Source organism: Vibrio zhanjiangensis, assembly GCF_030161235.1.
Classification (GTDB): Bacteria; Pseudomonadota; Gammaproteobacteria; order Enterobacterales; family Vibrionaceae; genus Vibrio; species Vibrio zhanjiangensis.
The window spans coordinates 1-57,671 of the sequence record NZ_BSPW01000029.1; the positions used below are offsets into that span (position 1 = coordinate 1).

The following is a 57,671-nucleotide window of genomic DNA, read 5'->3' on the forward strand; positions in this document are numbered from 1 at the left end:
AGTTAACGTAATGACAAAGTCGCTTGGTAATTAAGGTACGACAGAATCGCTTGGTGATCACACTATTGTTCAGATTTTCTGAACCTATGTTCAATCAAATTAAATCTATTTGTTTACCAAACTCCGTTAGACTTTATCGCCATTTATGAGACATTGTTTTTCTATGACCACATTAAAAAACCAACTTGTATTCTGGCTTGCGTTGGTTGCATGCCTGACTCCCTACGTGAGTTCACCAACCGCACTTGTGATCGGCTTTTTGATTGCAACACTTGGTTTAGTGCCGCATCAGTTTAATCTTGCCAAAGTGACTAAGAAGTTATTGGCTTACTCGATCGTCGGCTTGGGCTTTGGTATCCATTTTAAAGACGCCTTAACCGTCACCTCCAATGGAATAGGCTTAATTATCGCTACCATAGTGGGCACTTTGATTATCGGCTGGTGGGTTGCAAAAGCTTTTGGGCTTGACAAAAAAACCAGCTATTTAATTTGCTCTGGCACGGCAATTTGCGGAGGTAGTGCTATCGCAGCTGTCGCTCCCGCAATAAAGGCCAATGACGAACAAATCGGCCTATCTTTAGCCACCGTATTTGTACTCAATTCATTAGCTTTATTCATTTTTCCTGTTATTGGACACAGCCTTGAGCTGAGTCAGAATACCTTTGGTACATGGGCAGCGATCGCTATTCACGATACATCCTCTGTGGTCGGTGCAGCATCGGCGTATGGCGAGGAAGCCTTAACCACAGCCACCACGCTCAAACTCGCTCGGGCATTATGGATTATCCCAGTCGCGTTTTTTAGCGCGTTTCTATTTCGCAGCGACTCGAAGAAAATCACTATTCCTTACTTCATCCTATTTTACTGTTTAGCGATTGCCATTAGTGACCTATTACCTCAGTTTGAGGTTGTGTATCTTTCTTTATTTGACTTAGCCAAACGTACTTTGGTCGTTTGCCTGTTTTTAATTGGCTGTGGTATTTCAATGGAAAAACTTAAATCAGCAGGTCCTAAACCTCTCATCTTTGGCGTCACATTATGGATAGGTATCTCATGTAGCTCTCTTGCTTGGCTTATGCTGACTTAGTGTTCAAACACTTGTTCTTCATTTGGCTGATTGCGTCTCTTTGCTTTTGCAAGCAAGAGTAGAGAGACCAATATGAGAAACGCCGATAGCTCAGCTAATGCTTTTACAATCCCTTCACTTTGAGTTGCCACAATAATTTGCAGTAGGGTGACGAGTACTATGATGGTTTTCACTGTCATCTCTATATATCCATATTTACGCGACATAGAGATCATTATGAATTAGAGTTATAAGGTTCGAAAAGACACTTTTGGACTATGAAAGATCCATTTCAACTAAGTTTTACTTTGAAAACATCTGCTAACCACCGATCATCTGTGACTTGAGCGTTATAAGGGAGCAGCTGATGATCGATGCTGCCGAACCCAATGATTTACCGCGGAGCGAGAGACTTTTATCGCCTGACGAGACAGATGCTCTGGCATCTCATAATAGGCGATAGGCCACTTAAATTTAACCAGTTCCCCGCTTAAACTCTTCTCTATTTCTTCGATATCTAGGCTAAAGCCACTTTTAATTACAGCGACAGGTCTATGGCCAAACTCTTTGTCTTCAACAGGCACAACAATGGCCTGAATGATGTTTGGCACTTGATGTAACACAGCTTCAATCTCCTCACAGTGAATATTTTCACCGCCGGATATAAATAAGTTATCCACTCGGCCTATGATGTGTAATTCCCCATTTTTCCACAGGCCCAAATCCTTAGTATCAAACCAAGAATGTTGCTTTAATGGCACTATCTGACCTTGCTCATAGTAGCCAAGCGCCAGTGTTTCCCCTGAGATATGGATGCGTTTATCTTTGAGCATCAGATTGCGTTTGGCTAGCACTTGGCCAACACCTTCACTGCCATCGACCTTTTTCGCCGTTACGGTTGAAGCCGCCTCAGTCATTCCGTAACCTACCCAAGTTTCAATACCTCTCTTTGATGCTTGTTGACTCAGCGAAAGTGGAATATGACTTCCCCCAAGCAACACATGGGAAAGATCTTGCAATACCTTGCTGTCCAAGACTCTTTGAAGCTGAGTAGCAACAAAGGACGCATGGGTAACACCAATAAGGTCATCTTGCCAATCCCCGTTAGCCAGCTTTAGGGCGGCACCTGTCAACAACCAACGATAAATAATGGCCAGCCCAGAAACATGATAAATTGGTAGACTGAGTAACCAAGTATCACGCTGCGTAAATGGTAACGTCTCAAGTAACCCAGACGCTGATGCAAGGTGCTGGCGCGAAGTATGAACAACGGCTTTAGGCCTACCTGTCGAACCTGACGTAAATATTATCGATGCGGGCTTATCTTGATGATAGGCCGCGGTAAAGCCTCGCTCAGACCGTAAATCCAAATCAATATTAGCATACAGACTTAGCGGCCAATTTAGCTGTATGCAACCAATGTTTGCTTGCGCTTTCTCTGGGTAGAGGGTTGCTAACTTGGCCTCTAAATCGACTTGAGTTTGCGGCATAATGAGAGCACAAATAGCACCGAGCTCCATGCAAGCTAAATAGGCTAAGACATTATCTACGCTATTTTGCCCCACGCAAGCCAGCACCTCACCCGCCTTTATACCCTGCGAAGATAAGCCAGCAGCCATGCAATCAACATCATCGGCGAGTTCAACCCATGTGTAGTTTTTTTCTAGAGACTTTAACGCCAAACAAGAGGGCCGTTGCTGCGCCCACTTTTTGAGTGGAGACAAACTGCTCACTGAAGCTGCCACACAAGTTGATGATCGGTTAAGTGAGAGACAGGAAGCTCACAACTGGGCCAATTTCGCTCTAATTGCTCCGCAAACAGCCCGACGGTATCCAATCCTGGAACTTCGTCGGGAAGTTGCCAAAGGGATAATCGAGCGAGCTGAGTTAACCCGATTGTCGACTCTAAACTTGAACTGATAATAGGCTTGATGCCCAATGCTTTTGCGCGTTCTATCAGCGCGATACACGTTTCAATGGACCCAATTAATGTTGGCTTGATGATAATGGCTTTTGCGCCATTCATGTCCTCAAGCTGAAAGTCCTGTTTACGAACGGCCTCTTGCAGCGTTTCATCCCAAGCAATTGCAATCCCCGTTTTAATGGCAAACGAGAAGCTCTCTCCTGGCGTTACACACGGCTCTTCAACAAAGGCAATTCGTTGACGAAGCGAAGGGGCAACTTTATTGGCAAACTGCTCTGCTTTCTCCGCTGTCCAAGCACGATTAGCATCCAATCGCAAAATCAGATCTGGAATCGATTCAAGTAGCATACTGACTATCAAACCATCGCGAATAGGCTCATATATCCCCACTTTTACTTTGGCGACTTTGCGACCCTCCATAGAACTTAACCTAACCAAAAGCGCATCGGGGTCGCCCGAGCAAAGAGGCGCAGCATGATCACACCCAGCGTCAGGTAAAATATGATCCAATTCGAATTGAGCCATCGATAAGCCAAAAGCAACTGAGGGATAAAGAGATGAATAATCAAATGACTTTCCTTTGTACCAAAGAGTCAATTGATTGATTAACTGCGGATATACCTCATCAATGGTTTCGTGGCTAAAACCCGGTAGTGGAGCAACTTCCCCCATACCTATTTGTCCATCACACTCCAAAACAAGCACAAAGCCTTCTCTTTCCGTGAGTCGATGGTCTCTCAGTACCACCCCACTATCCATTGGCAACTGATAGCGATAAAGTTTGGCTGTTCTCATACACCCATATCCCTTGTATTTATTTTTGTACTCGTTAGCGTTTGCTCATTCATGGTCCAACCAAAGACATCGGGAACTGCCTATATCCGATACACATTTATGATATTAAGGATTACGCGGAAACTGGTCAAAGTCAGGTCGACGCTTTTCATTAAATGCGTTGCGTCCTTCTTGCCCTTCTTCTGTCATATAGAACATCATTGTTGCGTTACCTGCCAATTCTTGCAGCCCAGCTTGGCCATCACAGTCCGCATTCAACGCCGCTTTCAAGCAACGAAGTGCCATAGGACTGTGTTGTAGGGTCTCCCTGCACCAACGAACGGTTTCTCTTTCCAACTCATCCAATGGCACAACAGTATTAACAAGGCCCATATTGAGCGCTTCTTCTGCATTATAAAAGCGGCATAAAAACCAAATTTCACGGGCTTTTTTCTGACCCACAATTCGAGCCATGTACGCGGCCCCCCATCCACCATCAAATGAGCCTACTTTAGGGCCTGTCTGACCAAATTGTGCATTGTCGGCAGCTATCGTCAAATCACACATCATGTGCAATACGTGTCCTCCACCGACCGCCCACCCAGCCACTGACGCTATGATTGGTTTAGGGCAAGTCCGAATCTGGCGTTGAAAGTCCAAAACGTTCAAATGATGAGTGCCTGAGTCATCTTTATAACCCCCATAATCACCACGTATTTTCTGATCGCCTCCAGAGCAAAATGCCTTTTCGCCCAGTCCAGTGAGAATAACCACACCGACTCTCTCATCGTAACGAGCATCAGCCAGAGCTTTGATCATTTCATTCACGGTTTGAGGACGGAAAGCATTATGTACCTGAGGCCGCGCAATCGTAATTTTGGCAATACCATCTTCGGATTTGTGGTACTGGATATCTTCAAATTCCTCACCACAATCATTCCAATGCACTGGGGCATATAACTCTTGTTCTGAAAGACCGACTGTTTTTGACATCATGATTCCTGTTAGTTAATTAGCGTCTAACCATAGAGCACTAACATTAGATTTAACAATATTAGTAAAGGCCTGCGGATCATCAATATGAGCATTGTGACCAGCCTGATGGATGAAGCTGTAAGGCAAACCGCTATATTCATTTAGCTGTTTGAATTTATTATCTTTCTCACCACATATGCAGTGGATGGGGATGTTTGAGTTTTTGAGTAAATCCAATAAATAATCTTGCTTTGCGAGCGTTGTTGCCATCAATGTAGACGCAACGGATGTGCCCACATTTTTTAAACGTTTATTGATCAGTGCATTGCGCTGCATTTGACTCAGTGATTGGAAAACGGGCTGCTGATACCAATCATCCAGTACAGTCTCTAAGGCTTCGTTGGTAAAACGCGCCGCCCAAGCGTAATCCTGACTAAAACGCTGCCGTTTTTGCTCATCACTTTTTAGACCAAAATGACCAGATTCACAGATTAATAGCTTGATATTAAAAGCATTAAAATGATTTCTTGCCAACCCATTCATGAATATCCGGGCCCCCAATGAGTACCCCAATAAAACAATAGGCGCTTGACTGGGAATGTGATGACGCAATACATGAGAAATTTGATCGCAACACATTTTGAAATCATCACAATGCAGGTGTTGACTTAAGCCGTGTCCCGGCAAATCAATACAGAGTAATGGGTAGTCAGTAAGAAGCTCTGTACAGCCAGACCAGTCCTCACTGCTTCCCAATAGACCATGTAAACACACAATCACAGGGAGTTTAGAGGTATTCATTTTGTGATAGAAATAACTAGCAAGCATCAATATGTCGTACCACGTCATGTAACTGGGATGAGGCCTGATCTGAAGGCGTTATCAACTCTAGTACCAGCGCCCCTTGACCCGATCTAAGATGCTGAGTCACTGCAAAATTATATTCGGCCAATGTTGTCGGTTTTTGGTAGCTAAGACCAAATTGGCGAGCCGCACATTCAAACTGATACCCATGTGGCATTTGATAAAGTTGACGTTTATGTGCTTTATCAATTGGAAGCAAATCAAAAATTGCTCCGCCATCATTGTTGATAATGACAATAACAATCGGTGCTTTTACCTGCGTTAACAAAGCCAAAGAGTTAAGATCATATAAAGCTGACGTGTCGCCAATAAAAAGGATGCTCGGCTTATTGTTCGAGCGCACAATGCCAGCGGATGTCGCGATTAATCCATCAATACCAGACGCACCCCTGTTACTATAAACGGATGTGTTTGGCAGCACACCAAACATATCAACTAAGCGAACAAATAAGCTATTGCCCAATATTATCTGTATGTCAGGTGGCAGATTTTCTAATGTCGTTGCCAGACCTATTTCCGTTACACTTTCATTCTCTATCGCGTAACTCTGCGCAAGCATACGTACTTTTTTGCTATATATTTCCAGCTCTTTTGCCCAGATATCCACTGGCTGACCATGCTGACAATTGGATAAATAAACATCAACCCATGGGCAGATCTCTGATACGTGGTGAACTTGCATTAAATGATTGGGATTATTGCGCTCAGATTGGGGCGATATATAGTGATATTGCGCCCTGCGTTCTTCAACCTGTTGCTTGATCCAGAGTGTTAGCCGTTTTGAAACAAAGCGAGATCCAAACTGAACAATGACTTCTGTCTGACTAAGGATCGTTCTCGCCACAGCGTTCTGTAACCAAATATCATAATGTGCCAATGCACTAGATGTACCGGATTGAGGATCGCATAAACATGGCCAGCCCATGATTTCAGCAAGCTTCTTTGCGGATTTTGCCTCTGCAATACCCACATCACCGATTAATACCACGCCTCGACGGGGAAACAACGAGGGATCTTGGTCAATAAACATTGAGCTGACTATAGATTTGCGACTGTATGCTTGCTCTGAGCACCACCACGCATCAACCTTATCCAGATACGACTGATAAACACTTTTTTCAGCGGGTTCATACAAAGGCTCGGGAAACGGACAGTTTATATGAACGACTCCCCCTTCCAGGTTTTGCCTATGCATTGCGTGATCGATAGACGTCAGAAGCCAACTGAGTGGCACTGAACTCGAGGGAGTTGGAAGAGCTATGTGTTCTCTAACATGAGCCGAAAATACATTGGTTTGAACAATCGCTTGATTTGCACCACAACTAATGAGTTCCACAGGTCTATCCGCCGTTATCACAACCAATTTCTCACCTGTAATATTGGCCTCAACAATCGCTGGCAAGAGATTAGCTACCGCAGTTCCGGATGTGACGATAATGGCAACGGGTTTGTCACTTACCTTAGACAAACCATGAGCCAAAAATGCTAAGCCACGCTCATCAAAGTGAGTATGCAATGTCAATTTTGGATTATCACAGGCTTCTATCGCGAGAGGCGTTGACCTAGAACCTGGCGCAATGCATACCTGTTCAACGCCAAGCCGAGCGAGTTCTTCAAGTAACACTTGGCTCCAGATTCGATTGAGCGCCGCTTGATTGTTACTCTTCATCTAGGACGCAACCTCCAACTCAGCCGAGGTATCAAGTAAAGACAGTAAGGTTGACATCTTTTTATCAAGCTCGTCCCACTCATTGCTCGCAACCGATCCAGCAACAATGCCTGCCCCAGAAAATAGTTCGATTCCATTTTTTTTCACTACAGCACTTCGAATCGTGACACAAAACTCTGCATGCCGATGTCCAATGAAACCCAATGCACCAGCATACCATCCTCGTTTAAACGATTCATGTCGCTGAATAAATGCCATTGACTCTTTACGCGGTAGACCGGCAACTGCGGCAGTCGGTTTCAATGCATGCAATATATCAACAGCACTGGTATCGTGTTTGAGATACGCGCTGACATTACGTTTTAGATGCTGAACTTTTCTCAGCTTGAGTAAATGGGGCTCCTTATCTAACTCAATGTGAACTGTATAGGGAGTAAGACGCTCAACAATATCATCAACAACAAGACTATTCTCATTGATGTTTTTGCCGTCCAAACAGAGCCAGTTTGCTAGCGCCATATCCTTGCTGGAGCTCTCGCCCCGACCAACCGTTCCAGCTAATGCCTCTGTACAAAGATGACGCTCATTTTTTACGTACAAGCGTTCAGGACTGGAACCAATAAAACTGCATGAATCGTCCATAGCAAACAAAAAGTGAAAGCTATTGCCATTAGCCACACAACTTGACTTAAGTAATTGAGCTGCGGTAACACTGCCAGTAAATTGAAGAACCGTTTTTCGTGCTAGAACGACTTTTTTAAAATCGTGCCGATCGATTCCACTGAGTACGTTATTCACCAATTGGGACCACTCAGCTTTATCTGGATAGTGGTTGAGACCTGTTATACGTGAAGAAAGTGACTGAATGGGAACCGCGTCTACGATAAGTGCTTGCAATCGATTGATAATATCTTGTCTATTTTGATTCAAGTTAACAGCAACAGACCAATTTTGTCCCTCTCGGATTAGCTCTATAAGCGGCAGAATAAAAAAGTGAGGCTGTAAGGCTATACATTCAGCGTCAAAAGGGCTTCCTCCCCATACGCGTTGTTCCTTATCTAGGGAATCAATATCAATCGAATCAGAAAAGGTGCTTATTTGGCCTAATGCCACAACTTCTTCATTGGCATTGCGAGATTGCCAGTAAAATTTGGGAAACAGCGACTGGGCGTCCATCCAGTCTAGACAGCCAGCGACAGGGGTAGTTTGAAAATGATAAACCAGCCGCTTTTGGTCGTATCTTGCTGTTTTTACACGCTGAATCAGGTGTGTTATTGCTTGATGAAACAAAGACAAACCCACCTCGTTACACCTCAAAAATATAATTCATTTTACCTCGTCGATTTATACATTACCCTTACCTAGATCAATGTTGTAGCCCACGATATACCAAATCCTTTAAATAAAGCCTTACCTCACAAAACCCCCATCAAGCTAGTTTTTTATTCTAAAAAATTCGTTTTTGGTGTAGTTTAATAAAGAAATCAAAACAGTTTTAGGTTGTATATAATGCAAAATATCGAGATGTCTTCAAAACTCGATAATGTCTGCTATGACATTAGGGGTCCTATACTCAAACATGCTAAGCGCATGGAGGAAGAGGGGCATAAAATACTTAAGCTCAATATCGGAAACCCAGCGCCCTTTGGGTTTGATGCCCCTGATGAAATTTTGGTTGATGTTATTCGCAATTTGCCAACATCACAGGGATATTGTGATTCGAAAGGGATCTACTCGGCACGCAAAGCCGTGGTGCAATACTATCAGCGCAAGGGAATTCGCTCTCTAGACGTCGAAGATGTCTATATTGGTAATGGCGTCTCTGAACTGATAGTCATGGCAATGCAAGCTTTATTGAATAATGGCGATGAAATGTTGGTGCCGTCACCTGATTACCCACTTTGGACTGCATCTGTCGCGCTTTCCGGTGGTAACGCTGTCCATTATCGATGCGACGAGCAGTCAGATTGGTACCCAGATTTGGAGGATATCCGTCAAAAAATCACCCCAAAAACACGTGGTATCGTACTGATTAATCCAAATAACCCGACCGGCGCTGTCTATAGCCGTGACTTTTTATTGGAAGTCATAGAAATTGCGCGCCAACACAAACTGATCATCTTTGCAGATGAAATATACGACAAAGTTCTTTACGACGGTGCCACCCATACCTCAGTAGCAACTCTAACGGATGACTTGCTGGTTGTCACATTCAATGGATTGTCCAAAGCCTACCGAGTCTGTGGTTTTCGAAGTGGATGGATGTTTATTACCGGTCCCAAGCATCTTGCTCAAGGCTACATCAACGGACTGGATATGCTCGCCTCTATGCGATTATGTGCAAATGTTCCAATGCAGCATGCAATACAAACCGCACTTGGTGGCTATCAAAGTATCAATGAATTGATTCTTCCTGGAGGACGATTGCTAGAACAACGCGACCGTGCCTTTGAGCTCATCAATCAAATTCCGGGCGTATCATGTGTCAAGCCCAAAGGTGCAATGTATCTCTTTCCCAAGATTGATACCAAGATGTATAACATCAAAGATGACCAAAAAATGGTGCTCGATTTCCTTATCCAAGAAAAAGTCTTATTGGTACAAGGGTCTGGTTTCAACTGGCCTGAGCCTGATCACTTTCGCATAGTGACTTTGCCTCATGTCGACGATCTGGAAATAGCGATAGGACGCTTTGAACGCTTCTTATCAGGCTATAGCCAGTAGTTTTAGACCTGAAAATACGCGAAGAAAAGAGTACTGGAACAGTACTCTTCAAACAGCATATCAATAAACTGGCCTACATTTATATTGTAGAAACATTCATTAGGGGATAGTTGTGGAACAAAGTACTTTTATGGCATGGGTCACCCGCATGCCCTTAATTAAACGCTGGGCCTTGATGCATTGTTTCCAAGAAGAAAATGTGTCCGAACACTCTCACCAAGTTTCTGTGATTGCCCATCTTCTCACTGTAATCAAAAACAAGCGTTACAATGGCCAACTCAATCCTGAAAAAGCCGCTGTCGTTGCCATTTACCACGAAATTTCTGAAACAAAATTGCAGGATATCAACTCAAAGACCAAATATCACAGCCCTGAATTTACTGCTGCGTTTAAGAAACTGGAAGATATTGCTGAACAAGAATGTTTAGAAACATTACCTATCGATTTACGTGATGAGTTTTCAAACTTATTGGTACAAAAAAATGTCGATGCTGACTATAAAGCCATCGTTAAAGCCGCCGATATTCTAGCGGCGTACATTAAGACCCTAAATGAGCTTAGGTTTAACAATAATGAGTTTTTGCATGTTAAAGAAGGTCTCGAGCCACGTATTCAACAGCTGATCTTAACCATGCCTGAGGTCAAAGACTTTATGGAGATATTTTGTGACAGCTGCACAACCACATTCGATAAAATCTCCGGATAGCGATACGAGGTGAATACCGTTATAGACCTTTTGTATCGAAGCTAAAACCCAACAATATGAACCTCTCAATTTCATGGGAATAATCGCTTTTTGCCAGCCCAGACTGAAATTTGAGTTTAACGTTTTTCGAGATATTTTTAACCATACCGAGATGATGGGAATGGTACTGCTTCTCAGTGAGTGATTTGGAAAGTGCTGCCGCCGCTGTGGGAAGCTGATCTGATATCGCGCTAAAATCGTTCTGCGCTTCACTTTCGCCATAGGTATAATACAAAGTTAAGCTTTTTTCTGGCCTCACTGCGACCATTGCTCTTAACCTGTACCCATCAAAAACCGTGTACTGCTCTTCTACGTAGTCTACCTGTGAGTATTTAAACGAAAATATAACAGGCCTTATTGGAATGGTCACCACCGCATCATAGTAGTATGACTTTTTATCTTCGAGGACTACGGTGTTAGGAAGCCCAACTAGATTATTTTGAATACCCGTGAGGGATTGACCAGACAAATCAACTCTGGTTTCTGCAAACGCAAATTTTGTCGTGAAATAGTCCCACTTGCTTCGTACTTCCAAGCCATAGGGTATCACCATATTCAATAAATTTGTGCCAAATTCATTGTTGTCCGTTCTTCCGGAAACAAAGCGGACATGATGTTTATCCCAATCGTGGCGCCACTGAAAACCCTCATATGACGTGACATCTAAAGGATTCACCTCTCTCGGCAAAGACAACCACGGATAACTCATTGCGTTGTAGACATTTTCGTTGAAAATATGTAGCCGACCTAGCGCAAACCAGCCAAACGAATCCGTTTGCTTGGCTACATAAAGCTCTGAAACACCAATTTCATTTTCATACAGACGTGATAACATACTGGTATGAAAGTAAACGTCTTTCCACGACTCATCTAAGGTAAATTTTACGTACGAGTCCCCAATATCTTCGCCTTTTATATAAGTCTCATCCACAGGCGCAAAAAATAAATTTCCGCTGAATGTCGCTTCTAGAGCATAAATCGTCTGACCATATAACACACACAAAATTAGCAAACATATTCTTAACATAGATACCCTAAGAGTTATCTCATTTAGAAAACTGGCTGATAGCTTGAGATAAGCTAGAAGACAAATCCGCTAATTCGACAGACAGGTCACCGACTTTACCTACCGTATCTAACGTTGTCCCTATCGCACCTCGAGAATTCACCGTATTGGATTTCACTTTTTCAGTTGCTCGTGTTTGCTCTTCGGTCGCGGACTTAATTGATGCGCTCTGAGCTTGAATATCTTTCACCTGCTGAGAAATTAGCTGGAGAGATTCGCCTGCTTTAGAAACCATCTCCGCATTCGATAGTGCTCTATCTTTAGACGTTTCGAGTACACTATTGGCACTTTGCACTGATTCGATCAAATTGCTTAATAGCGAATTGATTTGCTCGGTTGACTTCACAGTTCGTGAGGCCAGTTCCCGCACTTCTTCGGCAACAACTGCAAACCCTCGCCCTTGTTCACCTGCCCGAGCTGCCTCGATAGCCGCATTCAATGCGAGTAAGTTGGTTTGGTCAGCAATATCATTGATAACACTTAAAATACTGGTCACGTTCTCAGTGTCTGCAGCCAAGTTCTGGATAACAGAGAAGGTGTTTTGTAAATCTTCTTGCAATTGCTCCGACTGAGTAACAGAGCGATTCATCTTTTCTTCACAAGAACTAAGCTCTTGCTCCGCTTCAACAATAAGATCCGACGTTTCGGTTGTGGAAGCAGCAACGTGCTCAACACTTAGTGCCAAAGCTGACATTTCCTCTACCAGTTCAGTCGAGAGATTATTCAAATCTTCCATGGCTTGGCTGGAACTTGACGTGCTCACTTTAAGCTTGTCCGAAATATTGAGCATTGGGTTACACACCGCAACTACGGCTGCGACCGACTTTTCAAGATTGGCAATAAAAGCATTGAAGTTACGGGCTAACTGACCGGTTTCGTCATTGCTTTTAGGCTGCAATCGATAAGTTAGATCACCTCGACCTTGGCTCAACTTAGCCAGATTTTCCGAGATGTTTAAAATAGAAAATGACACATTTCTTGCAATCAACTGCGCGATAATAATCACAAGCAGGACCGAGATTGAAGATATGGCTAATATGATTTTTAATTGGTTCTCAAGCGCTTCATTACTTTCTATCGCAAGCTGGTTAAGTTTGCTTCGCTCTTGCTCAACGGCCACATTAATCGCAGCAACCAGTTTTTCATAAATTGCGCTTTTCTGGTTTGCTGCCTGAGTAAGTGCTTCAAACCCCCCTTCAAAGTCGCCGCCAAGCATCGCTTGGGACACCAAACCTGACAAACGGACGTATTCTGCAAACTCATCAAGCATTTGTTGATCAACCGTGTCAGAGTTAGAGAATAATAGCGTCAGCTTTTGTAACAAAGCATCCGCACTTACTCGAGCATCTTTCAAAATAGCTTCATCGCCAAAGGTAACACTTTGTGTGAAAAGATCTTCAACGCCTTTAATCGCAAAACTTGAAAGCTCAGCAGCAATGGTATTGGAAAATTGCTGGCCAGTAAGTTTGTCAAGAAAGACTGTGTTAGATGAAATCGAACTAATGTTAAGAAATCCGATGGACAGGAAAGCGCACAGCGCAATGGCAGTAATCGAATGAATTTTCATTCGTATCGAAAGATACATTGACTTCATAGTGACTCCAAACACCAACTGAGAGACTTAACGGAGACGTCAGCTAAGCCTCTCGATATTGAAAATACACCAACAACTTCGACGTTAGTTATCTACTTAAAACTCACCAATAACTTTGACGCTATCCGTCACACTGCCTTTATCGATGTAGCCAATCAAGTCGGGATTATTTGAAATTAGCTGGATAACCTCACTGTCGCTATCGACTTCTTTAGGAGGCGTACCCTTTCCCGTAAAGATAAGCTTAGACCAATATGCTTTATATTGTGAGCTCGATTTACCAACAACATTTTGATTGAACTCACCAGCGATGGCACTGGATGATGAATGCGCGATTGGAATAACTGGTTTACCGTCAGGTAACTTCTTGTCCAGATTCAAGTAAATACGCGAGATTTGCTCTTTGTCTAACGTTGCAGTGCTTGATTTGTTAACAATCACGGCAACTGCTGACAACGCTTGGGCCGAAAAAAGCAACGACACTATTAAAGTAAGTACTGTTTTCATGTGACCCCCTTAAAATATTATGCTGACGCCAGTTCTAAAAAACTGAGTATCTTGATCGATGTAGTCATCATCGGTAAAGCCATACTCAAACTTCAGCGCTGCATTTGGGTGGAAATCATAACGAAGCCCCACAATATGGGTTTTATCGTCACTTGTAACCGCATCAGCCACACTTTTCGCTGTTGCGTATCTAGGATCACTGGTCGTTAACAGCTTCTCTATACCGTTGGTCTTATCAGAGCTAGAAAAGGAGTAGTGAAGCGTGAAATCACTGTATCGGTAGCCGACAGTCGCAAGGAAACGATCATCTTCTGACACAGCAATAATATCTTTATCAAACCTTAACTCCGCATACTCAACTCCAAGATAGTAGCTTCCGGGGTCATAGTAAGCCGCAACGCCCGCGATATATCCAGGCATATCCTTGACCACAAATGCACCGTCAAGACCAGCAAGAGCGTTTTGAACAGTTTCTAAAGTGTCGCTGGTTAGTGAGATTTCAAATACTGAGTAAATAAACTTAGTTTTAAAATCACCATAGCCCAAATCAAAAACGGTGATGGCATCGTAATTGCCTGCCAAATCTCCCGCAGTTAACGTTAGCTCTCTGGTACCCATGCCAGCATACGCAGCATAGTCAAAAGAGCCGATACTATCTGCATAATAAAAGGCTATACCATCATAGGAAGTGACGTTACTGGCGTACATCTCGATTGGTGGTGTAATCCAGCTGTAAGCATAACTGACATCGAGATACTCAGAGTAGTAGTAAAATGGCGCTCTAAGACGACCAAACTTCACGTCAAATTTGTCATTAAATTCATATTTGACAAAAGCCCATTCAAATTCTGGGTCAAAGTTGTTGATGCCTCGTCCCACAATCTGGACTGTTGCACTCAGGCCATCCGAAAGGTCTGAGGAGCCCTGCAAACCAAGCAACGACATGCGGTCTACTCTAAGCTGGTCAGTGACTTTATCGTATGACGTACCACCATCAAATGTTTTACCGCCAGCTATGGTTGCGTACCCTCTCCAGTCAATCTCTGCGTTAACGGAAACTGGGCAAAGAATGCACACACTGCTTAGCGCTAAGGTTAATTTATTCATTTTTCCTAGCTTTCTCATTTTTCCATCCTTTGTTTTATCGATATGTGAAATAACTTAATGATTAACATTGAGTAAACACATCAATCATTTCCAACATAGTAGAGAAAAACGCCATGTGCTAATTTAAATGCTTAAATTTATTACTGATGTTTTCGACATTTTGCCTTTAGGCACTCGGACAAGTTGCCCTCTTTCATTTGCAAGACTTGGCTTCAACGTGTTGTGCTGACTTTTCTGTGAATAAATCGGTGATATCTACTATCATTTCTAGAGTAAGCAGTAAGTTAGGCTAATGGGCGTAAACTATGTGGAAACAACTTCTTTGTTTGTTGGTCGTTATTTATCCAGCAACAGTAATGACCAAAACAAATGAATTGATGACAATAGCGATGGGCGAAGTTTACAAAGATCGAGAAAGAGCCATAGAACATGGCATCGATCTAGAAGGCGATCTCAGGGCAATATACTCAAATGCGGGAATTGATAGCCAGTTCATTTTTTTGCCTCCCGAGAGAGCCATACGGTCGGTAATTGATGGGGAATATGATGCGCTCGATATGCGACTTGCAACCCTCAAAACTGAAGACCAACTCCTTAGGGTTAACGTCCCTTTGGCAAGCATTAATTATTATTTCTATGCCTCTAATGGAAAATTTTATAACCGTTTAGAGGATTTAAAAGACGAAATTGTTGTGGCTTTCCATGGCAGTCGACACACAAACAAGATAAAGCATTATAAGCGTATATATTTTGTCCATGATTTAGAGCAAGCCGCTCTAATGCTCACCAAAAATCGAGCAACCGTCTGGTTTTCATCAGAACCTAAGTATCGGGAGGCAAAAAAACGCTTCCCTCAGATCAAGATTGCTAGCCCAATTATTTATCAAAGTAGCTTGTATCACTATATTCACTTTTCAAAAGCTCATTTGTTCGACAAGATTGAAGCCTCTGCAAAGGCTTATGTTAATGATAAAAAAAAGAAAGACTTATGATAGTGGCGTCTAGTTTGTTTCTTATTACTGCATAGCTCTACCATGAAAGAATTAGGGTAGCGGCTTCTAAATCGGACAGAGTAAGAAATTCCATGATCCGTTCTATAGTTAGTAGGAAAGTATCAAAAGCGAGGTTGTTATGACTCATTGGCTGAAATTTATTCTTTTGCTGGTTTCCATCAGTCCATTATCAGCACTTGCAGAAGAAGAGCCTATCAAAGTAGCAATAGGCAATATTTACAAAGATCAAGATCAGACTGCGAAATATGGTATACAAGTAGAGGATGACCTGCAAGCTATCTACTCCGGAGCCGGTCTCAAAGCAGAATTTACCTATCTCCCCAATGAAAGGGCAATTCAATCTGTTATTAGTGGTCAATACGACGCGCTTGATATGAGAGTGGAGACGCTTGAAAAAGAGAAGCAACTTTTAAAAATCGATGTGCCTTTGGTTAGCTTTGATATATACCTCTACTCCATCGATGGTGCGCGATACAACAGCCTAGATGACTTGAAAGATCAAACTGTCGTTTCGTTTCACGGCACTCGATATACAAAATTATTGAAACATTACAAACACCTCTACCTAGTCCACAATGCCAAACAAGCGGCATTGATGCTAACTCAGGGAAGAGTCTCTGTTTGGCTTGCTCCAGAGGTGTCTTATCTGTTTTTAAAACAGCAATTTCCAGATATAAAAGTGGCGAGCCCAAGGATCGCAAGAGGTGAACTATACCATTACCTTCATGTTTCGAAAGCACATTTGCTTGATAAGCTTGAATCCTCAGCAAAAAATTATATACAGTCCAAACAGACACAAAATCAGTGAAGTACGCTAATACTGAGTCAAAAGACATCGCCCCAGAGCCTTGTTTTTGACTCACTCAATTTCATTGTTTTCAGTCCATTATTCAATCCATGCAGCCTTATTTGGGACGGTTTTTATTTGGCATTTTGCAAGCCCTCTATTTGCTGTCTATGTTTATTGGTAATGCGTTCCTACGGGTATTTGGTCGCAGCTTACTCAATGTTCATGTCGTTTCATTAACTTCTGGTATCCAATGAGAGCCCGTCAGAAGATAGCCTTTGAAACACAATCTTGTTCTGGCACTTTTCCAAGGGGGTAATATGGATTCCGTCGATCCGCTCTTGCTAGGATTTCTTCCCAAAGATGTACGAAATATGTTTTTCCCTTATGCCAGTGTTCAACTGGGTTCACTATTAATCAACCTAATCTTAGGGTTTGGCCTTGCCTCTCTTATTGGTTATCACTTTAGGCGCTATGCATCTGCGTTTTGTAATCGACAAGATTTTTCTCGCCTCTTCCCCTTACTGATGTTGACCGTCATCCTTATCATCACGGTCGTGAAAGCCTCTTTAGCTCTCGCCCTTGGTCTTGTCGGTGCACTTTCTATAGTACGATTTAGAACACCAATTAAAGAACCCGAAGAGTTAGTTTATCTTTTTTTGAATATCGGAGTAGCCGTCGCTTTAGGTGCAGGCCAAACACTGGCTGCTGTCATCGCATGTATCATCACTTTATTTCTCGTCACAATTGCCAAACGTCATCAGTCTAAAATGTCGGAGGAGCAAGGCCTATTCCTATCACTTCAATACAATGCAGATCAGGCACAAAATGTTCCAATAACACAGCTGAAAGAGCTGCTGTCAAGTAAGGGAAACGGGCTAGACCTCAGAAGATTTGATAGCCAAGAAAATATGTTCAGTGCCACTTTTTTCATTACGGCCTATCAATCTCAGCACCTTGATGACATGCTTTCTCAACTCAGACAGCAATTTCCAGGTATACAGGTTTCGATGCTTGAGCAGCATAATATCTCTGGAGTCTAGCAATGAAACTGACACATGAGCGAACCTCCTTAAAAGCAAAAGAATGGTTTGCCATAGCGATAGGGTTGTTATTGGTATGCGCACTGATCATTCCGTCCTTAGATAGTATTAAAGTTTTCTTGTTACAACGCGGATATACCGCTTTATCACAAGACCCTAAAGAAAAATTGGTCCAGTTCGTTACAGATATGACTAAGGCTCCCATCAATCTTGTCACGGCTAACCACCACCTTCCTACAGTGCGTGTCGACATTACTTACCCAAACTGGTCACTGTTAGTAAAGGATAGAGAAACCGCGTTTGATCAAGGGTTTATTCCTAGTAAACGTTCAGAAGTCAAAGCTAGAATTTATTCAGATAATAAAGTTCTCGATGCGAAAGTTCGTCTCCAAGGTGACCTACTCGACCATGTCAATGGCGTAAACCGTTGGTCTCTCAAGTTTACTATTGCCAATAAGCAAGCGCTTTTTTCTTCTCGCCGTTTTGCTTTAATTAGCCCACATGTACGCATTAGTCACGGACCAATACTTTTTGCTGAAACGATGAAGTTCGCTGGCTTTGATATTATTTCGCCGCGTTATACTCCCGTAAATGTTATCGTCAATGGCGAGGAGTGGGGAGTTATGTTTCATGAGCAAGGCTTTGGTCAGGACCTCCTTGCGATAAACAAACGCACCGAAGGGCTGATTGTTCGACTCGATTTAGAAGAGCAAAAGGAGACCCAAGGTAAAATACATCGAATATTTAAGCCAAGAGTATTGCAGCGCAATACCATTCTTAATAATCAAGCACTCAACTTTCAGCGCCAAATTGCTCTATCTCTGATTGGTGATTTTATCAATGGCAAACTCAGTGCAGACCAAGTGTTTGATAGTAAACGATTGGGACAATACTTAGCCGTCATCGATACTTGGGGAGCATGGCACGCTCTAGCTTGGAACAATTGGCGCTGGTATTACAATCCTCACACTGCAAAACTTGAACCGATACAAAGTGATGTGAACGTTTCACCTGCTAAGCATTCTCTAGTGATGAAATCTCCCAGCCAATTTTTCTTGCTCAGCAAGCAAATGCTGGCGGATAAAGAAGTCAGAAAACACTACCATGATGCGCTGACAAAACTCGACGCTTCAATGGCTAGTGATAGCCTCCAACAATATCTGCAACAAGTACAAACTCCCATTTTAAAGGCCCTTCATAGTGGTTTACCTCTTACCACACCATTTAACCCCGATAACTTGCAAGCTCAAATGCGTTGTCTAAAGTCAGATTATCAGGATAAGTCATGCAGTAACATTGACAACGTTAGAGCAGAACTACACCAGCAAATGGACTCTATGGAGTCGCTACCGTTATGGGATTTAGAGAGCCACTATGTAAGCAACCCCAACAATCAGCTCATTATTAACAATCCTGAAAACCAGCCACTTCGTATTCTCGGCTTGACCGGATGGACAGACTTCAATGAGCGCTCAAGCCTTGAGGAAGCTAACTATTCGTTCCCGTTGGAAATCGCGTCAGGAGAGCACTTTGTCGTTGAACTGCCAGCGCATATAAAAACCGTTCAACTGCGTGCATCGACCTTGGGCCAGTCCATGGGCAATTATCAATTTAGACGTAACATTGACCCAATGAGCTTTCTACCAAGGCCCTCACAAAATGACAACATCGCCCATTACGCCTTTATTAAAAAAGAGCAAAACGCTTGGCGAATTCCAGCAGGAAATTGGGTGATTAATGACTACTTGGTAACACCTGAAAACTGGACTTTATACCTAGAGAAAGGCGTCAACATTCAGTTTGGTAAAGATGCTGGTATCATGGTGTTCGGACAACTAGAGGTTGAAGGTACCCAAGATAAACCTGTCAAATTATCGCGGCGAGGTCAAATTCCTAATTGGTCTGGCCTTAGCCTGTTTAACACCAATTCTGAAACACGCTCAACAATTCGAAATTTACACATATCTTATGCTGGCAGGCCTGACTTAGGATTATGGCAACCTAGAGGCGCAACTTACCTTGTTGGAGGACAATTGTCCATCGACGGTTTGTTTATCAGTGACAATGTATCGGAAGACGCGCTCAATATAGTCAACAGTAATGTAGACATTGCCCATCTATCCATTAAAGAAGCATTATCTGACGCATTTGACTGTGATTATTGTACAGGCAAACTTTATGACAGTGAGTTTGCCAACATAGGTAAACGTTCGGGAGGAGATGGGCTCGATGTCAGTGGCTCTGATTTGGACGTAACCAGTATTCACTTCTCTGATATTCGGGATAAAGCCGTTTCTGTCGGTGAGGAAAGCCAAATGCGACTAAAAGACATCAAATTCGATAGAGTAAACTTCGGTCTTGTCGCTAAAGATGCATCAGCAGTCGAGGCTGAGTCAATCACCGCTAAAGAAGTGAATCATTACGCACTAATGACTTACACCAAAAAGCCTTTATTTGGTTCCGCAACTCTCAAAGCCTCCGAGTTTCATTGCTCTGGATGTGAGACAAAGATTGTCTCTGAGATGGGCAGTGACCTGCATGTCAATGGCGTTGCCATAACAAGCCAAGCACTTGATGTTGGCAAACTCTATAACACTGTCATGAAGTCGGATAAGCCTTTATGAGCAGACGATTTGAAATCAAAGTACCTATCCCTCTCAATCGCCTACAAATGGTTGAGAATTGGCTTATGCTTCATCCACAACAGTTCAAGACACATCACCCAGACAGGTATGTCAACAGCTTGTACTTGGATAGCCCTGACTTCAGGCGCTTTGAAGAAAACTTGAGCGGTATTAGTCAAAGAAGAAAAACACGAATTCGCTGGTATGGCGATCTAGCTAACCCAAAAGAGAGCATGCTGGAGTTTAAATATCGTCGTGGTGGCAAAGGTTCCAAATGTGTTTACCCTTTAGATGTTGATTGGTCTCAGCACAGCTCTTGGCAAAACTTGTTAGATAGTTGTCGTCGACAACTGCCTTTAGATGCTCAAGTATGCTGGGAATGTGAAAACATTCCAGTATTGATTTCACGCTATCGGCGGCGATACCTAATCTCAACCTGCGGCAATATTCGCGCAACGTTCGATGATGAGATGCAGTGTTATGACCAAAGATATTCCAATAAAATGAACATCCAGAAAGGGAGATCTCTAGGTGACTATGTCTTGCTGGAGATAAAAACCAACGCCGAGCACGAAAGTGCCCTGTCTCAATTGATAGCAACTTGCCCATTACGCCCATCTCGACACTCAAAATATGTCAATGGTATTCGGCAAATCATATGGTACTAGATTAAATTTTGTTATTCACAGGTTGATCTTTGTAGTTTCTCAGATTTTTGTGTACGTTATGATTAAAACGCTTGAGAAGATATCTATGACATTTAAAATCAGCAGTTTATGGCATGAACGCCATGATGACGAACATAAAATCCGCCGAGATGATCACCGTACACCTTATCAACGCGATCGAGCTAGAATACTTCACTCGGCAGCGTTTAGACGTTTGCAATCCAAAACACAAGTACATGGTAACAGCTTTGATGATTTTCATCGCACACGGCTTACTCACTCATTAGAAGCGGCTCAACTTGGTACTGGTATTGTCGCCCAAATCAAGAAAAAACAGCCCAAATTTCGCGATCTTTTACCAAGCGACAGCTTAATTGACTCACTTTGCCTTGCTCATGATATCGGCCATCCTCCCTATGGTCATGGTGGTGAGATCGCTTTGAACTATATGATGAGAGGTCATGGCGGGTTTGAAGGTAATGCCCAGACCTTTCGTATCGTAACCAAGCTAGAACCCTACACTGAACACTTTGGGATGAATTTAACTCGCCGAACATTGCTGGGCTTACTCAAGTATCCGGCTTTACTTAGCGATACTTGTTCAAACTACACCCCAGAGAGTGTTTTACATCAAAGGCAGCTGAAAGCCAAACATTGGACCCCGGCAAAGGGGCTATATGACTGTGATCAAGCGCTATTTGAATGGGTATTGGACCCGTTAAATAAATCAGACAAACAGCTTTTGATGCAAACATTCAGTGATCCAACCAAGAAACAACAGCACAAACATACCCGATTTAAATCGGTTGACTGCTCGATCATGGAACTTGCGGATGATATTGCCTATGGCGTGCATGATTTAGAAGATGCGATCGTCCTTGGGAAAGTGACGCAACATCAGTGGGTAGAAGGCGCTCAAACTGCCCTCTCTAAATGTGGTGAACCTTGGTTTGAACAACATATTGAGTCCATTACCAATATGTTGTTCTCAGGCACTCATTATCAAAGAAAAGATGTTATTGGAGGTATGGTTAATGCGCTATTGACCAGTATTTCAATTCAGCAAGTCGACGAATCTTTTACCAGTGATTTATTGGCCTTTAACGCTTACCTAAAGCCAGAAATGGCTGAAGCTTTACAAATACTTAAGTGCTTTGTCAGCGACTATGTTATTCAAGTTCCACAAGTGCAAGTCGCAGAATATAAGGGACAGCAAATTATCATGGATATTTTTGAAGCGCTTAGTGCCGATCCTGAAAGACTGCTTCCAATCACAGTTCGCCATGAGTGGCAAAAATCACAATGCATTAATCACAGCTACCGAGTTATAAGCGACTACATTTCGTCGATGACCGATGGCCATGCTCAAAGGCTCCACCAGCAGCTATTTTCATCCTATTGAGCGGCTGAAAAATTCATCCAATATACAGCGCATATGGTATTTTTCATTGTCACTAGTAAAGCTCGCTTCGATGGCATTTTTTGTAAACTGGACGAGCTCTTTCTCTGTCAAGCTGTGACTTTGTGCAACCGCAAGAAAATTGTCAGTCATATAGCCACCAAAATAGGCAGGGTCGTCCGAGTTAAGCGTGACACAAAGATTTTGTCTAAGTAAATCAACCACATTGTGCGACTCCATTTTATCAAACACTTTCAATTTAACATTGGATAATGGGCACACAGTTAAAGGCATCCGAGATTGAGCCAGTAACTCAACTAGGTGGCTATCATCAGAGCAGCGAACACCGTGATCAATACGTGACACTTGAAGTAACTCAATACTATTGTATATGTTATCTACTGGGCCTTCTTCTCCTGCATGAGCCACAGTTAAAAAGCCCTCCTCCCTTGCTTTGGCAAACACTTGGACAAATTTTTCTGGCGGATGACCAACTTCAGAAGAATCAAGACCCACAGCCGCGATCTTATCTTTATGTGCCATCGCCTGCTCTAAAGTTAGAAAGGCACTCTTTTGATCCAAATGACGCAAAAAACACATAATAATACGACTGCTAATCCCTATTTTTTCTTTTCCGTCTTCAAGGGCACGAGAGATACCATTAATCACGGTATCAAAGGATATGCCCCGCTCAGTGTGAGTCTGCGGGTCGAAAAAAATCTCAGTATGAACAACATTATCTTGCTGGCAGCGACACAAATATGCCCACGTCAAGTCATAAAAATCCTGTTCATGAACGAGTACATTTGCACCTTGATAATAGATATCCAAAAATGATTGAAGATCGGTAAATTGGTAAGCCGCTTTCACCTCTTGAGGCGTGTTAAAGGAAAGAGGAATTTGATTACGTTTGGCCAATTGAAACATCATTTCAGGTTCTAGAGAACCTTCAATATGCATGTGTAACTCCACCTTAGGCAGCTGACGAATAAATGCTCTTTGGTCCATGCGTTATCTCCTTTTTACTGTAGCGCCGCTCTGTCCTAAAACGTAACACCTAACCCTTTACACTTAGATTGTAAGCACCACAGCTGGCAATTAGGCAAATGGATTCGGCAAATGATCGTTATCTATTGGGGTAGTCCGTACTAAACCAACTCAAAGGACGCTGATATTGCCATATGAACTATTAATAAACTTAGCAGAATATGCATCGATATTTATATAGATAAGATCATTGCCTTGTAAATCTATAAGATGTAAGACTGGAGAAAGTGACGGGCTCTGGAAGAACGTCATAAGTGATAGCTTACGATTTAAAAGGCAAAAACTGCAGTGCAAGCAAAATTTATAATCCTAACAGCTATGAGTAATTTTTTTCAAATGTACCCGGTGGCATATTTTTAATTTGAAAATCAATCATATGATTAAAGGTATCGAGTAGCGATGAGAAATTACGTTCCGGTTCAAGGAGCGACAACACGTGATAACCAGCTTCTACTGTAGATAGACTATTATCGCTGGGAGCTTTGCGGATTCGATAATTGCCCTTAAGATTTTTAGGTAAGTGGACTATTGGCAAGCTTTTTAAATTTTTTGATAGCTTCCAGATTTTATACGCCTTTTTCCAAGTACCATCAAGAAGAAGAATACGTACTTTTTTTTGATTATGAAGAGTCTCTTTAACCAGAGTCAAACTGAAAGATTCATCGCTAGGATACAAAATAAAGTGCCGATATGCATCGTCAGAAAGTAGATGATTAAGTTTCTCATGTTGAGTAAAGTCTTCACCTTGAAACAAATAACACCCTGTCAGTGATAACTGCAGAATTTTTGCCGTCCCCATAGGCTTCTTCGCTTCGGTGGGATGTTGTAGAATGATCAGTTCCACATTGGACGATAGGCTTCGTATCCATTGACAGATACAAGCTTTGGTTGATTTACCACATTTAAAACAATACCGAGACATAAAGTGCGTTTATTTCTTCTACTGGTTATGATTAGCTTAATTTGCTTGAGCGTGCAACTTGAGCCATTAGCGAGCCTAGCCTATTGGCAGCACCAGCTCATAGAGCAGGGACAATGGTGGCGGATCCTAACAGGAAATTTTACCCACACCAACTGGATTCATTTTGTCATGAACATTGTAGGACTTTGGATCATCACTTATTTGTTCAAGCCGAGCCCGAATTCACTTCTGTTCGTGCTATTGCTTGTCAGCTTATCTGTTGGCTTACTTAATTTAACCACTACCATGGGCAGCTATGTTGGCTTATCAGGAGCGCTGCACGGTATATTTGCTTACTATGCTCTTAGTGAGGCTCTATGTGGTAGAAAAAGTAGCTGGTTATTAGTTGTTGGGGTAGTGGTGAAAACAGGCTGGGAAATGACCATGGGGGCATCTCAATCCACAAGTGAGTTAATTAATGCAGCTGTAGCGGTGGAGTCACACTTTTTTGGCGTACTCACAGGTTTAATTTTGGCTCTTATTGCCAATAAAGCTCAATTACTTACAAGATTCAAATAGCGTCAATGATAATTTCTATTGATGTTGTGTTACAAAGGACTCACAATAGCGCCCTTTTGCAGCCGATAATGGTTGCCTGAGCAATGAGCTCAACGTATATAGAGAAATATTATGGGTTTTACCTCTTTAGGCCTTTCTGCTCCAATCCTTAAAGCCATAAGTGATCAAGGTTATGACAAACCATCACCAATTCAAGAGCAAGCAATCCCTGCTGTGTTAGCGGGTAAAGATGTTATGGCAGCTGCGCAGACTGGTACTGGCAAAACCGCAGGCTTTACCCTACCGATTCTTGAACTTCTCGACAATGGTTCAAGAGTTAAGCCCAATCATGTGAGAGCACTGGTATTGACACCGACACGTGAACTGGCCGCTCAAGTACAAGAAAACATATTCAAGTACAGCCGTTACCAGTGCCTGACCTCTCACGTGGTGTTTGGTGGCGTCAAAATCAACCCGCAAATGATGAAGCTGCGCAAAGGCACTGACATTCTTGTCGCAACCCCAGGCCGTCTACTCGATTTATATCAGCAAAATGCCATTCAGTTTTCACAGCTGGAAGTACTCGTATTAGACGAAGCTGACCGCATGCTAGATATGGGATTTATTCGTGATATTCGCAAGATACTGGCATTGCTACCACAAAAACGTCAAAACCTTCTTTTCTCTGCAACCTTTTCTGATGACATTCGCACGCTTGCCAAAGGGCTGGTCAACAATCCAGTAGAAATTTCTGTTACACCGGCAAACTCGACGGCCACAACAATTGAACAGTCTATTTATCCAACAGACAAACGCAAAAAGGCGCCAATGTTGTGTAAATTAATCCAAGAAGGCGACTGGAAACAAGTCTTGGTTTTCTGTCGAACAAAACATGGCGCCAACCGCTTATCTTATTACCTCAATAGCCAAGGTATTACTGCAGCCCCTATTCATGGTAATAAAAGTCAAAACGCTCGCACCAAAGCATTAGCAGAGTTTAAATCTGGTGACGTGCGCGTATTAGTCGCAACCGATATCGCTGCACGCGGTATTGATATCCCCCAGCTACCCCAAGTCGTTAACTTCGAACTGCCTCATGTTGCCGAAGATTACGTACACAGAATTGGCCGTACGGGACGTGCCGGAGAAGTTGGGAAAGCTATTTCCCTAGTAGAAGCAGAAGAAGTCAGTGAATTATTTGCTATAGAAAGACTTATTCAACAAGTATTGCCTCGTTACGAACTAGAAGGCTTTAAACCTGTTAATGAACTTCCTCAATCTAAGTTGGATACTCGACCAATCAAACCTAAAAAACCTAAAAAACCTAAAAAACCTAAAATCGATCATATTGATGGTCAGCGTTCTGGTAATAATGCTCGTGGTCACAAACCTGCTGGAAAAAATAAGCGTCATTTTGCTCGTAACACACCACAATGCCGAAACAGCAAAGGTAGTGCAAATGGCTAATAGCTGCTCTCCTTGTTCAAACTAGGTATACAGTAAAACCCTTGAGAATATACCGAGGGTTTTATACTTTATGTTAGAAACATCGTATTAATGCTTTGATTCAGAAAATCTTTATTTAATTAAACCTAATTGGCAACTTCATGCAAATTCTAATGAAGATTTTCCATGAATTGGTACGAAAAACTATGATGATAGCTGAGGATGTTTTAAAAACTCCAAAAACCCATAAGCAAAACAAATCGATAAAACCAATGAATTCACCATAAAAATAACGCCCTATATTATACAACTCGTTATGATGGTAAACATTTAAATCACCAATGATATTCTAGTTCTAGCAAGCCATAATTAACTCAAATCTCTTCATTAAAGTTAACTTCCAAATACTTTTACAACCTAGAAGTTCACCAAATGAGGTAATGAAAAGTTATTACCTATATTTCATAAATAGTCTCGTGAATATTTTACGGCCAATAAACATACTGAGCATAACGTGTAAGTGCTATATGGTAGACTTAAAATGCAACCTAGTTTTCAAACTCAAAAAACAGCTGGCGCTGATAATATTCACAGTACCGATAAATCAAGCAGCAGCAACTCTCTAGATGTATCTTCTGTAAGGTCGGTTTCTGAAAAAGACATTCATAACTTAATTGAAAAGATTATCTCTTTGAACTTGAGCTCCTCTATAGACAGGAATAATGTAGAAAAGCTGACACTCAATCTTGATAGCTACCTTAACGAGCAAGACAAAAGTCAGCGACAGGTTGCATCTGAACCCTCAAAAGAAGCTAAAAGCTCGCCACCAACAGCTCCGCCGCCGCCAAGTAAATCAGATAATACTAACGTGGCCATCCAAGGTAGAGAGGCTCTACTCGCTGAAATAAGAGAAAAAGGGGCTACTGGCTTACGAAAAACAAACCTGACTGATAATACAGTGAAAGGGACACCGCCTCCTCCTCCTCCACCGCTACCAGCCAAATCAGCTAATACTAACGTGGCCACTCAGGGTAGAGAGGCCCTATTTGCTGAAATAAGAGAAAAAGGGGCTACTGGTTTAAGAAAAACAAACCTAACTGATAATACAGTGAAAGGGACACCGCCTCCTCCTCCACCGCTACCAGCCAAATCAGCTAATACTAACGTGGCCACTCAGGGTAGAGAGGCCCTATTTGCTGAAATAAGAGAAAAAGGGGCCACGGGTTTAAGAAAAACAAGTACGCAACCAGTTCAACGCTCGAACAGTAATGAAGACTCTAACATCAATAATCATAACCCTCTTATTGACGGCATGTCAGAAAAAGGAAAACAGTTGCTGTTTGAAAACCCAGACCAAATTCTAGACCAAGCCGATCAATTACCAGAGGCTGATAAAAAAGCCATTGCCGCATTTACGAGTAAGATGATTGTTCATGCCGCTAAACCCGATATTCTAGGTGAACTGAAAAAGCAGATAGGTCATCTACCAGCCAATGAAGTTACTGAAAAGCACATTAGTGATATGCCAAAATATTGCCAAGACTATTTCTCAGTGATAAGGCCTTATACCCATGATATCTATACTTCTGCTCCCTTTGGCAATGCCCTATGCAGGAAGGCTGAGAAGGAAAACTACCAAAAAATCAATGCTGGTAGTGAAATGAGTCACTTGAAAGGCAAAACACCACAGGGAGCTCAAAAAGGCCAGCAGCAAACTCAATGGCAAAATGTAGCAGAAGTGCTAGAAAAGCTTCAGATAAATAAGCGCCTAGAAGCAACATCATGGCATGAAAAAAGTGGAACAGTCGTTAGGACACCAAAAGAAAGCAGCTCTGTATTTGCTGAAGCTCAAGAAAAGGCATCTAAGAGCTTAGATAATGAAACACGTTCTGAATTGCTTAAAAATAACTATAAAAATCAAGTGACAGCGGCACTTAAAGAGGACCCAATATTCACTGGCTTATTCGCAAAAATAGACAAAGATGCAGCACAGAAACTTGAATCAGAATTTCGTGGGAGCATTGATAACCCTGACACGTTAGAAAAAAGCATTGGTGATTTTGTACTGAACAAGTTACAAACACAATGTAAAACGTTCACTTATGTAGGCCTAACTGCTGAAAATGAGTCACTTCGACAAAAAAATGAGTCACTTCAGCAAAGAATTGAGCGTCTAGAAGCACAACTTTCGGCTAAGCGCTAATTAGTATTAGTGTAGCAAGTTAGTTAATTAGTAAGCCCTCAACTAATGAGGGCTTTTTTAGTAGCGATTAGACATTACACTACCGGACGTTGGCCTCGATCGATAAGCTTTAGCAAAACATTATCGGCGGCTTCTCCCGCCAAACCCGCTAGCTTCGATGTAAGCTTTTTCTTCTCAACATAGCGAATGGACAATACCGTCTTATCTTTACAAGCCGCGACGACCAAATCATCAGAGGTGCAAACTTCGTCGACAAGACCCAATTGGTGTGCTCGAATACCGAACCAGTGCTCACCTGTTGCCACTTTCTCCAGTTCTAGAGATGGTCGACGTTCACGGATAAAGTCTTTAAACAAATCATGAGTGTCTTCTAGCTCTTGCTTAAATTTATCACGAGCTTTGTCTGTATTTTCACCAAACATGGTTAACGTGCGCTTATACTCTCCAGCGGTCAGTTGCTCATACTCAATATCATGCTTTTTCAATAGCTTATTGAAGTTTGGTAGTTGCGCTATCACTCCAATTGAACCCACTATGGCAAAGGGAGCTGAAACCAACTTGTCTGCTATACAAGCCATCATATAACCACCACTGGCGGCAACTTTATCAACCGCAATGGTCAACGGTAGTTTAGCAGCCTTAATACGGTCCAATTGAGAAGAGGCTAATCCATAACCATGTACCATACCGCCACCAGATTCTAAGCGCAGTAAGACTTCATCACCTTCTTTTGCAACAGAGAGAATGGCGGTGACTTCTTCGCGCAATGAGGAAACTTCTTTGGCATCAATGCTTCCTTTAAAATCAAGAACAAACAAATGAGGTTCCCTCTTACCTTCAAGATCCCCCTCTTTTGAAGCTTGCTTCACTTCCTTTTCTCTTGTTTTGAGCTTTTCCTTCTCTTGTTTCTTTTCCGCTTTATCACGTGCTTTAAGAAAGGCCGAATCATGTAAGTGATGTTCAAGCTGCTCAACCGTCTCTTTATGCTGTTCAGTCAAGTTCGTGATCTCTAATTCACCTTTGGCTGCACCACTTTTTCCACCAACGGCTTTAGCAACCACTAAAAGAGCAACTACCGCGACTACTACGGTCACAATCTTGGCCAAAAACAGCCCATAGTCCAACAAAAATTCCAATGTGATATCCCCTAATATGCGAATTAGTGTATTGTAACCACCATCTTACGTATTCATAAAGCAGAACGTAACAATTAAGGATATATGACGTGAATTATTCTGTTCCCTCTGATGCTTTAAAAGACAAAGTCATACTCGTCACAGGTGCCGGTGACGGTATCGGAAAACAAGCTGCACTGTCCTATGCTCAACATGGTGCCACTGTTATATTACTGGGTCGTACAGTGAAAAAGCTTGAGCAAACCTACGATGAAATTGAAGCTCAAGGCTTTCCCCAACCAGCCATCATACCTCTAGATATGAAAGGCGCATCTAAACAAAACTACCAAGATATGGCTGATACCATTGATAGTCAATTTGGTCGACTCGACGGTGTTTTGCATAACGCCAGTTTGCTAGGAGTGCTAAGTCCATTCGAGCAAATCAGTGAAGAAACGTATGATGATGTGATGCAAGTGAATGTCAAAGCTCAATTTTTAATGACTCAAGCCGTTCTGCCACTTCTGCATAAATCAGAGCAAGCCAGTCTCATTTTTACCTCTTCAACCGTGGGTCATTGCGGGCGCGCGTTTTGGGGAACATATTCGATGTCAAAATTTGCAACCGAGGGTATGATGCAAATCTTAGCCGATGAACTCAGCAATTCCCATATCCGGGTTAATGCCATTAACCCCGGCGGTACAAGGACGGGCATGCGTGCAAAAGCGTATCCAGCCGAAGATGCCGATTTGCTCAAAACACCTTTAGACATTATGCCTTTGTATCTCTATTTAATGTCGAATGAGAGTCAAAGTATCAACGGCCAATGTATTGACGCCCAGCCCAAAAAATAAATTTCCCGTTCATTCAACGCCTTGTTAACAAACAAGGCGTTTTTTTGTTCATTTACTTATCTTCTCTCTTGCCGATTAATAATTACAACATATACTGTATATATGTACAGGTATTTTATTATGTATGAATTAATCGAACATCTTAAGAAAAAACAATGGCTTTGGCTGGGAAGTACAGAGCTCCCCCCTCAGGGATACCATCCAACGGGGTTTAAGCTTTTGGATGACAGGCTAGATGGTGGCTTCCCACTCCATGGTCTTGTCGAGCTGCATAGCCAATCTAGCATAGGTGAGCTGCGTTTATTATGTCCTCATCTAAGAAGCAACCATGGAGGAAAATTGTCTGTATTCATCCAGCCTCCAGGACAACTTTCAGCACAATACTTAATTGCAGAAGGCATTGATCTAAACCATGTCCTACTGATCTACCCCGAAACCCACAAAGATGCTCTATGGGCCGCTGAACAATGTCTTAGAAGTGGTGCCTGTAGTAACGTACTCCTCTGGCATTGCAAGCTTGAAGTGCATCACGTTCGTCGCCTTCAAGTTGCCAGTGAAGCTGGCAACTGCTTATCCTTTTTATTTAAAGCACCCAGTAAGCTGTTTTCTCTTCCGGTCAGTTTGAGCATGACCCTCAAACCCCATATCCATGGACTGGAAATTACCATCAACAAACGTAAAGGGGGATGGCCACAATCGAGTTTTTTACTCGATATGAGCGTTTACTGGCCTGATCTTGCAGAAACAAAACCTCAGCCAGTTGTACTCCCTTTTCGACGAAGCAAACAAGGCTAACCATGCAATTGTGGCTTTACTTACACTTCCCAAAACTGCAACTCGACACCATGTATGCAGACAAGTCTCAACAGCCTTTGGTCGTTGTTGATGCCAAACGTTTTCAAATCATACAGTGTAGTGATGCAGCACAAAAACAAGGCATTAAAAATGGCATGGGCCTAGGAAGTGCGAGTACTCTTTGTCCATCACTACAGGTGTCCCCTTATGATGAAAGTGTCGAGCAACAAGCTCTGGCCGATATCGCACAGTGGCTTTATCTTGTCACCTCCGACCTAGCCTTATTTCCACCTCAAGGGCTTTTGCTGAAACTGACCGATATGCTAACGCTGTATGGGGGGCTTGAGTCTTACTGGAATAAGATTTCTCAACACTTACAATATCTCAACGTTCAGTTTCACTATGCCACTGGATTTTCGCCATTTTCAGCCATTCTCTTAACTAAGTTAGGCTCTAATCTGGTGACTGAAGAAAAAAAGCATATAGAGGACATGCTAAGGCATTGCCCTGTTTCCGCGGCTGAGCTCAATCAAAAGCAGATTGAAAAGTTAGCCCGAGTTGGGATTGTCGCATTGAATGATTTACTGAAACTACCCATTTCAGAAATTGCTAGGCGCTTCGATATTGAACTAGTCAACTATATTGGAAAGTTGACAGGCCAATTCAGACATCCGGTGGATTTTTACCGCCCACCAGAGAGATTCCAAAGTTACCTTGAGTTGCTGTTTGAGGTTGAAAATACGCAATGGCTTAACAAACCACTTAAAAAGCTTTTGGTCAAACTTGAACATTTTCTGTCATTACGTGGTCAAGTTGCTTATGAGCTTGAATTACGATTTCACCAACGTGATAACCAATCAGAAGCCATCATTTTAACTTCTGCATGTGGTGACTACTTAACAGCTAGGTGGGAAAAGCTGAGTCAACTGGCTATGGAATCCCTCATGCTTAGTCGTCCAGTTCAGGGGCTAACACTTAAAGTACTACGTAGCGGTGAATTTGATGCCAGTAGTCAAGATATTTTTTCTGGCTATATAGGCCATCAAACTGCTCTTGAGCTCATCACAACACTCCAAGCGAAACTAGGCAAGGCACAGATACATAAAATTGCTCCAACCGATGATCCCAGGCCAGAAAAATCAACTATCTTCTGTCATCTCGGAAAAACAATTCCACCACAGCCTCAATTAGCCGCACTAAGGCCCTCGCTAATACTCCCAACCCCCGAGGTATTAACTGATAAAGTTAGTCTGTTGCATGGCCCTGAACGTATTGCAACAGGCTGGTGGGATGGCGAAGCCATTACTCGTGATTATTTCATCGCTCGCAGTAAAGAAGGCCGCTGGTTATGGGTTTTTCGTGATCGGAAAATGCAGTGGTTCCTCCATGGTTTGTTCAGTTGAGAAGTCACTCATGAAATATGCCGAGTTATTTTGCCAAACTAACTTTTCGTTTCTTACTGGCGCTTCTCACGCAGAAGAGCTAATGCTACAAGCAGACTTTCTACGGTATCATTCTCTCGCTATCACGGATGAATGTTCTGTCGCTGGCGTAGTAAAAGCCTATAACGCCATCAAAACACACAAACTCAATATTAAACTCATCATTGGTAGCATGTTCTGGTTACACAATGACTGTCAGCTAGTCCTACTTTGTCCTAACCGTAAAGCCTATGCCGAGCTATGCCGAATTATCACTAACGCGAGAAAGCGTTGTAAAAAGGGGCATTACCAATTAGCCGAGTGGGATTTAATGTCTATACGTTATTGCCTAATTATCTGGCTACCTAATCCTGAACGCAGTAGTCAAAAATGGGGAGCTTGGTTGGCTCAGCACCACTCATCCAGAATGTGGCTAGGAGTTCAGCGTCACCTCGGCTCCAATGACAAACAATATATCACCCATTGCCAGCAATTAGCGCTAGCGTTAACACTGCCCATAACTGCCGTTGGCGGGGTTTTAATGCACACACCAAGTCGGCTCCCCTTGCAGCATGTCTTAACTGCAATTAAACACCAAAGCAGTGTTGAAAATACTTGCAGACATCTTTTGAACAACACAGAGCGCAGTCTGCGTACTAAAGACAAACTGGCCCGACTATTCAAACCACAATGGCTCAATGAAAGTGTGCATATCGCTAAGCAATGTAACTTCAGCTTATCAGAATTACAATATGAGTACCCAAGCGAGCTTGTTCCTGATGGTCAAAGTGCCATGAACCATCTGCGCAATTTGGTCGAAATAGGAAAGAAGCGGCGTTTTCCTAATGGTACCCCAGAAGATATCAATAACACCATCAACAAAGAGCTCCATCTTATTGAAAAGCTTAACTATCCATACTACTTTTTGACCATCCACGACATGGTTCAATTTGCTCAGAAACACAATATTCTCTACCAAGGAAGAGGATCAGCTGCCAATTCTGTTGTCTGTTATTGCCTTGAGATTACCGCGGTCGATCCAAGGCAGATCTCGGTCCTGTTTGAACGTTTTATCAGTGAAGAACGCGATGAGCCACCCGATATCGACGTCGATTTTGAGCATGAGCGCCGAGAAGAGGTCATTCAATATATCTATCAAAAGTATGGCCGTGAACGTGCTGCTCTGGCAGCAACAGTCATTACTTATCGTTTTAAAAGTGCGGTTCGAGATGTGGGTAAAGCGCTGGGTATCGAAGAGATTCAGCTCAATTATTTCATTAAAAATATTAATCGACGCGACCACGAGCTTGATTGGCAAGCACAAATTGTTGAACTCGGTTTAAAGCCTGAATCACTCAAAGGCAAGCAGTTTATCACCCTAGTCAATAGTATCCTTGGCTTCCCACGGCACCTTTCGCAACACGTTGGTGGTTTTGTTATTGCAGCAGGTCCTCTATATGAACTGGTCCCCATTGAAAATGCAGCCATGCCAGACAGAACCGTTATTCAATGGGATAAAGACGACCTAGAAAGCCTTAAGTTGATGAAGGTCGACGTGCTGGCACTGGGTATGCTTAGCGCCATTCAAAAATGCTTTAAACTGGTTAAACGCTTACATAACCAGTCATTAACCATTGCACATATTACCAACCTTCAAGACGATAAAGCCGTATACCATATGATTCAAAAAGCCGATACAATAGGCGTGTTTCAAATTGAATCTAGAGCACAGATGAGCATGCTGCCTAGACTCAAGCCTCAAACTTACTACGATTTAGTTATCCAAATAGCTATTGTTAGGCCAGGCCCCATTCAAGGTGACATGGTACACCCCTTTCTCAAACGACGCGACGGATTAGAATCGGTAACGTATCCTTCAGAGGAAGTCAGAGAAGTACTATCACGCACAATGGGTGTGCCAATTTTTCAAGAGCAGGTGATCAAGTTAGCCATGGTGGCCGCAGGCTTTAGCGGCGGAGAAGCAGATCAGCTACGCCGAGCTATGGCCTCTTGGAAGAAAAATGGCAAATTACTCAAGTTCCGCCAAAAATTAGTCCAAGGTATGCTCGAACGGGGCTATGAACAGGTATTTGCTGAGCGTCTATTTGAACAAATTCTTGGCTTTGGTGAATACGGCTTTCCAGAGAGCCATTCTGCTTCATTTGCTGTCTTAGCTTACTGCTCCGCATGGCTCAAGTATTACTATCCAGAGGCCTTTTACGTTTCTATCCTAAACAGCCTTCCTATGGGATTTTATAGCGCATCACAATTAATACAGGATGCAAAACGCCACAAGGTGATAGTTTTGCCCATTTGTATCAACCACTCTATCTACGAGCACCAAGTCGTTCAGTATAATGACAGATTGGCAATACGGCTCGGATTTTGTCAAATAAAAGGGTTTAGTAGCCAAAGCAGCAAATTACTTATAAAAGCTCGCGCTACAAAAATATTTCAGCACTTAAGAGAACTTAAAAATATCGGCTTAAGTAAGCAAGATTTAGAAAAGCTGGCATCAGCTAACGCTATGTCATCCATTGCGAGTGACCGATTCCAAACCCGCTGGAAAATAATGAATTCGTTATCAGATTTACCTTTATTTAAGGAGCTGCCAGAAAGTATAGAAAGCGCTCTGCCTTTACCATCTGACATGCAAACATTATTGGAAGACTATGCTTCTACAGGTCTATCACTGAGCCAACATCCGATAACACTTCTGCAACAGGCAAAAAAAATAGGGCGATTTACGCGAGCGAAAGATCTGCTCCATAAACCACATCGTTCTTTTGTGACTGTCGTCGGTGTGGTCACAGGAAAGCAAGCCCCCGGCACAGCAGCGGGTGTGACTTTTCTGACCTTAGAAGATGATACTGGCAACGTGAATGTCATTGTTTGGCAAGCAACCGCTAGAGCTCAGAAGCAAGCCTACCTAACCGCCAAGATCATGATGGTCAAAGGAACATTAGAAAGAGAAGGGCAAGTCACACATATCATTGCGGGTCAGCTTATTGATATGACAGAGAAACTTATTGGGCTGACAACACGTTCCCGTGATTTCCATTAGCCCACAAAGACTAACATTGGGCTAGTTTGACAATACATCTCGCAGCCTATCTTGGGCTACTTGAACCAACAGATCAGGTTGAAATTTGGAGATAAATCGGTCACAACCGACTTTTTTTACCATGGCATCATTAAAACTGCCACTAAGTGAAGTGTTCAATGTAACGTAAAGATCTTTAAGCTTGGGATCATTACGAATCTCATACGTAAGCTTATAACCGTCCATTTCGGGCATTTCTGCATCTGTGATCATCAATAGTAACTCGCGCGGCACATCTTTCCCCTCTTCAGTCCATTTCTTGAGAAGATTTAAGGCTTCAAGTCCATCACAACATTCCAAAATATTAAGCCCCAGTTGTGACAGACAGCCTCTAACCTGAGAACGAGCCGTGGAGGAATCATCAACAATAAGAACGTTTCGACCGACCATTTGAGAAGCAAGTTCTTCATCAAGTACACCTTCGGATATCGAAATATCATACTCAATAATTTCTGCCAAGACTTTTTCAACATCAATGATCTCAACGATAGCCTGCTCATTGTTTTCTTTGACATGAGTAATAGCGGTCAAATAATTAGCACGTCCTGCGGTCTTGGGTGGTGGCTGGATTTCAGCCCAAGTCGTGTTGATAATATTGCGAACTTGACCGACCAAAAAGCCCTGAATTGACCGATTGTATTCAGTGATAATCAGGTTATATTCGACCTCTTCATCTTGAAGTGGCGGAAAACCAATTGCACCGCGAAGATCAATGACAGGAACTGAAGTCCCACGCAAAGAGGCAACCCCTGTGATGTGGTGGTGACTACCAGGCATTTTGGTTAGTGGGGGTACTTTAATCACCTCACGAACTTTAAACACATTGATCGCGAAAATCTGCCGGCTGTTTAGACGAAATAGCAATAGCTCCAGCCGGTTTTCACCCACCAAATTGGTTCGCTGATCAACGCTATTTAAAACTCCAGACATACGACTTCTCAACAACAATGTAATATATCAAAAATAGACTAAAGCTGGCCTAAACCAAAATAAACCGATGCAACTTAAATGTTGCATATGCGAAAAAAATGGACAAATGCTAGTAATAACAAAAGCTAACCTTCAATAACTTTCATTAACAATAAACCATCATAAAGTGCTTGTTTAACCAAAGCCGCACCTGGCATAGTCGCCTGCTTGTAGAAACGAGATTCAACAACTTGTAATCCTCGCTGGTAGGCAGGCAAACTTTGCTCTCGAATACAAGTTTGGATCGCAGGATAGAGTATATTTTTTGCTTGATTGATCGCCCCACCTATTAAAACTTTCTCTGGGTTAAACAAATTCACCACAATGGATATCGCAGCCCCCAAATAACGACCAAGCTTTTCGATGACTTCAACCGCTAAAACATCACCATTAGCCGCTGCTTCACATATATCTTCCACAGAAACTTCTTCAATACTCGACAATACGGATGACTCACCTTTGGCCAAGCGCTCAGCCACCTCATCTCGGATAGCTTGCGAGCTAGCGACTGTCTCCAAGCATCCACGATTACCACAATGGCAGGGTTTACCATTGGGATCAATTTGAATATGGCCCAGCTCACCGATATTGCCATGTCGTCCTTGCAAAACACGGCCATCAACAATGATACCAGCACCTAAACCATGGTGAATAGAAATCAGCACCGAGTTTTCATTGTCTTGTGAATGACCAAATAATCTCTCCGCCAAAGCCCAAGCACGAGTGTCATTTGCAATAAAAACGGGTAACCCCGTCGCTTTAAATATCTCTGGGCCGAGTGCTAAGTTTTCAACATTATAATGAGGCATTTGCATAACAATGCCTTGCTCTGAGTTGACTAATCCGGGCAAAGTAAGAGCAATGCTAGTTACACGACCTAGTTGTTCTGAGTAGCTTTGGAAAAACTCTTCAATTTCATGTAGTAAACGGGCTAATACATCTTCTTGATCGATTTCATGAATATCAATTTTCGTATCGATAAGCACTTCACCGCCGAGTTCGTGAAGTGCAATTGTGAGATAGCCACGCCCAAGACGCATAGAGAGAAATTGCCAGTCCTGATTATTTACCTGTAACCCAATTGCTGGGCGTCCTCGACTCGTTGCTTCCTGAACCGTGGTTTCATGAATAAGATGCGCTTCTATCAATTCACGCGTTATCTTAGTGATGCTGGCTGGGGCAAGCTCACTCTCTTTAGATAAATCGATTCGAGAAATAGGACCTTTTTGATCAATGAGTTTATATACACGGCCAGCATTGACCCGCTTAATATGGTCAATATGACCTGGTTGAGCCATGTACATAGTATGCTCCGAATATCAACAACATCGCGATTTTTTTACTTTGCGAAGTAATTGTGAAGGACTTTAACAAATTGCCGTGACAGCCATCACGTATAAAGATGATTGTTTGAGCGTTTCATCAAATTGCTAAACAAATCCAACATTTGACACTATATTTTTTTGCATTAATAAATATGTGTATATTTAAACACCTCAATCACTCACAACTCAGTATTTTGCGTATACTCAAATAAGTTTTTTGGTTGAAAAGTCGTTTCACTCCAATTGTGATCAAGGAACATATCATGACCTGTATCCAAAGAAGAACAAAAATTGTCACCACATTAGGCCCATCGACAGACACGGAAGGCATGCTAGAAGCAATGATTAAAGCAGGCGCTAACGTCGTTAGAATGAACTTCTCCCATGGCTCTACCGAAGAACACATCCAAAGAGCAACCCAGATTCGTAATATCGCTGCTAAGTATGATACCCATGTTGCGATACTCGGTGATCTTCAAGGTCCCAAAATACGCGTGTCAACATTCAAGGATAACAAGATATATCTATCCGTGGGTGATACCTTTGTACTTGATAGCGATTTGCCTAAAGGCCAAGGGGATCAAAATTCCGTCGGGCTCGACTACAAAGAGCTACCACACGACGTATCAAACGGCGACTTATTGCTGCTCGATGATGGCCGGGTACAATTAGAAGTCACCAAGGTATCTGGAAATCAGGTCATTACAAAAGTCGTCGTAGGTGGTCCGCTGTCGAACAATAAAGGCATTAACAAAAAAGGCGGAGGTCTCTCTGCCGGCGCGTTAACCGAGAAGGACAAAGAAGACATTAAGACAGCGGCTAAAATAAAAGTCGACTATTTGGCCATCTCCTTTCCAAGAAATGGCGAAGATATGAAATATGCCAGACACCTTGCCCGTGACGCAGGGCTAGAAGCCAAACTAATCGCTAAGATTGAACGTGCTGAAACGGTCGAAAGCGTAGAGAATATGGATGATATTATCCTTGCTTCAGATGCGGTTATGGTTGCACGTGGAGATTTGGGCGTCGAAATTGGAGACCCTGAGCTAATTGGTGTGCAAAAACAATTGATTCGCAGAGCAAGAAGTCTCAATCGTGCGGTCATTACTGCAACACAAATGATGGAATCGATGATAGAAAACCCTATGCCTACTCGAGCTGAGGTCATGGATGTGGCAAATGCTGTGTTAGATGGAACCGATGCTGTAATGCTATCTGGTGAGACAGCCTCAGGAAAATACCCTCTAGAAACGGTCCGTTCAATGGCTGAAGTCTGCTTAGGTGCAGAGAAAATGTCCGCGATAAACCGCTCGACATACAGAATGAACTCTGTATTTAAAACATGCGAAGAAACCATCGCTATGACAACTATGTTCGCAGCCAATCATCTAGAAGGGGTGAAAGGCATCATCACACTGACAGAATCCGGCCGAACAGCCCTTATGATGTCAAGACTCAGTTCAGGGTTACCTATTTTTGCCTTATCGCGTAACGAAAGTACGTTAAATCAATCGGCCCTGTATCGTGGAGTAACCCCTATTTACTTTGACTCAAAAAGTGATTCCGGTTTATCCATTACCAAAGATGCAATTCAATGCTTGAAAAAGAAAGGATTGCTTCATGATGGCGATCTCGTCATCATTACACTCGGCGATACGATGGATGTGATAGGTTCGACCAATTGTATGCGCGTGCTCTCTGCTTGATACTATCAAAAAGCGAGACCACGGATTTAGGGCGTGACTTTAGTGCATACTGAAGAAAACATTTCGACAAATCGGAAGCCTGCATCAAGGCCCATCTGATAGTCATGTAATAGCGCGCCCTTTTCACTCATTAAGGAATTCGATAGAAGTGGTTTTTCTGGTTTAATCTGAACAATAAAACAGTCATCGGGAGGATTATGAAGAAAGTCTTGGGTGAGGGAATACGTTTGGTAGTGCACCATCAACATGTCTGCTAATCCCGAATCAAACTTTTCTCCGAGTAGATAACTTAAACGATAAATATCCTCGGCCCCAAATAACCATCGCCCGCCATTGAGTGCTTCAAGTTTAATATGTTTTAGTTTATCTTCCTTAGAGCGCTGTAATTGCTCAGTAAAAAAGCTTGCCCAATCATCTTTCCAACTTGCCAACTTCTGTTGCCACCGCTCTTGGATAAGATTGAAAGAACCTCTATACCATTGCACATTATCATCTCGCATCTCTTCTTCTACCTCAGTTTCCAAATCTTCCCCTTCTGTTCTTATGACAATGATACACCTCGCTTCTTTTCGCCAAGCTTCCTGCACGGGAATAGATGCCGAAACACCGCCATCAACGTAAACACCATGGTCAAACTCAACAGCTTGGTTATAAAGCCTTGGAATTGCACATGTTGCGATCATGACTTTTCTCCAGTCTTCCTGCAACATAGGCAAATAGTGATCAAATAGCCGACTAGTATCAGTAACCGCTGCAAAAGCTTTCCTGTTGCCTAATACTTTTCTCCCCATATCCACATCCAACTTATATGGGTAATCGCTTATTTTATCAACAGCCCAATCTATACCAAGGTACTGCTTACGCCTGATATACCGAAACAAATTGAAAAACATAGGATCTGTCGTGAGTTCCAAAATAAAAGCACGCCCTATCCCTCTCTGGCGACAAAGAAAACCACACAAATTCAGGGCACCAGCGGAAGTACCGTAAAAGACATCGAAAGGATCAAAATTGGATAGAAGAAAGGCGTCGAGAACGCCAGAGGTGAATATGCCTCTCTGACCGCCACCTTGGGCTACGAGCGCATTTTTCCCCCCCGTATATTTTGCAAGACGATGAGTATCAAGATCGATAGCCGCACCAGTAACGACACCGCTGTTGCCCATAGAGCTTACCTAAACGGACGTAATGGCGATCAAACCGAAACTGATAAGTACTGTGAAGACGATTACCGTAATAGCTATCGCATACTTTAACTCAAGCTCCATAAACACCTCCAATGTTATGTAACAAAGTAATAACACCCTTGTGAGGTATCTTCAAATATTTCCTTTTTTTTGTGCGTAGTTATGACGTTACTATCACAATTACAAGACTATCTTGCTCTTAAGGACAGACAATGTGGACAATAAGGTTAGACCTTTTCTTGTAACCCTAATAATTTTGGTACTACTTACACCCCTTCCCGTATCCTCAGCGGTCTATCTGACTCCTTGGTTTGGATACACAGGTGGTGGAAAGGTCATTGCTCAAAATGAGCAAGTCTATGACTTGGAAGGCTCTGAAAGTTACGCTATCACTGGCGAGGTGGATTTAGACCAAGGTAGGGTGGGATTATTCTATTCCAACCAAAAAACCAAAGTAGATTCCATTAATGTAGACTCATCGATCCACTATCTTCAATTCCAAAGCAGTATCTACTACCCTACTGAAGAAACAGTATCATTTTACCTTGGCGTGGGATTAGGGGCTTCATACATAAATGCAGATTGGGTGGACGATGGCTTGGGATTCTCGACTAGTATATTTGGCGGTCTTGAATACCGCTTTCATGAAAATATGGCACTAAATACCCAGCTCCGCTGGCTTGGGACTGTGGTAGATAGCGATACCAGTGGTATATGTAACTTATCAGCTTCGGAATCCGATAGTTGCATTATTAAATTTAAAACTGATTGGATGAATCAGTTTTCTGCCAATTTAGGCCTAACTTGGAACTTCTAACCTCTGGTGAAAAAGTTTGCTTTGCCAACAAAGCATCCTAGTCGTACCTAAGATAACGTCAAGATATTAAGTTATTTTTTACATAATTTAACTATTGCGTTAACCCATTTTAGTAGTTAGTCTTTCTATTGAAGACAGTGGATTATTTCACTAAAAAAGGCCATTCGTTACACCAGTGGCAAAAAATGCTAGTATCAATTAAATTTCAGCACCATAAACTAACAGATTATCGATTGATAGTTGATTACATACTTAATTCCCCGTTCATTAAGGTGTATCGACTTTTATGCTACAGAAGTGTAATGGGCTAACGTTCAGCCTGAAACACCGAATATTTAATCACTTATCTTACAAATACTGGATTTACAGGAGTCCTATATGAAAAGAGAGCAATGGGGATCCAGAGCAGGCTTTGTTTTAGCCGCAGTTGGATCGGCTATCGGGTTGGGAAACATATGGCGCTTTCCATACATGGCTTATGACAATGGTGGTGGCGCTTTCTTTATTCCTTACCTTTTTGCCATGATCACAGCTGGTATACCTTTCATGATCCTTGAATTCAGTATGGGACAAAAATACAGAGGGAGTGCTCCAAGGACTCTAGCAAAGATTCACTCAAAGTTTGAATGGCTTGGATGGTTTCAAGTTGGAGTAGCCGCCGTCATCGCCGTTTACTACGTTGCCGTTATTGGCTGGGCAATCTCGTACTTTGGCATGTCATTCAACCAAAGTTGGGGCACAGACACTAATGCGTACTTTTTTAAAGAGTACTTGTCCTTGGGTGATAATTCTCCCACCAACTTAGGTAGTATTCAATGGAAAATAGCGCTCGCTATGCTGATAGCATGGGCTATTACATACGCGGCGATTGTGGGTGGTGTAAAAGCGGGAATAGAACGTGCTTCAAAAATAATGATGCCCGTTCTTTTTATCATGGTGATCTTACTTATCGCTAGAATGGTTTTTCTTCCCGGAGCTCTCAATGGCATTAACTATATGTTTGAGCCTGACTTCAGTAAAATATGGGATGTCAAAGTTTGGGCCGCAGCATACGGGCAGATTTTCTTCACTCTGAGTATCGGATTTGCCATCATGCTTGCCTATTCTAGCTACTTGCCGGAAAAGTCAGACATTACCAATAATGCCTTTATGACTGTCCTCATAAACTGCGGATTCTCAATTTTGGCGGGAATTATGATTTTTTCAGTACTGGGTTACATGGCTTACGAGCAAGGAAAACCCCTCACTGATGTTGTGTCTGCTGGTGTTGGGTTAGCGTTTGTAACCCTGCCCGCGGCTATCAATCTACTCCCTGCTCCTTATATTTTGGGCCCTCTGTTTTTCTTCGCCCTAGTAGTGGCAGGGCTGAGCTCGCATATTTCAATTATGGAAGCGGTCACTTCCGCAATAATGGACAAGTTAAGCTGGAGCCGCAGAAAAGCAGCAACTATCGTCATCGGTATTGGCGTCGTTGTCTCAATGGCATTCGCCACCAATGGTGGACTACTACTTCTTGATTTAGTTGATCATTTTGCTAATAACGTTGGAATTATGGTTGGTGGACTCGTTGAAGTCGTTTTGATGGCTTGGCTTTTGAACAAAGCAGCTGATGTTCGCCAATATGCTAATGATATCTCCGATTTTTCAATAGGTGCTTGGTTTATCGTATGTCTGAAGTTCATCACTCCGATTATGCTCGCTATTATCTTAGCAACCAAACTGCACACTTTGTTTACTGAAGGTTACGGTGACTACGATCTTACCTTAGGCTGGGCCATCATTGCAGCATTACTTGTCATCGGAATTCTGATCAATACAACAAGTCAGCAGGAGAAATCACTATGACCACAGGCGCAATCATCATGATGGTATTAGGATTAGGCCTTACCTGGGGTGGGGCTGCTCTATGTATAAAAAGAGCGATGGATAAACAATCCCAATAAATTGGAATTAAAGATGCCGGCACACAGTAGTGCCAGCATCTTTCGAAAGCTAGAATGTATACTTAATGCCAAAAGCTCCGCCCACCTGTAGCTCTGGACCGCCATGTAGATCCAGTTCAGGATGAACTTGTGCATACATATCCCAATCTTTATGAAAATTCCAGTTCACTCCAAGCGGCACGCGTACGCCAAACTCATCATGGTCCCACTCACTCCATGCACCTGCTCCAACGTACCAAGTAAATGGTACATCTGCATCGAACTTACCTCTGGCAAAAATGTAATCAAAAGCTGCGCCGTCGTTCCCTAGTGTGAAACGGTATTTGTTATCTAATTCAACAACCGCACTCAAGTCTTGATCGAACGCCATGCCTGCTGACCACTGATGAGTATTTCCACCTTCTGCCGAAGCTGTTGCACTAGCGGCTAAAATAGCACCCGCCAGAACACTTCTGAGTAGGATATTTCTTTTCATTACTCTATTTCTCTAAGCTAATAAAACACCGTTCAAATCTACAGACAAGAAACAGTCATATGTCAGGAAAGAGTAAAACTAGGTCATGCTAACAACAATAATAACAATATAAAATTGAAGAAAAAGCCTCGCTCTAGGAACCCGTTATATCGCTAATAAACTCACACAAATTTTGCAAACAACAAAAACGCCACTCACTTTTTAAGCGAGTGGCGTTACACATATAATAGGTATTTTGCTACTAGGTTAATTCATGGTAAGGCGTCTTGTTGAACAGATAGAACTGCAGCCCTGCATAAACTGGATAAACACCTAACGATGCCACCGTAAGGGTAATCTTAATCAGCTCTTTCCTTGAATATGCCCTTAAGCTAACTTGGCTGTATGCTTCTTTTACACTTAGCAGGTATTTTCCTAACGTTAAACCTAAGAGTTTAAAACAAATCAAGCAGTAAGCGGCATAGACTCCAATAAAAGTGATCATAGCTAAGATTATCAAACCTAACATTAGCGGTAAGGCTTTGTCGTCGTTTAAGGACAAACTAATATCCATCCCGCTAAGTACCTGATGCATGAAAAACATGAGGCCAGAGAGCAAAACTTGTGCGAACATTTTAGCTATCAAGATGTCGACAACAAATGCCCCTGTCCTCCTAAATTTTTCCGCTACTGTCATTACTTACCAAGTAAAGCGTTAATCTGAGATTTATAGCCAGCAGCTTCCGCACCATAGATAACCTGGATGCCCGTATCACCAACTTTAACTAAACCTTTAGCACCAAGCTCTTTGGTCCAGTAATCGTTGTCTTTTACTTGCTCACCATCTTTTACCGTAATTCTCAAACGGGTAATACAAGCATCAACATCCACAATATTCTCTGCTCCGCCAAGTGCAGTCACCATGAGTGTTGCTTTCTCGCTATCACCAGCGCCGCCTTTTGACGCATGGTAATCTTGCTTAGAGACTACAGCAACCGCACTTCCTTTACGCCCTGGAGTCTTGATATCAAATTTCAAGATGTACCAACGGAAAACAAAGAAGTAGACAAACGCATAAGCGATACCAACTAATGGAATGTAGAACCAATTGTTCTCTACACCTGTTAGTCCAGGAAGCATACCGAACAGAGTGAAGTCAATGAAGCCTCCACTGAACGTCATACCAACTTTTACATTCAACATGTCCATCAACATAAATGATAGACCTGCTAGAGGGACATGAATGGCATAGTACAGCGCTGGTGACAAGAACAAGAAGGTAAATTCAATAGGCTCCGTAATACCCGTTAGAAAGGCTGTCAGAGCAACAGAGAATAGTAAGCCACCTGCCGCTTTTTTGTTTTCTTTGTCCGCTAAGGTATACATAGCGTAAGCTGCTGCTGGCAAACCAAACATCATGAAAGGAAATTTACCTGTCATAAAGTTAGTTGACGTAAACTGAGAGAAGTCACCTGTTGCAAGAGAATTAAAGAAGATGTTTTGAGTACCTTTAATCACTTCTCCCGCAATTTCTGCAGTACCACCAATCTCTGTTTGCCATAACGGTAAATAGAATACGTGATGCAGACCAACTGGAATCAAGGAGCGCTCAATAACACCAAAAATTAGAGATGCCACATAACCATGTCCTGCCGCCGTCATTTCACCAAGAGCAGAGCCGATAGCACCAAAGGCAGCGCCGAAAAATGGCCAGATAAAGGTTAATACAATGCCGTAGAAAAGCGCGGCGAAGGCACTGATAATCGGTACGAAACGAGCACCGCCAAAGAAGCCTAGATAATCTGGCAACTTAACATCATGGTATTTGTTGTGAAGAACGACCGTAATAGCACCTGCGATCAAACCGCCAAAGACACCCATACTTAGAGTATTCGAAATACCTAAGATATCGGCAAGCACACCAGGATACTCACTTCCCATCAAGACAACTGTGTTGCTGTCTACGTTTATCATGTGCGCAACGACCAAAGTCTTGGCGATGGCAACATTCATCACAAGATAAGAGATGAGAGCCGCCAGTGCCGCCGCACCTTTCTCTGCTCGTGCAAAACCAACAGCAATTGCCAGAGCAAACATAACAGGTAAGTTCGCAAAAACTATCCCCCCTGCTGCTGTCATTACTTGTAGGAAGCTGTTAAGTACACTTCCATCCTGAAGGGCACCTATTTGGTATGCCTCTATCATTGTTGGGTTAGTAAAACTGCCGCCGATACCCAACATTATGCCTGCTGCAGGCAATAATGCGATGGGTAGCATAATGGCTTGTGAAAGTTTACTGAAGAAACCTTTCATATTTATGCTCCTGAAAAATTTTAAGAATTCTTGGGTTCTAACGGCACACCCCCGCAGCCTTAAATGTTAGCACCCATGGAAAATGTAACCACATATGACAGTATATTTTCCGGCTCTAAATATATATTGATGGTAAACAAACTTTCTAGCTGCTTACGAAAATAAGTTCCAAACTAATAGATAGATCACAGTCCAAAATCTAATCTCATGGCACAAATATCATGACAAGTGACTGATTTTTATTACAATTAATAATGACAGTATTAATTTTACTGTAAAAATAAAATCACACCCATTGTTATTTTATGTAACAAAATTAGATTGGCGTTCAATACACTACACAGATTCAACAATATGGGTTAACAAGGAAAATCAGTTCAATTATCGTGATGCTTGGCAAAAGAAATTGGCTGAAAGCTCATTTATTGGTCGAAACTATTTTTTCTTCTTAAAAAAAGATCGTGGAAGTTTTTGCTGGTTTTCAAACCAACTTCAGACAAAGATAAACCTTTTAACTGGGCAATATATGATGCAACTTCCACTACATAGGCAGGTTGATTCTGCTTCCCACGATGAGGAACAGGGGCCAAATACGGAGAGTCGGTTTCTATCAACAAACAATCAAGGGGAAGCGCTTTAACCACTTCCTTTAATTCAGAGGCTTGCTTAAACGTGACTATGCCAGAGATGGATATATAAAATCCAAGGTCTAACGCGGCCTTTGCAAAGGCAAGATCCTCCGTGAAACAATGAATCACACCTCCGCATTGCTCAGCATGACCGGAGCGTAAAATACTTAAAGTATCTTTTCTCGCCTGTCTAGTGTGTATAATGAGTGGTTTGTCTATATCTACAGCAAGCGCGACATGCTGCTCAAAACGTACTTTTTGTAAATCTTTTGTCTCGGGCTGATAATGATAGTCCAAGCCTGTTTCGCCAATTGCAACAACTCTAGAATCCGAGGAAAATCTATAAAGACGCTCCAAGGAAAATTCACTTTCAACGTCAAGAGGGTGTACACCACACGAAGCATATACATTATCAAAAGGCCTAATTAGCTCCATCATATGAGGAAAAGCATCAAGGGTAACCCCTACAGAAAGTATGTCGGTAACGTTGCAAGCCTTCGCCTTTGCAATTACCTCACCAATCCCTGAATGCGTGCTGCTATAATCTAACTTATCAAGATGACAATGCGAATCTACGAACATACTTCCTCATTGAATTTAATTAACCAATCCAGAATAAGCAATTCGCCATTGAGACCGGAGTGCTCTCGCAACTGATCAGTTAGCCTAGATAAACTTTCTGCCTGCCGATACAACTTCTCATAGCTTATGTTTTGGGCCAACACTTTAGAACCGGGAGTTAGATAGGGAGCATCGAGGCCAAAATGCACCTTCTGCGCGTCAGTAAGCATATACCAGATCCATCTCAAAGAGTCTTCCTTAGCGCTTTCCAAAAGTTTAGCTAGGTAAACAAGGTCGCCCTTATGCATTACGCAATCTAATAAACCTCGTTCTATTTGCTGATAAAACCCTTCCTGCTCTTTTTCGATAAATGACTGAATCCTCGTTGGTGCATTATCATTAATATGTGCGAAATAGGCAGGAATTGTTGATGTATACTGCTGAGTTAACCACTCTTGGATAACTTGAGATGACGGTTTAGGAATTTGCCATTTTTGACAACGACTAGTTACTGTCGAAAGTAACCGCTGTGGCTGGTAGGTAACCAGAAGAAACATGCAAGTACTTGAAGGCTCTTCAAGCGTTTTTAACAAAGCATTGGTCGCAGACTCTGTCATTACCTCTGCAGGCTCAATAACAAATAATCGCTTACCAGATAACTGCGACGACTCTTGTGCTAATCGATTACAAGTTCGAATTTGATCAACACTGATAGATTTTCCCGCTTTTTCAGGATTAATTACATGATAATCAGGGTGATTGTGCGCATTCATTAATTGACAGCTGTGGCAAACACCACATGCGTCACTGACATAATTTCCACACAGAACAGCGCGACTGAATGCTGCAACCAACTCTTCAGTCGCTAAGCCAGGCTGAGAGATCAACAGAGCCGCATTTGAAAACGTGTCATTTTCCAAACTCGATTGCCATTCACTCCAAATATCACTTAACCATGGGTGGCTAGATGTCATGACTGTTTTAACCATTCGCTCAACACATTTTGTATATCAATCGCAACCGAATCGATACTTTTACCAGCATCAATGGTCACAACATTCTCTTCCGCTGCCGCTAATTCGAGGTAGCGTTTTCTGGTGCGCTCGAAAAAGCCTAAATCCATCTTCTCGATACGATCTAACGCTCCTCTGCCTCTTGCCCGTGAAAGACCTACTTGAGGGTCGATATCGAGATAAATGGTCAAATCTGGCTTAAAATCACCGAGTGTTGTCCGCTTAAGGTCCGCTAACGTGTTCTGTGCAAGCCCACGACCTCCACCTTGATAGGCTTGAGAAGACATATCATGCCGATCACCAACGACCCAAATTCCTGAAGCCAATGCCGGCTTAATTACATTCTCAACTAACTGAACACGAGCGGCATACATAAGCAAGAGCTCTGTCATATCCTGTAACTTCTCACCTTCATGTTCTTGCTTAACCAAAGTGCGCAACTGCTCCGCTAATGCTGTCCCACCTGGCTCACGCGTAGTTTGAATACACTCTACACCCGCATTCTTAAGAGTGGCTAATACCGCTTTAATCGCAGTACTTTTGCCCGCGCCTTCTAGACCTTCGATAACAATGAACTTTGCGTTTCTCATTTATTACTTCTTAATTGTTTTAAATAGGATCGAACGGCTCGATTGTGTTCGGATAACGTTTTTGAAAATACATGTCCACCATCACCGCTGGCGACAAAATAGAGGTAGTCACTATTCTCCGGGTTGAGTGCAGCGTTAATGGATGCTTCACCGGGCATAGCAATTGGCGTAGGTGGCAAACCGAAAATGGTATAAGTGTTATACGGTGTTGGCGTTCGAAGATCTTTCTTGCGAATATTACCATTGTATTTATCTCCCATACCATATATAACCGTGGGATCAGTCTGCAATCGCATCCGCTTGTTAAGTCGGTTGACGAACACGGCTGAAATCCGCTTTCGTTCTGACTCTACTGCCGTTTCTTTTTCGATAATAGAAGCTAAAATCAGAGCATCATAAGGAGAACGAATTGGAAGGTTTGCTTGGCGCTTAGACCATTGCTCATCAAGAACTTGTTGCAATTTTGCCGCTGCGCGACGCAATATATCAAGATCAGAGGTGCCAAGGGTATAATGATAGGTTTCTGCTAGCAATAAGCCTTCTACTTTCTGCTTCTTAAGTCCTATGCTCTCAGCTATTTGTGCTTCTGTCAGCTTGTTCGCTTTATGTTCAAGATATGGCGCTTGTTGCAAGGATTCAAGCCATTCGGAAAATGTTGAACCTTCAACAAAGGTAATGGCAAACTGATGCTCTTTACCGGCTTGAAACAATTCCAATGCCTGCTTCAGGGTCATTTGAGGAGTTAAAAGATAGGTACCTGCTTTGACCTCAATCATTTGAGGATAAAATCGATGTAATAGAGGAGTAAAACTATCTGATTTGATCAGCTGCTTTTTTATCAACCCAGCTAATACTCGTTTAAAACTATCACCGGATGTAATTGTATATACTTGCTCTTTATCTAACGCCAACGTCTGATTGACGTATTTCTCAACATGTTGAGCAATGTAAAAATAACCCGCCATCAACAACAATATAACGCATACCAAAGACAAAGTGATTTTCTTTATCACAGGTTTATCATCTCCTGAATTTGTTTTGTAATCGGGCCCTTAACATAAGTTTGAGTACCAACAGCCGTTATCGGCGCCACACCTAGGAGCGAGTTTGATACAAAGACTTCTTCCGCGTTATAAAGCTGTTGCAGATCATAATGACCAACTTGAACATCGAGCCTTCCTTTGGAGGTAAGCTCAAAAATAACGCGTTGCATAACACCCTTTACACCTGCATAAGAAAGATTTGGCGTGTAGATAATACCTTCCTTCACCCAAAAAATATTCGCCACCGTAGTTTCGATGACATTGCCATTGATATCAAGCACGATTCCATCAGAAAAGCCCTTTTCATCCATTTCACCTTTTAGTAAAACCTGTTCAAGCCGGTTATTGTGCTTATGGCCAGCTAGCATCGGATTAAGGCCAAGGCGTAAGGAGCAGATACCCAGACTAAGCCCATCTGTAGACCACTTATTGTAATGTTCAGGGTAATCAAAAGCACTTATGGTAATGTTCATCTTTGCTATATGGTTAGGGCTGTATCCACGGCCACCTTCACCTCGACTAACGTGAAGCTTAAGGCCGGATTTAGCGCTTTGGATACTCGCTTTGTCTAACCAGTTTTCGACTTGTAACCAATCAGGCGAAGGGATTTTGAGTAGATCCAAACACGATTGCATCCTTTCTTTATGCATATCCCAATATTGTACCGAACCTTTTTTGACCAGCATGGTGGTAAAGCAACCGTCCCCATACTGAAACGAACGATCACTTAACGAGATAGTCTCTGCGAGTTGTCCATTGAGCCAATACATATCATCTTCCACATATATAAAGAAACGGCCTAATGCCTGTGCATTAAGCCGTTTTATCATAAATTACTTGCTAACTCTTTAGATTTTTTTAAACACCAAAGAGCCATTCGTGCCACCAAATCCGAATGAGTTACAAATAGCGTACTCTGAATTGATTGGCTTTGCCGTATGTGGGACAAGATCGATATCTTCTAGACCTTCGTCACAGTTATCTAAGTTGATAGTTGGTGGGACCCTCTGATCAACCAGAGCCATAATCGTAATGATGGCTTCAACAGAGCCTGCAGCACCTAAAAGATGGCCAGTCATGGACTTGGTAGAAGATACTTTTACTTGCTTGATGCCTTCCTCACCGAGCGCACGCCGAATACCTTTTGCTTCCGCAACGTCTCCTGCTGGAGTCGACGTTCCATGAGCATTTACGTATCCAACTTGTGTGCCCGTAATGCCCGCATCACGCATTGCCGCTTCCATTGCCAAGGCACCACCAGAGCCATCCTCACTAGGAGATGTCATGTGGTAAGCGTCACCAGACATACCGAAGCCAACAAGCTCCGCGTAAATCTTTGCACCTCGAGCCTTTGCGTGCTCATATTCTTCCAAAACGATAACACCAGCGCCATCACCTAGAACAAAGCCATCACGGTCTTTATCCCAAGGCCTTGACGCTTTATGCGGCTCATCATTACGAGTAGAAAGTGCTTTAGCTGCACCAAATCCAGCCATCCCGAGAGGCGTAGAGGCTTTTTCAGCACCACCAGCAACCATAGCATCGGCATCACCGTAAGCAATCATACGGGCTGCATGACCAATATTGTGCAGACCAGTTGTACACGCTGTAGAGATGGCAATATTCGGTCCACGAAGACCGCGCATAATAGAGAGATTTCCAGCGACCATATTCACTATGGTTGAAGGAACAAAAAATGGACTCACTTTCCGTGGTCCCTTTTCAACCAAAGCGGTATGACCTGCTTCTATAAGGTCTAGACCACCGATGCCAGAGCCTATAGCTACACCAACGCGCGCTGCGTTCTCGTGATTAATTTCTAAGCCTGAGTCATCAATAGCTTGAATACCTGCTGCGATGCCGTATTGGATAAATAAATCCATTTTACGCGCATCTTTTTTTGACATGTATTCTGTGCAATCAAAATCTTTCACTAAGCCCGCAAAGCGAGTAGAAAAGTTTTCCGTGTCAAAATGCTCGATATTTACGATACCACTTTGACCTTCTAGCAGGGCTTTCCAGGATGATTCTACAGTGTTGCCGACCGGTGACAACATACCCATGCCAGTGACAACAACACGACGCTTGGACACGATTTTATTCTCCGGAATTGATGTGATTCTATGAAAAGGTATAGAAGAGTTAAAAAGAACACAGGCGGCCAGAAGGCCGCCTGGGAGAGATATTACTGAGCGCTGTTTACGTAGTCGATTGCAGCTTGAACAGTTGTGATCTTCTCAGCTTCTTCGTCTGGAATCTCAGTGTCAAATTCTTCTTCTAGAGCCATTACTAGTTCAACAGTGTCTAGAGAATCAGCACCTAGATCGTCAACGAAGGAAGCTTCATTTTTTACTTCTGCTTCATCTACACCTAGCTGTTCAACAATGATTTTCTTTACGCGTTCTTCGATGTTGCTCATTTTTCTTTTCCTTTACAGATTTCGCTCAATGCGATGGTTCCGTAGTTTATTCGAACTATTGAAAGTTGCAAGGGGGTACTTGCTGGTCAAACCACAAATTTAGCGATTTTTACCGAAATTCAATACATTTTTGACTTATATCATGCACAAATCTTGCGCATATGGACGCTGATCATCACAAACTATAGGCTATTTTATAACAGTAAATAACCCACTTCGTTCAAGTTAGCATCAAACCATGTACATGCCACCATTAACGTGCAAAGTTTCACCCGTAATGTACCCAGCTTCTGGTGAAGCAAGAAACACAACTGCTGAAGCGATTTCACTTGGTTCGCCAAGACGACCTGCTGGAACATTAGATAAAGTCGTCGCTCTCTGCTCTTCGTTCAGTGCTTTGGTCATATCCGTTTCGATAAAACCGGGAGCAACCGTATTTACTGTCACACCACGAGAAGCAACCTCACGAGCCATAGATTTGGTAAAACCTATTACACCCGCCTTCGCTGCGGCATAATTGGCTTGACCTGCATTACCCATGGTACCAACAACTGAACCAACATTGATAATGCGACCTGAACGCTTTTTCATCATACCGCGAAGCACTGCTTTAGACATACGATAAATAGGCGTTAAGTTCGTTTCGATGATGTCATTCCACTCGTCATCCTTCATGCGCATCAGCAAGTTATCACGAGTGATACCAGCATTGTTCACTAAAATATCGATCGCGCCAAACTCATCGTTAATATTTTTTAAAGTTGCTTCAATTGATTCGATATCCGTCACGTTTAGGGTCAATCCTTTACCCTTATCCGCTAGGTAATCACTAATTGCTGCAGCACCACCTTCGGAAGTCGCTGTACCAATAACTGTCGCGCCTCTCTCGGCCAAAAGTTCAGCAATAGCACGACCGATGCCACGGCTCGCGCCAGTCACCAAAGCAACTTTGCCTTCAAGATTCATCATATGTGTTATTCCTCAATAATTTATTTAGCCGTCTCAAACGATGCTACGTCATTCACTGCACAGCCACCAAGTGTCTTAACGATACGCTTAGTCAAGCCGGTTAACACCTTGCCAGGGCCAAGTTCAAATAGTTTTTCGACCCCTTGCTCACTCATAAGCTGAACGGTTTCCGTCCAACGAACAGGGCTGTACAACTGACGAACTAACGCATCTTTGATTTTCTCTGGATCCGTTTCAGCAACCACGTCGACATTATTAATGACAGGCAGCTGAGGGGCATTAAACTCTGTGTCTTTCAGCGCAATTGCCAGTTTATCTGCGGCGGGCTTCATCAGCGCACAGTGAGAAGGCACTGAGACTGGTAAAGGAAGCGCTCGTTTCGCTCCTGCTTCCTTACACAAAATGCCGGCGCGCTCAACCGCATCTTTGCTACCAGCGATAACCACTTGCCCAGGAGAATTGAAGTTAACAGGGGAGACTACTTCTCCTTGAGCCGCTTCTTCACACGCCTTAGCTATAGATGCATCATCAAGACCTATAATTGCGTACATCGCGCCTGTGCCAGCCGGAACGGCTTCTTGCATAAGCTGTCCACGTAACTCAACCAGCTTGATCGCCTGTTTAAAATCAATCACACCTGCACAAACTAAAGCAGAATATTCACCAAGACTGTGGCCTGCAATAGTGCTTGGTTGATCCAAACCTAATTCTTGCCATACTCTCCAAATAGCTACTGAAGACGCCAATAAGGCCGGTTGAGTACGAAAAGTTTGATTTAAATCTTCAGCAGGACCATTTTGAATCAACGCCCAAAGATCATAGCCCAAAGCCTCAGATGCTTCTGAAAATGTACTTTTTATTACATCATACTGCTCACCAAGTTCAGCCAGCATACCAACAGATTGCGAACCTTGACCCGGAAATACGATAGCAAAATTGCTCATTTTATTTACCTTAAAATAAAGTAACAAATAAACGATGCTTACTCTAGAATCTACCTCTCAGATCACATCACTTAGGATCGATCAAAAGGGAGAATCTAGACATCAAAAATTTAAAAATTTACGCTAGTTTTAGAACTTAACGAGCGCAGATCCCCAAGTAAAACCGCCACCAAACGCTTCAAGTAAGAGCGTTTGACCTCGTTGAATACGACCATCACGCACTGCTTCATCAAGCGCTGTTGGAACCGTTGCTGCGGAGGTATTACCATGCTTATCAAGCGTTATAACAACTTGATCAAGAGACATTGACAGCTTTTTAGCCGTCGCAGAGATAATACGATAGTTGGCTTGGTGAGGTACCAGCCAGTCTAGCTCAGATTTATGCATATTGTTGGCAGCAAGAGTATCTTTTACCAATTTCGAGAGTTGTGTGACCGCAACTTTAAAAACCTCGTTTCCGGCCATATGCAGCCATTTGTCCGCATCTTTACCACGCTCAGGGACTTCGAGACTCAATAGCTCGCCAAAACGACCATCGGAATAAACGTGAGTCGAAAGAATTCCTGGTTCATCACTCGCGCCTACAACGACAGCACCAGCCCCATCACCAAACAAAATAATGGTTGAACGATCGGTTGGGTCACATGTTTTAGACAAAGCATCTGAGCCTATCACTAAAACATTTTTGCACATGCCTGTTTTGATGTGCTGGTCGGCCACAGAAAGCGCATAGATAAAACCAGAGCAAGCCGCGGCAATATCAAATGCTGGGCAATTGGAATTTCCCAGTTTAGCTTGAACCTGACAGGCTGAAGATGGAAACGTATGGCTACCACTCGTCGTTGCGACTATGATAAGGTCAATTTCATCAGCTTTAATTCCTGCCATTTCAATCGCGTTCTGTGCTGCAATAGCTCCCATATCTGCAACCGTTTCATCGTCAGCAGAAATGCGCCTCTCCCGTATCCCCGTACGAGTTACGATCCACTCATCACTTGTCTCTACCATTTTCTCTAAATCTGCGTTAGAACGCACCTGAGATGGCAGGTAGCTGCCAGTACCTAAAATTTTGCTGTACATGAAGACTAATAATGCCTCTCGAGTAAAACCGCTTCCAAACGATCGCTAATACGGCTGGGTACTTGTCGTTTGACCTCGTGTATTGCTTCGCCAATTGCATTGACAAGAGCATCTACATCAGCACTTCCGTGGCTTTTTATAACAATGCCTCGCAATCCTAACAAACTTGCGCCATTATACTGGTCGGGGTTCAGCATTTTGAGGTCATTAAATAACCTAGAAAACAAAATTCTTGCGATCCAACCCTTTATCGATGAAGCCGTAAGACTTGACCTTAGCTTGTTGATAAATATTTGCGCAGTACCCTCACACGCTTTCAAACAAACATTGCCCACAAAACCATCGCAAACTACGACATCAGCCGCATCACTGAGCAATTGGTTTCCTTCAATATAGCCAATATAATTGATCGAACTGGTTTGAGATAGCATTTCAGCGCAACGCTTCACTAGATCATTACCTTTGATTTCTTCTGCACCTATGTTGAGAATCGCGACACGAGGAGAGTGAGGTAGGTATTGCTCAGCTAGCGCACTTCCCATAATAGCAAATTGAAATAGTGAATCGGCATCACAGGAAACATTAGCACCGAGGTCTAACATCCAAACTTGCGAACCGGAGGCGGTTGGCAATGCCGAGACAAGTGCAGGCCGCTCTATACCAGGTAAGAGTTTAAGCTTAAAACGGGACAATGCCATCAAGGCACCTGTGTTTCCACCACTAACACACGCATCAGCTTCTCCTTTTGCCACAGCATCAATAGCTTGGGACATAGACGTTCCTTCACTATTTCTGAGAGCTAGAGAGGGCTTCTCTGAATTGGAAATAACTCTATCGCTATGCTGTATATCCAATCGAGAGTTGGCGGGATAGCCAAGCGATGCTAATTGTGCAGTAATCGCATTGCGATCACCGACAAGAATCACTTTCAGCTCAGGGAAATGTGACAGTGCCTGCACAGCGGCAGGCACTATAACGCGAGGACCGAAATCCCCGCCCATTGCATCAAGTGCAACGGTTATATTAGGCAAAGGTCAACCTTACTTGTTGATGACCTTTTTACCACGGTAGTAACCTTCAGCAGTTACATTGTGGCGTAGGTGTGTTTCACCTGAAGTCGCATCTACAGATAGCGCAGCTGTGCTTAGGGCATCGTGAGAACGACGCATGCCACGCTTAGAACGTGATTTCTTGCTCTTTTGTACGGCCATTGACCCTACTCCTATGTTAACGCTTAAAGAACTAGTTCTTTAAGTTTTTTAAAACATCGAATGGATTTGGCTTGTCTTCCAAAATCTCTTGTGGAATTTCACCAAATACCAAATTATCTGATTGAACGCTACAATCCGCTTCATCATGCTTGGCAATCTGAGGTAAGTTTAGAATGAACTCATCTTCAACTAACTGTATCAAGTCAATTTCACCGTACTCGTTCAGATCTACCAAATCGTACTCTTCCGGTGCATTCTCTTCACTTTTTTCACCTAAATAGGGTGTGTAAGTGAATTCAACTTCGCATTCGTAAGCAAAGTTCTCGTTACAGCGTTGACACTCTAAATCAACTTCGATGTTAGCTTTACCAGAGATAACAACAAGTCGCTGTTCATCTAACTCAAATGACAATGACACATGAGCGTCGCGTTTAACGCCTTCAACTGATTCGAACAAGCGCTTAAAAAGACTGACTTGGATGATTCCATCGTAGTCTAGACGTTTT

General features: G+C 42.7%; 54 protein-coding genes (1 of these 54 running past the window's edge). 20 read left to right on the forward strand and 34 right to left on the reverse strand.

Features of this window, described 5'->3' with window-relative positions; genetic code table 11:
• Window positions 1-163: 163 nt before the first annotated feature.
• On the forward strand, window positions 164-1,087 hold the full coding sequence (locus tag QQK21_RS08780) for a YeiH family protein (RefSeq protein WP_284191820.1): 924 nt from the start codon (window positions 164-166) through the stop codon (window positions 1,085-1,087).
• Here QQK21_RS08780 and QQK21_RS08785 read toward each other — a convergent pair.
• The 7 genes from QQK21_RS08785 to QQK21_RS08815 form a co-directional block, all read right to left on the reverse strand.
• Window positions 1,084-1,293: a hypothetical protein gene (locus QQK21_RS08785; RefSeq protein ID WP_284191821.1), complete on the reverse strand. Its 210-nt coding sequence runs from the start codon at window positions 1,291-1,293 to the stop codon at window positions 1,084-1,086. The two genes, QQK21_RS08780 and QQK21_RS08785, sit on opposite strands and share 4 nt — an antisense overlap.
• Window positions 1,294-1,416: 123 nt before the next feature.
• Window positions 1,417-2,799, reverse strand: coding sequence for an o-succinylbenzoate--CoA ligase (gene menE / locus QQK21_RS08790; RefSeq protein WP_284191822.1), 1,383 nt, complete (start codon window positions 2,797-2,799; stop codon window positions 1,417-1,419).
• The gene (menC, locus tag QQK21_RS08795) at window positions 2,796-3,785 is read right to left on the reverse strand and encodes an o-succinylbenzoate synthase (protein WP_284191823.1); all 990 of its coding nucleotides are present in this window, start codon (window positions 3,783-3,785) and stop codon (window positions 2,796-2,798) included. The genes menE and menC overlap by 4 nt, the downstream gene beginning before the upstream one ends.
• Window positions 3,786-3,890: 105 nt before the next feature.
• On the reverse strand, window positions 3,891-4,757 hold the full coding sequence (gene menB, locus QQK21_RS08800; RefSeq protein ID WP_284191872.1) for a 1,4-dihydroxy-2-naphthoyl-CoA synthase: 867 nt from the start codon (window positions 4,755-4,757) through the stop codon (window positions 3,891-3,893).
• Between the two features lie 15 nt (window positions 4,758-4,772).
• Window positions 4,773-5,567, reverse strand: coding sequence for a 2-succinyl-6-hydroxy-2,4-cyclohexadiene-1-carboxylate synthase (gene menH / locus QQK21_RS08805; RefSeq protein ID WP_284191824.1), 795 nt, complete (start codon window positions 5,565-5,567; stop codon window positions 4,773-4,775).
• Window positions 5,557-7,272 carry a 2-succinyl-5-enolpyruvyl-6-hydroxy-3-cyclohexene-1-carboxylic-acid synthase gene (gene menD / locus QQK21_RS08810; RefSeq protein ID WP_284191825.1) on the reverse strand — a complete coding sequence of 572 codons (1,716 nt, stop codon included), beginning with the start codon at window positions 7,270-7,272 and terminating at the stop codon, window positions 5,557-5,559. The genes menH and menD overlap by 11 nt, the downstream gene beginning before the upstream one ends.
• Window positions 7,273-8,568: an isochorismate synthase gene (locus QQK21_RS08815; protein WP_284191873.1), complete on the reverse strand. Its 1,296-nt coding sequence runs from the start codon at window positions 8,566-8,568 to the stop codon at window positions 7,273-7,275. It lies immediately after the preceding gene.
• Window positions 8,569-8,781: 213 nt separating this feature from the next.
• Here QQK21_RS08815 and QQK21_RS08820 point away from each other — a divergent pair, with 213 nt between their 5' ends.
• Window positions 8,782-9,996 carry a pyridoxal phosphate-dependent aminotransferase gene (locus QQK21_RS08820; RefSeq protein WP_284191826.1) on the forward strand — a complete coding sequence of 405 codons (1,215 nt, stop codon included), beginning with the start codon at window positions 8,782-8,784 and terminating at the stop codon, window positions 9,994-9,996.
• Between the two features lie 112 nt (window positions 9,997-10,108).
• A complete protein-coding gene (yfbR, locus tag QQK21_RS08825) occupies window positions 10,109-10,702 on the forward strand; it encodes a 5'-deoxynucleotidase (RefSeq protein WP_284191827.1) in 594 nt (197 codons plus the stop codon).
• Between the two features lie 19 nt (window positions 10,703-10,721).
• Here yfbR and QQK21_RS08830 read toward each other — a convergent pair whose 3' ends face one another.
• The 4 genes from QQK21_RS08830 to QQK21_RS08845 all read right to left on the reverse strand — a co-directional run bounded on the left by QQK21_RS08830 (window position 10,722) and on the right by QQK21_RS08845 (window position 15,033).
• Entirely contained in the window at window positions 10,722-11,768 is a 1,047-nt protein-coding gene (locus QQK21_RS08830) for a hypothetical protein (protein ID WP_284191828.1), read from the reverse strand.
• Between the two features lie 19 nt (window positions 11,769-11,787).
• Window positions 11,788-13,401 (reverse strand): methyl-accepting chemotaxis protein, encoded by a 1,614-nt coding sequence (locus tag QQK21_RS08835; RefSeq protein ID WP_284191829.1) that lies wholly within the window; start codon window positions 13,399-13,401, stop codon window positions 11,788-11,790.
• 96 nt (window positions 13,402-13,497) lie between these two features.
• Entirely contained in the window at window positions 13,498-13,908 is a 411-nt protein-coding gene (locus QQK21_RS08840) for a type 2 periplasmic-binding domain-containing protein (protein ID WP_284191830.1), read from the reverse strand.
• 9 nt (window positions 13,909-13,917) lie between these two features.
• Window positions 13,918-15,033 carry a porin family protein gene (locus tag QQK21_RS08845; RefSeq protein WP_284191831.1) on the reverse strand — a complete coding sequence of 372 codons (1,116 nt, stop codon included), beginning with the start codon at window positions 15,031-15,033 and terminating at the stop codon, window positions 13,918-13,920.
• Between the two features lie 287 nt (window positions 15,034-15,320).
• Here QQK21_RS08845 and QQK21_RS08850 point away from each other — a divergent pair, with 287 nt between their 5' ends.
• The 6 genes from QQK21_RS08850 to QQK21_RS08875 all read left to right on the forward strand — a co-directional run bounded on the left by QQK21_RS08850 (window position 15,321) and on the right by QQK21_RS08875 (window position 22,552).
• Entirely contained in the window at window positions 15,321-16,007 is a 687-nt protein-coding gene (locus QQK21_RS08850; protein ID WP_284191832.1) for a transporter substrate-binding domain-containing protein, read from the forward strand.
• A gap of 139 nt (window positions 16,008-16,146) precedes the next feature.
• Window positions 16,147-16,836 (forward strand): substrate-binding periplasmic protein, encoded by a 690-nt coding sequence (locus QQK21_RS08855; protein ID WP_284191833.1) that lies wholly within the window; start codon window positions 16,147-16,149, stop codon window positions 16,834-16,836.
• Between the two features lie 299 nt (window positions 16,837-17,135).
• Window positions 17,136-17,858 (forward strand): DUF4956 domain-containing protein, encoded by a 723-nt coding sequence (locus tag QQK21_RS08860; RefSeq protein WP_284191834.1) that lies wholly within the window; start codon window positions 17,136-17,138, stop codon window positions 17,856-17,858.
• A gap of 2 nt (window positions 17,859-17,860) precedes the next feature.
• Window positions 17,861-20,482 carry a CotH kinase family protein gene (locus QQK21_RS08865; protein WP_284191835.1) on the forward strand — a complete coding sequence of 874 codons (2,622 nt, stop codon included), beginning with the start codon at window positions 17,861-17,863 and terminating at the stop codon, window positions 20,480-20,482.
• Window positions 20,479-21,150, forward strand: coding sequence for a polyphosphate polymerase domain-containing protein (locus QQK21_RS08870; protein WP_284191836.1), 672 nt, complete (start codon window positions 20,479-20,481; stop codon window positions 21,148-21,150). Before QQK21_RS08865 ends, QQK21_RS08870 begins: the two co-directional genes overlap by 4 nt.
• A gap of 85 nt (window positions 21,151-21,235) precedes the next feature.
• Window positions 21,236-22,552: an anti-phage deoxyguanosine triphosphatase gene (locus QQK21_RS08875; protein WP_284191837.1), complete on the forward strand. Its 1,317-nt coding sequence runs from the start codon at window positions 21,236-21,238 to the stop codon at window positions 22,550-22,552.
• Here the strand turns inward: QQK21_RS08875 and QQK21_RS08880 are convergent.
• Complete coding sequence (locus QQK21_RS08880) at window positions 22,541-23,557, reverse strand: adenosine deaminase (protein ID WP_284191838.1); 1,017 nt, start codon at window positions 23,555-23,557, stop codon at window positions 22,541-22,543. The two genes, QQK21_RS08875 and QQK21_RS08880, sit on opposite strands and share 12 nt — an antisense overlap.
• A 355-nt stretch (window positions 23,558-23,912) precedes the next feature.
• The gene (locus QQK21_RS08885; protein WP_284191839.1) at window positions 23,913-24,518 is read right to left on the reverse strand and encodes a tRNA-uridine aminocarboxypropyltransferase; all 606 of its coding nucleotides are present in this window, start codon (window positions 24,516-24,518) and stop codon (window positions 23,913-23,915) included.
• Window positions 24,519-24,521: 3 nt separating this feature from the next.
• Between QQK21_RS08885 and rrtA the strand changes: the two genes are divergently transcribed.
• The 3 genes from rrtA (at window position 24,522) to QQK21_RS08900 (ending at window position 28,704) form a co-directional block, all read left to right on the forward strand.
• Window positions 24,522-25,076: a rhombosortase gene (rrtA, locus tag QQK21_RS08890; RefSeq protein WP_284191840.1), complete on the forward strand. Its 555-nt coding sequence runs from the start codon at window positions 24,522-24,524 to the stop codon at window positions 25,074-25,076.
• Window positions 25,077-25,187: 111 nt separating this feature from the next.
• The gene (locus QQK21_RS08895) at window positions 25,188-26,522 is read left to right on the forward strand and encodes a DEAD/DEAH box helicase (RefSeq protein WP_284191841.1); all 1,335 of its coding nucleotides are present in this window, start codon (window positions 25,188-25,190) and stop codon (window positions 26,520-26,522) included.
• A gap of 520 nt (window positions 26,523-27,042) precedes the next feature.
• Window positions 27,043-28,704: a hypothetical protein gene (locus QQK21_RS08900; RefSeq protein ID WP_284191842.1), complete on the forward strand. Its 1,662-nt coding sequence runs from the start codon at window positions 27,043-27,045 to the stop codon at window positions 28,702-28,704.
• A gap of 74 nt (window positions 28,705-28,778) precedes the next feature.
• Here QQK21_RS08900 and sohB read toward each other — a convergent pair whose 3' ends face one another.
• Window positions 28,779-29,840: a protease SohB gene (gene sohB / locus QQK21_RS08905; RefSeq protein ID WP_284191843.1), complete on the reverse strand. Its 1,062-nt coding sequence runs from the start codon at window positions 29,838-29,840 to the stop codon at window positions 28,779-28,781.
• Between the two features lie 89 nt (window positions 29,841-29,929).
• Between sohB and QQK21_RS08910 the strand changes: the two genes are divergently transcribed.
• The 4 genes from QQK21_RS08910 (at window position 29,930) to QQK21_RS08925 (ending at window position 35,953) form a co-directional block, all read left to right on the forward strand.
• Window positions 29,930-30,673: a YciK family oxidoreductase gene (locus tag QQK21_RS08910; protein WP_284191844.1), complete on the forward strand. Its 744-nt coding sequence runs from the start codon at window positions 29,930-29,932 to the stop codon at window positions 30,671-30,673.
• 120 nt (window positions 30,674-30,793) lie between these two features.
• Window positions 30,794-31,468 (forward strand): translesion DNA synthesis-associated protein ImuA, encoded by a 675-nt coding sequence (gene imuA / locus QQK21_RS08915; protein ID WP_284191845.1) that lies wholly within the window; start codon window positions 30,794-30,796, stop codon window positions 31,466-31,468.
• Window positions 31,469-31,470: 2 nt separating this feature from the next.
• Entirely contained in the window at window positions 31,471-32,871 is a 1,401-nt protein-coding gene (locus QQK21_RS08920; RefSeq protein WP_284191846.1) for a Y-family DNA polymerase, read from the forward strand.
• Window positions 32,872-32,881: 10 nt separating this feature from the next.
• A complete protein-coding gene (locus tag QQK21_RS08925; RefSeq protein WP_284191847.1) occupies window positions 32,882-35,953 on the forward strand; it encodes an error-prone DNA polymerase in 3,072 nt (1,023 codons plus the stop codon).
• Between the two features lie 21 nt (window positions 35,954-35,974).
• On the opposite strand, the gene QQK21_RS08930 is transcribed toward QQK21_RS08925, so the two are convergent.
• Together QQK21_RS08930 and mlc are read right to left on the reverse strand one after the other, a co-directional pair.
• Window positions 35,975-36,922: a chemotaxis protein CheV gene (locus QQK21_RS08930; protein WP_284191848.1), complete on the reverse strand. Its 948-nt coding sequence runs from the start codon at window positions 36,920-36,922 to the stop codon at window positions 35,975-35,977.
• A 125-nt stretch (window positions 36,923-37,047) separates the two neighbouring features.
• Window positions 37,048-38,265 carry a sugar metabolism global transcriptional regulator Mlc gene (mlc, locus tag QQK21_RS08935; RefSeq protein ID WP_284191849.1) on the reverse strand — a complete coding sequence of 406 codons (1,218 nt, stop codon included), beginning with the start codon at window positions 38,263-38,265 and terminating at the stop codon, window positions 37,048-37,050.
• A 284-nt stretch (window positions 38,266-38,549) separates the two neighbouring features.
• Between mlc and pyk the strand changes: the two genes are divergently transcribed.
• Window positions 38,550-39,992: a pyruvate kinase gene (gene pyk, locus QQK21_RS08940; protein ID WP_284191850.1), complete on the forward strand. Its 1,443-nt coding sequence runs from the start codon at window positions 38,550-38,552 to the stop codon at window positions 39,990-39,992.
• Between the two features lie 26 nt (window positions 39,993-40,018).
• Here pyk and QQK21_RS08945 read toward each other — a convergent pair whose 3' ends face one another.
• A complete protein-coding gene (locus QQK21_RS08945) occupies window positions 40,019-41,158 on the reverse strand; it encodes a patatin-like phospholipase family protein (RefSeq protein ID WP_284191851.1) in 1,140 nt (379 codons plus the stop codon).
• A gap of 9 nt (window positions 41,159-41,167) precedes the next feature.
• Window positions 41,168-41,260: a cytochrome bd-I oxidase subunit CydH gene (gene cydH / locus QQK21_RS22305; protein ID WP_431313106.1), complete on the reverse strand. Its 93-nt coding sequence runs from the start codon at window positions 41,258-41,260 to the stop codon at window positions 41,168-41,170.
• Between the two features lie 133 nt (window positions 41,261-41,393).
• On the opposite strand from cydH, the gene QQK21_RS08950 reads away from it, so the two are divergent.
• The 3 genes from QQK21_RS08950 (at window position 41,394) to QQK21_RS08960 (ending at window position 43,939) form a co-directional block, all read left to right on the forward strand.
• On the forward strand, window positions 41,394-41,996 hold the full coding sequence (locus tag QQK21_RS08950; RefSeq protein ID WP_284191852.1) for an outer membrane protein: 603 nt from the start codon (window positions 41,394-41,396) through the stop codon (window positions 41,994-41,996).
• Window positions 41,997-42,374: 378 nt separating this feature from the next.
• The gene (locus QQK21_RS08955) at window positions 42,375-43,841 is read left to right on the forward strand and encodes a sodium-dependent transporter (protein WP_284191853.1); all 1,467 of its coding nucleotides are present in this window, start codon (window positions 42,375-42,377) and stop codon (window positions 43,839-43,841) included.
• A complete protein-coding gene (locus QQK21_RS08960) occupies window positions 43,838-43,939 on the forward strand; it encodes a MetS family NSS transporter small subunit (protein WP_284191854.1) in 102 nt (33 codons plus the stop codon). The genes QQK21_RS08955 and QQK21_RS08960 overlap by 4 nt, the downstream gene beginning before the upstream one ends.
• Before the next feature lie 49 nt (window positions 43,940-43,988).
• On the opposite strand, the gene QQK21_RS08965 is transcribed toward QQK21_RS08960, so the two are convergent.
• The 16 genes from QQK21_RS08965 to yceD all read right to left on the reverse strand — a co-directional run.
• The gene (locus QQK21_RS08965; RefSeq protein ID WP_284191855.1) at window positions 43,989-44,414 is read right to left on the reverse strand and encodes a hypothetical protein; all 426 of its coding nucleotides are present in this window, start codon (window positions 44,412-44,414) and stop codon (window positions 43,989-43,991) included.
• Between the two features lie 241 nt (window positions 44,415-44,655).
• A complete protein-coding gene (locus QQK21_RS08970; RefSeq protein ID WP_284191856.1) occupies window positions 44,656-45,090 on the reverse strand; it encodes an RDD family protein in 435 nt (144 codons plus the stop codon).
• Window positions 45,090-46,706 (reverse strand): PTS transporter subunit EIIC, encoded by a 1,617-nt coding sequence (locus QQK21_RS08975; RefSeq protein WP_284191857.1) that lies wholly within the window; start codon window positions 46,704-46,706, stop codon window positions 45,090-45,092. The genes QQK21_RS08970 and QQK21_RS08975 overlap by 1 nt, the downstream gene beginning before the upstream one ends.
• 422 nt (window positions 46,707-47,128) lie before the next feature.
• A complete protein-coding gene (locus QQK21_RS08980) occupies window positions 47,129-47,917 on the reverse strand; it encodes a TatD family hydrolase (RefSeq protein ID WP_284191858.1) in 789 nt (262 codons plus the stop codon).
• On the reverse strand, window positions 47,908-48,870 hold the full coding sequence (holB, locus tag QQK21_RS08985; protein WP_284191874.1) for a DNA polymerase III subunit delta': 963 nt from the start codon (window positions 48,868-48,870) through the stop codon (window positions 47,908-47,910). The genes QQK21_RS08980 and holB overlap by 10 nt, the downstream gene beginning before the upstream one ends.
• Window positions 48,867-49,499 (reverse strand): dTMP kinase, encoded by a 633-nt coding sequence (tmk, locus tag QQK21_RS08990; protein ID WP_284191859.1) that lies wholly within the window; start codon window positions 49,497-49,499, stop codon window positions 48,867-48,869. Before tmk ends, holB begins: the two co-directional genes overlap by 4 nt.
• Window positions 49,496-50,512 (reverse strand): endolytic transglycosylase MltG, encoded by a 1,017-nt coding sequence (mltG, locus tag QQK21_RS08995; RefSeq protein WP_284191860.1) that lies wholly within the window; start codon window positions 50,510-50,512, stop codon window positions 49,496-49,498. The genes tmk and mltG overlap by 4 nt, the downstream gene beginning before the upstream one ends.
• A complete protein-coding gene (gene pabC / locus QQK21_RS09000; protein ID WP_284191875.1) occupies window positions 50,509-51,312 on the reverse strand; it encodes an aminodeoxychorismate lyase in 804 nt (267 codons plus the stop codon). The genes mltG and pabC overlap by 4 nt, the downstream gene beginning before the upstream one ends.
• 78 nt (window positions 51,313-51,390) lie before the next feature.
• Window positions 51,391-52,635, reverse strand: coding sequence for a beta-ketoacyl-ACP synthase II (gene fabF, locus QQK21_RS09005; protein ID WP_284191861.1), 1,245 nt, complete (start codon window positions 52,633-52,635; stop codon window positions 51,391-51,393).
• A 92-nt stretch (window positions 52,636-52,727) separates the two neighbouring features.
• Complete coding sequence (gene acpP / locus QQK21_RS09010; RefSeq protein WP_004406112.1) at window positions 52,728-52,961, reverse strand: acyl carrier protein; 234 nt, start codon at window positions 52,959-52,961, stop codon at window positions 52,728-52,730.
• Between the two features lie 231 nt (window positions 52,962-53,192).
• The gene (gene fabG, locus QQK21_RS09015; RefSeq protein WP_284191876.1) at window positions 53,193-53,927 is read right to left on the reverse strand and encodes a 3-oxoacyl-ACP reductase FabG; all 735 of its coding nucleotides are present in this window, start codon (window positions 53,925-53,927) and stop codon (window positions 53,193-53,195) included.
• A 23-nt stretch (window positions 53,928-53,950) separates the two neighbouring features.
• A complete protein-coding gene (gene fabD, locus QQK21_RS09020; RefSeq protein WP_284191862.1) occupies window positions 53,951-54,874 on the reverse strand; it encodes an ACP S-malonyltransferase in 924 nt (307 codons plus the stop codon).
• Between the two features lie 129 nt (window positions 54,875-55,003).
• The gene (locus QQK21_RS09025) at window positions 55,004-55,954 is read right to left on the reverse strand and encodes a beta-ketoacyl-ACP synthase III (protein WP_284191863.1); all 951 of its coding nucleotides are present in this window, start codon (window positions 55,952-55,954) and stop codon (window positions 55,004-55,006) included.
• Window positions 55,955-55,959: 5 nt separating this feature from the next.
• Window positions 55,960-56,985: a phosphate acyltransferase PlsX gene (gene plsX, locus QQK21_RS09030; protein ID WP_284191864.1), complete on the reverse strand. Its 1,026-nt coding sequence runs from the start codon at window positions 56,983-56,985 to the stop codon at window positions 55,960-55,962.
• A gap of 9 nt (window positions 56,986-56,994) precedes the next feature.
• The gene (gene rpmF, locus QQK21_RS09035) at window positions 56,995-57,165 is read right to left on the reverse strand and encodes a 50S ribosomal protein L32 (RefSeq protein ID WP_006959289.1); all 171 of its coding nucleotides are present in this window, start codon (window positions 57,163-57,165) and stop codon (window positions 56,995-56,997) included.
• A 31-nt stretch (window positions 57,166-57,196) separates the two neighbouring features.
• Window positions 57,197-57,671 carry the 3' portion of a 23S rRNA accumulation protein YceD gene (gene yceD / locus QQK21_RS09040; RefSeq protein WP_284191865.1) on the reverse strand. 50 nt of this gene lie beyond the right edge of the window, so only the last 475 of its 525 coding nucleotides appear in the window; the start codon falls outside the window, past its right edge; its stop codon occupies window positions 57,197-57,199.

Coding starts and splice junctions, on each gene's coding strand:
- QQK21_RS08780 (WP_284191820.1), top strand. CDS start 164: ATGACCACATTAAAAAACCAACTTGTATTCTGGCTTGCGTTGGTTGCA.
- QQK21_RS08785 (WP_284191821.1), bottom strand. CDS start 1,293: ATGTCGCGTAAATATGGATATATAGAGATGACAGTGAAAACCATCATA.
- menC (WP_284191823.1), bottom strand. CDS start 3,785: ATGAGAACAGCCAAACTTTATCGCTATCAGTTGCCAATGGATAGTGGG.
- menB (WP_284191872.1), bottom strand. CDS start 4,757: ATGTCAAAAACAGTCGGTCTTTCAGAACAAGAGTTATATGCCCCAGTG.
- menH (WP_284191824.1), bottom strand. CDS start 5,567: ATGCTTGCTAGTTATTTCTATCACAAAATGAATACCTCTAAACTCCCT.
- menD (WP_284191825.1), bottom strand. CDS start 7,272: ATGAAGAGTAACAATCAAGCGGCGCTCAATCGAATCTGGAGCCAAGTG.
- QQK21_RS08820 (WP_284191826.1), top strand. CDS start 8,782: ATGCAAAATATCGAGATGTCTTCAAAACTCGATAATGTCTGCTATGAC.
- QQK21_RS08830 (WP_284191828.1), bottom strand. CDS start 11,768: ATGTTAAGAATATGTTTGCTAATTTTGTGTGTGTTATATGGTCAGACG.
- QQK21_RS08835 (WP_284191829.1), bottom strand. CDS start 13,401: ATGAAGTCAATGTATCTTTCGATACGAATGAAAATTCATTCGATTACT.
- QQK21_RS08840 (WP_284191830.1), bottom strand. CDS start 13,908: ATGAAAACAGTACTTACTTTAATAGTGTCGTTGCTTTTTTCGGCCCAA.
- QQK21_RS08845 (WP_284191831.1), bottom strand. CDS start 15,033: ATGAGAAAGCTAGGAAAAATGAATAAATTAACCTTAGCGCTAAGCAGT.
- QQK21_RS08850 (WP_284191832.1), top strand. CDS start 15,321: ATGTGGAAACAACTTCTTTGTTTGTTGGTCGTTATTTATCCAGCAACA.
- QQK21_RS08855 (WP_284191833.1), top strand. CDS start 16,147: ATGACTCATTGGCTGAAATTTATTCTTTTGCTGGTTTCCATCAGTCCA.
- QQK21_RS08860 (WP_284191834.1), top strand. CDS start 17,136: ATGGATTCCGTCGATCCGCTCTTGCTAGGATTTCTTCCCAAAGATGTA.
- QQK21_RS08865 (WP_284191835.1), top strand. CDS start 17,861: ATGAAACTGACACATGAGCGAACCTCCTTAAAAGCAAAAGAATGGTTT.
- QQK21_RS08870 (WP_284191836.1), top strand. CDS start 20,479: ATGAGCAGACGATTTGAAATCAAAGTACCTATCCCTCTCAATCGCCTA.
- QQK21_RS08875 (WP_284191837.1), top strand. CDS start 21,236: ATGACATTTAAAATCAGCAGTTTATGGCATGAACGCCATGATGACGAA.
- QQK21_RS08880 (WP_284191838.1), bottom strand. CDS start 23,557: ATGGACCAAAGAGCATTTATTCGTCAGCTGCCTAAGGTGGAGTTACAC.
- QQK21_RS08885 (WP_284191839.1), bottom strand. CDS start 24,518: ATGTCTCGGTATTGTTTTAAATGTGGTAAATCAACCAAAGCTTGTATC.
- QQK21_RS08895 (WP_284191841.1), top strand. CDS start 25,188: ATGGGTTTTACCTCTTTAGGCCTTTCTGCTCCAATCCTTAAAGCCATA.
- QQK21_RS08900 (WP_284191842.1), top strand. CDS start 27,043: ATGCAACCTAGTTTTCAAACTCAAAAAACAGCTGGCGCTGATAATATT.
- imuA (WP_284191845.1), top strand. CDS start 30,794: ATGTATGAATTAATCGAACATCTTAAGAAAAAACAATGGCTTTGGCTG.
- QQK21_RS08920 (WP_284191846.1), top strand. CDS start 31,471: ATGCAATTGTGGCTTTACTTACACTTCCCAAAACTGCAACTCGACACC.
- QQK21_RS08925 (WP_284191847.1), top strand. CDS start 32,882: ATGAAATATGCCGAGTTATTTTGCCAAACTAACTTTTCGTTTCTTACT.
- QQK21_RS08930 (WP_284191848.1), bottom strand. CDS start 36,922: ATGTCTGGAGTTTTAAATAGCGTTGATCAGCGAACCAATTTGGTGGGT.
- mlc (WP_284191849.1), bottom strand. CDS start 38,265: ATGTACATGGCTCAACCAGGTCATATTGACCATATTAAGCGGGTCAAT.
- pyk (WP_284191850.1), top strand. CDS start 38,550: ATGACCTGTATCCAAAGAAGAACAAAAATTGTCACCACATTAGGCCCA.
- QQK21_RS08945 (WP_284191851.1), bottom strand. CDS start 41,158: ATGGGCAACAGCGGTGTCGTTACTGGTGCGGCTATCGATCTTGATACT.
- cydH (WP_431313106.1), bottom strand. CDS start 41,260: ATGGAGCTTGAGTTAAAGTATGCGATAGCTATTACGGTAATCGTCTTC.
- QQK21_RS08955 (WP_284191853.1), top strand. CDS start 42,375: ATGAAAAGAGAGCAATGGGGATCCAGAGCAGGCTTTGTTTTAGCCGCA.
- QQK21_RS08960 (WP_284191854.1), top strand. CDS start 43,838: ATGACCACAGGCGCAATCATCATGATGGTATTAGGATTAGGCCTTACC.
- QQK21_RS08965 (WP_284191855.1), bottom strand. CDS start 44,414: ATGAAAAGAAATATCCTACTCAGAAGTGTTCTGGCGGGTGCTATTTTA.
- QQK21_RS08970 (WP_284191856.1), bottom strand. CDS start 45,090: ATGACAGTAGCGGAAAAATTTAGGAGGACAGGGGCATTTGTTGTCGAC.
- QQK21_RS08975 (WP_284191857.1), bottom strand. CDS start 46,706: ATGAAAGGTTTCTTCAGTAAACTTTCACAAGCCATTATGCTACCCATC.
- QQK21_RS08980 (WP_284191858.1), bottom strand. CDS start 47,917: ATGTTCGTAGATTCGCATTGTCATCTTGATAAGTTAGATTATAGCAGC.
- holB (WP_284191874.1), bottom strand. CDS start 48,870: ATGACATCTAGCCACCCATGGTTAAGTGATATTTGGAGTGAATGGCAA.
- tmk (WP_284191859.1), bottom strand. CDS start 49,499: ATGAGAAACGCAAAGTTCATTGTTATCGAAGGTCTAGAAGGCGCGGGC.
- pabC (WP_284191875.1), bottom strand. CDS start 51,312: ATGTATTGGCTCAATGGACAACTCGCAGAGACTATCTCGTTAAGTGAT.
- acpP (WP_004406112.1), bottom strand. CDS start 52,961: ATGAGCAACATCGAAGAACGCGTAAAGAAAATCATTGTTGAACAGCTA.
- fabG (WP_284191876.1), bottom strand. CDS start 53,927: ATGAATCTTGAAGGCAAAGTTGCTTTGGTGACTGGCGCGAGCCGTGGC.
- fabD (WP_284191862.1), bottom strand. CDS start 54,874: ATGAGCAATTTTGCTATCGTATTTCCGGGTCAAGGTTCGCAATCTGTT.
- QQK21_RS09025 (WP_284191863.1), bottom strand. CDS start 55,954: ATGTACAGCAAAATTTTAGGTACTGGCAGCTACCTGCCATCTCAGGTG.
- rpmF (WP_006959289.1), bottom strand. CDS start 57,165: ATGGCCGTACAAAAGAGCAAGAAATCACGTTCTAAGCGTGGCATGCGT.